The organism is Ruegeria sp. C2 (genome assembly GCF_056537765.1).
Genome location: NZ_JBQFRZ010000001.1, coordinates 681,117 through 735,800, shown reverse-complemented (window position 1 = coordinate 735,800; position 54,684 = coordinate 681,117). Strand labels below are relative to the sequence as shown.

The window sequence follows — 54,684 nt, the reverse complement described above, 5'->3', positions numbered from 1 at the left end:
CCAGAGTATCCGTCACCGAAGGCGGTACCACCGCAACTTCGATCCGCTCTGGCTGAGGCTGAGGCATATTGCGCAGGCGGTTGAGCTCTGCCTCAACCTCGGCCAGTTTTGCTTCGGCCAGTTTCACGCGATCGTCCTGAGCTGCGGCCTTGTCAGCCAACATCAGGCCAGCCATCAGCAACATACGCGATTCAGGCATGCGCCCGATCTGATCCGACAGCACCTGCGCCTCATCGTCCAACAACTTAGCTGCGGCCTGCAGAAATGCTTCTTCCCCGTCTTGGCAAGAAACGTCAAAGCCGCGGCCACCGATATGAATGGTTACTTCGGGCATTATTCCACCTCTCCTTCAGCCAGTTTGGCGTGGGACAACAACGGCTCAAGCCGGGCGAGCACCGCATGCGCCTCAGCAGCGTCAGATGCCCGGGCAGCGCGGGTTGCTTCAAGCTCTGCCGCCGTCGCGCGGTTCAGCATTTCCGCATCGGCCACACCTTCTTCGGCGGCGGCCCGGAGTTCATCGACAACTGTACGCAATTGCTCGTTCGCGCCGCGCAGTCGTTGAAGGTCATCATCCAACCGGGACATTGCCGCACCATGACTGGCGCGTTCCGCGCGTAGCATCTCAAGCTCAGCATTGAGTTCGGTCAGGCGTTCGCTGTCAACAAGCTCAGCACGCAACTGGCTGAGTTCCGCTTCCATCTCTTCAGCACGATCCGCAAGCGGCGTCAGTTGCTCCACTTCTGCGCGCAGAGACTCGGCTTCTTCAGCCGCCCCTTGATAGCCACTCAGCGTTTCAATTTCCGCCTTCAGAGCTGCAACCTCGTCGCTGTTCTCAAGCGCAGCCTTTGCATCTGCCAACTCGGCCCGTGCGGCCTCAACCGTGGCCAGCTTGGCTGTGGCTTCGGCCAATTGTACGCGCAGCGTTTCCGTTTCGTCGCTCTGAGCTGGTTGAGCGCGCATGGCGTCGATTTCCTGCGCATGGCGTTCCTTGAGCGTTTTGATCCGCTCCTCCAATTGCACATTCGCCAAACGCTCTTCTTCCAGTGCGGCGTGTATTGCGGCATCATCGCCCCCCGCCGGAGTAATATTTTGCAACGACTCGACTCCGCTGCCGATCCGCTCCATCGCAGTTATGATACGGCGTTGTAGTTCTTCGATCTGGCTCATGCCCCTGTCACCTCTTTACCAAGGTTCTCTCTGTCGCGCGCCTGCCCGAATCAAGGGCGGCGGCTCTAACCCCTAGTCTAACGGAATGTGACAGAAAATACCCACTGTTTGGTTTCAAGCACTTGCGCAGCACACTTGAAGCGCCACACAAAGGTAATATCGGGTTCTGCTTGCACTTTGACTGGCGGATGATATTCAGCGCCCCATCTGCCCGTAACCCAAAGGAATAACGCCCGTGGACCTGACTGCGCTGCGCACTGCAAACCCCGAACACTGGGACAAAGCTGCGGCCATCCGCACCCTGACCCTTGACGCCGTCGCCGCCGCCAATTCCGGCCATTCCGGCATGCCGATGGGCATGGCCGACGTCGCAACGGTGCTGTTTGAAAAGCACCTGAAATTCGACGCATCCGCCCCGAACTGGCCTGACCGCGACCGCTTTATCCTGTCGGCAGGTCACGGCTCGATGCTGGTTTATTCGCTGCTCTATCTCACCGGCCATGCCGATGTGACGCTGGACGAGATCAAGAACTTCCGCCAGCTGGGTGCAAAAACCGCCGGCCACCCCGAAAACTTCCTGATCGACGGGATCGAGACCACAACAGGACCGCTGGGTCAGGGTATTTCGAATGCTGTTGGCTTCGCGATGGCAGAAGAGATTCAGCGCGCGCATTATGGCAAGAAGGTCGTCGATCACTATACCTATGTCATCGCTGGCGATGGCTGCCTGATGGAGGGCGTCAGCCAAGAGGCCATCACTCTGGCCGGTCGTCACGAACTCAGCAAACTGATCGTCTTCTGGGACAACAACAACATCACCATCGACGGCACTGTCGACATCGCCGACCGTACCGATCAGGTGCGCCGCTTCGCGGCTTCGGGCTGGCACGTGATCGAGATCGACGGCCATGATCCGAAAGCGATTGATGCCGCCATCGTACAGGCGAAAAAGTCGAACAAGCCGACCATGATCGCCTGCGAAAGCCATATCGCTCTGGGTCACGCAGCGCAGGACACCTCGAAAGGCCACGGTGCGCTGACGGATCAGGATCAGTTGCAAGCCGCGAAAGACGGATACGGCTGGCCGCACGACGCGTTTGAGGTTCCCGCAAATGTCAAATCTGCATGGGAAGCTATCGGCGCACGCGGTGCTGCTGAGCGAGCAGCCTGGGAAGAGCGTTTTGCTCAGATCTCCGAGCGCAAGCAAGCCGAGTTCAACCGCGCCTACGCTTTCGAAGCCCCCAAGAAGCTGGCGGGCGCAATTCGCGCGTTCAAGAAACAGATGTCGGAAGACCAGCCTAAACTGGCGACCCGTGCCTCGTCGGAAAAGGTTCTGAACGTCGTTAACCCGATCATGACCGAAACCATTGGCGGCTCGGCTGACCTGACCGGCTCGAACAACACCAAGTCTGCGGATATGGGTGTGTTCCTGCCGGAAAACCGCAAGGGTCGCTACATCCACTATGGTATCCGTGAACACGGCATGGCCGCGGCGATGAACGGCATGGCACTACATGGCGGCATTCGTCCCTATGGCGGTACCTTCATGGCCTTCACCGACTATGCCCGCCCATCCATGCGTCTGGCCGCACTGATGAAGGTGCCCAGCGTATTCGTGATGACCCATGACTCGATCGGTCTGGGCGAAGATGGCCCGACCCACCAGCCGGTCGAGCATCTAGCCATTTCACGCGCAACGCCGAACACCTATGTGTTCCGCCCCGCCGACACGATTGAAACCGCAGAGGCCTGGGAACTGGCGCTGACCTTCAAGGACAGTCCCTCGGTTCTGTCGCTGACCCGCCAGGGCGTGCCGACAGTGCGCAAGGATCACAAGGGGAAAAACCTGACTTCGCAGGGCGCCTATGTCCTCGCAGATGCCGAGGCCAAACGTCAGGCCATCCTGATCGCCACCGGTTCGGAAGTGTCTCTAGCGATGGAAGCCAAAGCAATGCTCGAAGCCGAAGGCATCGGCACCCGCGTCGTATCCATGCCCTGCATGGAGCTGTTTGCCGAGCAGGACGAAGCCTATCGCAAGCGCGTTCTGCCCGCAGGTGCTGTCCGCGTCGGCATCGAGGCCGCCGTGCGCGCCGGTGGCTGGGATCGTTGGCTGCTGGGCGAACGCGGCCGCGAAGCCAAGGCCGGTTTCATCGGCATGTCCAGCTTTGGCGCATCGGCCCCTGCCGGTGAGCTGTACAAGCATTTCGGCATCACTGCCGAGGCCACAATTGCAAAGGTTAAAGAACTGCTGGGCTAGTTCCGCAGAACGTAAGCACAAGGCCCCGGTCAACACCGGGGCCTTTTTTTGTTAGACGAAGATGATCACCGACTGCATGCCATCAACGACCAGATCGCCCTCGGTGTTCCACATCCGCATGACCTGAGAGCTGTAGCCGTCATGTCCGGCTGTCAGCTTATGTTCCATCAGCCACCAGCCATCACGGGTTTGAATGTCTTCGGACAACACATTGAATATCCAGTTCATTGACGAGTTGTTACCCGGTTTTTTCAACGTCGGAAATATTGCGGGTGGCAGCAGATCAGCGATGGCGATCAAGCCCTCGATCCGGCCCCGCATCTCGGCATCATTATGGCGCGCCCAGACTTTTACATAGCCATGTTCAGCCCCAGCAAATGGCCGCGCACCTTCGATCAATCGAACATCAAAATTTTCCAGAAACGCGATGGGAAGCCTTGGCAGATTCGGTGGAAAATAGTGATCGGTCGCCTCTGGTAGCGTCTCTGCTTTCGCCGGAAGCGCAAACGCCACATGGCTGTCCTGCGCCTGCCCGAAAGTGAATGTCCCCAACGCGGCTGTTTTACCCTCAATCCTCGCCCGTGCACTGATCGTCGTGACATTCCGCCCTTTGCGAAGCACCTCGGTTTCGATCAGCGGAGGTGATCCTATGGGCGCGGTGAAATTGATCAGGGCCGAGCGCAAAGGTGGCAGATCGTCGACCGCATGTCTCGCTGCAGCCAGCAACAAGGCAGAAGAGAACCCGCCATATGTCGTGCGACCCTGCATCCAATTTGGCGGAACAGGAAACTGCAAATCCCCGTCAATGCGTTCTGAACTGCCAAGAACCTGGGAGAGGCTGAGTTTTGTCATGGATTTCACATTTGATGAGTTACGGCTGGACCATACTCTGCCCTTGCGGGCACGCCAGACGAAACCTCACGTCACATGATCTTGGTTTCAATGTCTTTTCGCCGAGCCCGAAAACGCGCTGATCGCCGGGGACAGAAACTTGGTTGCCAGGGGTATCAGAGCCAGCCCATAGGCCAGACCGAACACACCATCCATTGTCGCCTTGGCGATCCACTTTACCGCGCCGGCCCATTGCTCAGACACAGTGTGACTCGCAGCATAGGCCCAGTCGTATATGAGATGGCCCAGCCAGCCAAAGCCCAGAACCTCCATGCCGTGGATCATGATTGACCCACCGACCCACAGCATTGCAGCGGTCCCAACGATAGACAGCACCTTCATGACAACGGGCATCGCCTTGACCAGACCCCTGCCCGTTCCGCGCCCAATCGGCGTTGGTGCGTTTTGCGCCAGATACAAACCGACATCATCCATCTTCACGATCAATGCGACCGAGCCATAGACCGCGACGGTCACGCCGATACCCACAACGGCCAGCGTCGCGGCTTGCATCCAGACGTTCGGAGCCTCAATGGCCGCCAAAGCGATGGTCATGATTTCAGCAGACAGGATGAAGTCGGTCTTGATCGCACCCTTCACCTTTTGCTCTTCCAGATGGCCGGGATCGGGGTTTTTCATGTCCTCTTCGATCACCTTGCTCCCGTGCGGGAACAGGACATGAAAAATCTTCTCAGCCCCCTCAAAGCACAGATAAGACCCCCCTATCATAAGCAGCGGCGTTATCAGCCATGGGGCAAAGTTTGCCAGCAGCAACGCAACAGGCAGCAACAGAATGATCTTGTTGAAGATCGAGCCCCGCGCAATGCGCCAGATGATCGGCAGTTCCCGCGCCGGAGCAAAGCCCTGAACGTATTTGGGCGTCACTGCGGCGTCGTCGATGATTACACCAGCGGTCTTGGCCCCCGCCTTGCCGGCGGCAGCAACCACATCGTCAACCGAAGTTGCCGCGACCTTTGCAATGCCTGCCACGTCATCCAACAGGGCCAAAAGACCACTCATCGCGCTTCCTTTCCAATCGTCCGCTCGGATTGGACCCTACCTGATCCAACGGCTAGCGCAAGCGTTAGCGCAACCGGGTCAGGTTTGCGCTAACACCTTAAAAATATGCCAATTTTGCCCTTTTGAGATTCTACATTCGCGGCTATATGCGCAGCAACACAAGCGCATTTTGGAGACGTCGAATGACCATCAAGGTCGGTATCAATGGTTTTGGCCGCATTGGCCGCTGTACCCTGTCGCACATCGCCGCATCGGCGCGCAACGACATCGAAGTAATCAAAGTCAACGCCACCGGCCCGCTGGAAACCTCGGCGCATCTGCTGAAATACGACAGCGTCCACGGACGTTTTCCGCGTGAGGTCTCGATCGAAGGCAACACCATGGATCTGGGCCGCGGCCCGATGGAGATGTTTTCCACCTACGACATGAATGAGCTGGATTGGGAAGGCTGTGATGTCGTCTTGGAATGCACCGGCAAATTCAACGACGGCGTAAAGGCCAAGACCCACCTCGATCGTGGCGCGGGCAAAGTTCTGCTGTCGGCCCCTGGCAAGAATGTCGACAAAACCATCGTGTTCGGTGTGAACCACAACACGCTGACCGCGAATGACAACATGGTCTCGAACGGCTCCTGCACCACGAACTGCCTTGCTCCGCTTGCCAAGGTTCTGGACGAAGGCGTTGGCATCGAGCATGGCATCATGACCACCATCCACGCCTATACCGGCGACCAGCCGACACTCGACCGTCGCCACAGTGACCTCTACCGCGCCCGTGCTGCGGCGATGTCGATGATCCCGACCTCGACCGGTGCTGCGGCAGCACTGGGTGAGGTTCTGCCCAATCTGAAAGGTCGTCTGGATGGCTCCGCCATCCGCGTGCCCACCCCGAATGTTTCGGCCGTTGACCTGTCGTTCCGCGCGTCGCGCGATGTCACCGTTGAAGAGGTGAACGCGATCGTCGAAGAAGCCGCCAAAGGCCCGATGCAGCGCGTTCTGGGCTATGAGCCCGCGCCGCTGGTCTCGACCGATTTCAACCATACCGAAGAAAGCTCGATCTTCGCGCCGGATCAGACCCGCGTGGTCGACAACCGCATGGTGCGTGTGTTGGCATGGTATGACAACGAATGGGGCTTCTCGGTTCGTATGGCAGACGTTGCCGTTGCGATGGGCCGTCTTAACTGACCCTTCGCACATCGCTTGTACCCTTATGCCCGCTCAGGTTATCTGGGCGGGCATTTTCGTTCGGGGCACACCCATGACCAATCAAATCGCCATCTGGCTCGGAGTTCTCATTCTTGGCGGCCTGATGTTGGATGTGGCTTTGTTCGGAACCGAGCACATGCTCTTTCTCGGCAAGAAGCTTTATGATTTCCTCGACTGGCTCGCCTTTTGGCGCTGACAGAGGTTTTGCTTGACTTTCGGCGCAATCTGTCATTGTTAGCGCTAACCATTCTTGGACGACATTCGGACGGAGCGCATCATGACACTCAAGCTGGCAATCAACGGATTTGGACGTATCGGACGCGGAGTTCTGCGCGCGGTGATGGAATCGGACCGTACCGATGTCGAAATCGTCGCAATCAACGATCTGGCTAAACCGGAAATGAACGCGCATCTGTTTGAATTCGACAGCGTTCATGGCCGCTATCCCAACCCGGTCACGCTCAGCGACGCTGGTCTGGACGTGGGCGCCGGCCCCATCCGGCTGACCAGCGAGCGCGACCCCGAAGCACTGGACTGGTCGGATGTGGATGTCGTTTTGGAATGCACAGGCGTCTTCCGCACCCGCGAGGCGGCTGAGCGGCACCTTAAAAACGGATCGAAGAAAGTTCTGATCTCGGCCCCTGCCCGTGGCGATGGCGGGGTGAAGACCGTAGTGTTCGGCGTCAACGATCACGAGCTGACTGCCGACGACATTGTTGTCTCCAACGCTTCTTGCACCACCAACTGCCTGTCACCTGTCGCAGCGGCTTTGGATGCGGGACTGGGCATCAAGCATGGCAACATGACCACCGTCCATGCCTATACGGCCAGCCAGCCGGTGCATGATACTGCAGGCAAGGATCCCTACCTGTCTCGCGCAGCAGCTCTGTCGATGATCCCAACCACGACCGGTGCAGCATCGGCCGTCGGGTTGGTCCTGCCTCAATTGGCCGGAAAGCTGACCGGGCAAGCAATCCGTGTGCCGACGCCAAATGTTTCGGTCGTCGATCTCGTGGCCGAAGTTTCTCGCCCAACCACCGAAGATGAGGTCAATGCCCTGTTCGTCGAAGCCGCGGCGAAGATTCCTAGTGTATTGGCCGCCGAGACACGCCCACTGATCTCAATCGACTTCAATCACGACTCTCACAGCTCAACTGTATCCCTGGCGGAAACAAAAGTAACCGACGGAACCTTGGTTCGCGTACTTGCCTGGTATGACAATGAATGGGGTTTCTCGAACCGGATGCTGGACACCGCCACAGCGATGGGCGCTTTATCCTAAGCGCTCTCGCAGAGCAGCATTTACACGGGGCGTGACGAATTTCGACACGTCTCCGTCCAGCCGGGCGATTTCCTTCACCAGTTTCGAGGCAATCGCCTGATGCCGCGCTTCGGCCATCAAAAAGACCGTCTCAATCGAGTTGTCCAGCGCACGGTTCATTCCAACCATCTGGAATTCATACTCAAAATCCGCAACCGCCCGCAGACCACGCACAATGATCTGTGCCCCTACATCGCGGGCACAGTCAATCAGCAGGTTTTCGAAAGGATGCGCCACGATCTCGGTGCCGGTCTGTTTGGTGAGATGCGCGCATTCAGCCTCAATCATCGCCACGCGTTCTTCCAGTGAAAACAACGGCCCTTTGTCGCGATTGATTGCAACCCCGATTACAAGCTTGTCCACCAGAGCTGCGGCCCGACGGATGATATCGATATGACCCAAGGTGATCGGATCAAAGGTTCCAGGATATAATCCAACCCGCATCAGGCCCTCCTGCGCAATAATATTTCTGCGCTAGCAAACACATCTTTGCCGCAGGTGCAAGGGTCAGCTGTGCACCACGCGACCTCAGTGCCCCATAATCATGCCTTCAAGCGCGTCTTTTTCCATCGCAAGCTCAGCCAGTTGTGCCTTCACCGCATCGCCCAGCGTGACGATCCCGATCAGTTTGCCCTCTTCCACGACGGGCATGTGGCGAAACCGGCCTTCGGTCATGCGAGACAGAATGGCCTCAACCGTGTCCTGTCGCGTGGCCGTCACAAGGTCCTTGGTCATATAGGCGCTTACAGGCTTGCCGAGGCATCCGCTGCCGCTGGCTGCAAGTTCGCGCACAATATCACGTTCAGATAAAATGCCCGCCGCCGTCTGACCGCCGTCTTCGGAAATGACCACAGTACCAATCCGCTTGCTTGCCAGAATTTCGGCCGCCTGAGAGACCGTTGCTGATGGTTCGACCGTCACCACCTCGTCAGTGGCCTTGGATTTAAGAATGGCCTGAACAAGCATTAGCAAAACCTCCGGTATAACGTACTGTTTTCCAAAGCGTTGCCGGAATGTCTGAATGTGTCAAGGCGAAGCTTCCCGCTCAAGCCGCGCCACTTCGTCTCGCAGGCCACGAGTCAGGGCCTCGGCGAAGCGGTTCAACCGCTCATTGCGTTGGTCGCCCTGATGACGAACCAGATAGAACCCTCGGGTCAAACTTACCTGATCCGTCAGGATTTTCTGCAATCCCTTGTGAAACGGTAATGTGAAGTCATGTGCGACGCCGACACCCGAACCCAACGAGACCTGCCGCAGCTGCACCGACACTGAATTTGATGCAAGTGCGACACGCTCAATCCCAATATCGTTGAGATAGTCCAACTCACGATCAAAGATCATATCCGGGATATAGCCGATCATGCGATGATCACAGAGATCATTCACCGATCGGATTGGCGGATTGCGGTCGAGATAGGATTGAGCGGCAACGAGATGTAACTTGTAGTCCGTGATCTTCTGGACAAGCAATTTCCCGGCGGTCGGCGCACTAACTGTGATCGCCATATCGGCCTCGCGCCGGGACAGATTGATGATACGTGGAAGGGCCAGTATCTGGATATCCAGATCTGGATTGGCATCGCCGATCTTTGCGCAGACCTGCGGCAAAAGATAGTTGGCGCTGCCATCTGGCGCTCCGATGCGGATCTGACCACTTAACGATTTGGCCGAGCCGGACATGGCCCCCGCCGCTGCGCGCATCGCCTCTTCAGCCTGCTGCCCGTGATCCATCAACCGTTGGCCGGCAGTCGTCAGCACATATCCCTGCTGGGATTTCGTAAACAAAACCGCGTCCAATGCGGCTTCAAGCCGCGCAACCCTACGCCCCACCGTGGCCGGATCAATTTTGAGCATCCTGCCCGCCGCTGACAGGCTTTCCTCGCGTGCCACGGCTAGAAATACGCGCAGATCATCCCAGTTCGGTGTCATCTCGTGCCCTTTGCATTTTTGCAAAACTGATTTGAAACATTGCCTCTGTTCAATGGATTTTCGCAAGCCTATTCTGCGCGCAACTTTGTTTGGAGGAGTTTGCGATGAACGACCTGACCCATTTCATCAATGGTGAAAATGTCGCCGGCACATCGGGCCGTTTCGACGATGTGTTTAACCCCGCCACGGGCGAGGTGCAGTATAAATGTCCGATGGCCAGTGCGGCTGAAACCACTGCAGCCATAGAACACGCCGCTGCAGCCCAGGTTGCTTGGGGGGCCACCAACCCGCAAAAGCGCGCCCGCGTGATGATGGCGATGGTTGGCCTGATGAACCGCGATATGGACAAGCTGGCCGAAGCGCTCAGTCGCGAACACGGCAAGACCCTGCCCGACGCCAAGGGCGATCTGCAGCGCGGTCTTGAGGTGATCGAATACTGCATCGGTGCGCCTCAGATGTTGAAAGGTGAATTCACCGACAGCGCAGGCCCGGGCATCGATATGTACTCGATGCGCCAGCCGCTTGGTGTTGTTGCATCGATCATGCCGTTCAACTTCCCTGCAATGATGCCGTTGTGGCATGTTGGTCCGGCGCTGGCCTGTGGCAATGCAGTTGTGCTGAAGCCGTCCGAGCGTGACCCCTCAGTCCCCTTGATGCTGGCAGAACTGTTCATCGAGGCCGGTCTGCCCAAAGGCGTGTTCCAGGTCGTGAATGGCGACAAAGAGGCCGTCGACACCCTGCTCGACAGCGAGATCATTCAGGGTGTTTCGTTCGTGGGCTCGACCCCGATCGCGCAGTATATCTATTCCCGTGCCACCGCCAACGGCAAGCGTGCGCAGTGCTTTGGTGGTGCCAAGAACCACATGATCGTCATGCCGGACGCCGATCTGGATCAAGCAGCTGACGCTCTGGTCGGAGCTGGATTTGGCGCTGCGGGCGAACGCTGCATGGCAATCTCGGTTGCCGTTCCGGTGGGTGAAGAAACCGCCGACGCGCTGATCGAGAAGTTGATCCCCCGCGTCGAAAAGCTGAAGGTTGGTCCCTATACGGCTGGCGATGATGTGGACATGGGTCCGGTTGTGACCGGAGCCGCGAAAGAACGCATTCTTGGCCTGATCAACTCCGGCGTCGAACAGGGCGCGAAGCTGGTTGTCGATAACCGCGACTTCAGCCTGCAGGGCTATGAAGACGGCTTCTTTGTCGGCCCGCACCTGTTCGACCACGTGACGCCTGACATGGATATCTACAAGCAGGAAATCTTTGGTCCGGTTCTGTCGACTGTCCGCGCCGGTTCTTATGAAGAGGCGCTGAAGCTGGCGATGGACCATGAATACGGCAACGGCACCGCGATCTTCACCCGTGACGGTGATACGGCGCGCGACTTTGCCAGCCGAGTGAACATTGGCATGGTCGGCATCAACGTTCCGATCCCGGTGCCGCTGGCCTATCACACCTTTGGCGGCTGGAAGAAATCCATGTTCGGCGACCTGAACCAGCATGGCCCGGACAGCTTCAAGTTCTATACCCGCACGAAAACCGTCACCTCGCGCTGGCCCTCGGGCATCAAGGAAGGCGGCGAGTTCAATTTCAAAGCGATGGACTGATCGCTTTTGTCGCTGCAACGCAAACCCGGCCATATTTGGCCGGGTTTTTCATTTCTTGGTCCAATTTCGCACCAAACCGCACCTCACAAGAAATTCAGCAGTGCCCCTCTGGAAAAATGAGGCAATCACCAATATTTTACCGCCAATTCGAATGCTCGAGCAGTTGATATTTCCGGAGGCAACCTTGTCCCAAAATCGCATGAACCGCCGCTCAGCCCTGTTGGGGGTTGCATCACTGATTGCAACGCCCGCTTTGGTGCGCGCGCAAAGTCTGGACGCTTTCCCGCAGGATGAGGATGCGATCAGCACGCAGTTGCCGGTGCGCCGCAACGTCTCGTCGTTTTCGCAGCAGGACTGGCAGGATCACTTCGATGAGCTGGGCGTAGGCTGTTTGCTGGCCGACATCACCAGCCGCGCGGTGCACTATTGGGGACCGGACGGAACATACAGGCTCTACCCAAGCTCGGTGCCGATGAGCGAGGAACTGACCAAGCGCGGCTATACCGAGGTGGTGCGCAAGCGCGAAAACCCAAGCTGGACCCCGACCGCATCGATGCGTGAACGTGACCCATCGCTTCCCGTCCGTATGGAAGGTGGCGATCCGGGTAACCCGCTGGGTACCCGCGCGATGTACCTGTCTTGGCCCGCCTATCTGGTGCATGGCACCCATGATACGCGTAAAATCGGCCGGCAGAGCTCATCGGGTTGCATCGGCCTTTATAACCAGCATGTAGAAGAACTGTATCCGCTGGTGCAGGTCGGCACTCAGGTGCGGCTGCTGTAATCAGCTCACGCTTTACAATAAGAAGCCCCGGCCATTTGGACCGGGGCTTTGTGTTTAAAGGGGGTCTTGAAGGTTCACTCAGGCAAGATCACTTCGTCCACGACGTGTATAACGCCATTGCTCGCCTCGATATCAGCCTGAATAACTTCAGCCCCGTTCACCTTGACACCGTTCTTTGCGTTCACACTCAGACGATCACCCTGGACCGTGAGCACCTTCGCGCGCTTGCCTGCGATGTCGCCAGACATCACTTTCGCGGGCACCACGTGATAGGTCAGGATCGACACCAGTTGATCTTTGTTTTCGGGCAGAAGCAGCGTTTCCACCGTGCCTTCAGGCAATGCGGCAAAAGCCTCATCCGTGGGTGCAAAAACCGTAAACGGGCCATCGCCTTTCAGCGTGTCGACCAGACCTGCGGCCTGAACAGCAGCGACCAGAGTGTTGAATGACCCGGCAGAAACGGCGGTATCGACGATATCAGCGGCCTGCGCTTTGACCGGAAGTGCCAATGCGAGTGCGGCGGCGGCGCCCATGAATGTGCGGCGGAACATGGCTGTTAACTCCTCTCCAGCTTGTTATGGAGAGGGTTACGCGACACTGCGGCGTCCGGATCACATCCGAGTCAATTTTCTTTGATCTGAACCCATATGCTTTGCGCCCGGCCATCCTTCAGGAACGGCAACGCCTCAACGGCTTCGGGGTGGTCCTGTTGCAGGTAGTACCCCGGCCAAAGCATTGAATATGCACCAGATTGCAGCAAGGCGTGCAGCATGTACTGCTCTCCCCACCCCGGGCAATCATAGAAAAACCGCTTGGGATATTCGTAGGGCAGAAAAACATCGTGGACATGGATCACAACACCCGGTTTCAGCGTGGGAATGATCCGGCAGAATAAGTGAGCCACGTCATTGCTCATCCGAACAACGTGGCTAGAGTCGATGAACAAAACGTCCCCGGCTTCGAGCTGTTCGAACATCGCCGGGTCGACCTCTTCCAACCGTTTCTGCTCAAAATGATCAACCACATGGGCAATATCGGCGCGGGGATAGGGATCGATCGCGGTGATATCGGTCTGCAATCCACCGTCGACAATCGCCTGTCGCGTGACGCGGGTCGAGTTGCCGCAACCTACCTCTATCACGCGCTTCGGCTGGAACCTGCGGATCATCAGATACAGCGCATCCGCATCCGGGCTATCGTAATAGCCGTTCCCCAACCGATATCCGGTTTGATTACGTTCGGGGTCCTTCAACGCCTCAAGCGCCGCCTTGTGCTGCGCGTACTCCGCAACCAGCTGCGAGATGTCGAACTCCGCCATCCCCGGTGACAACGCATAGGCCGGGCGGGTCAGTCCCCCTGCCCGCTCAAACGCCTCAAGTCGCGCGCGTTCATCATTCTCGACAGATTTGTCGACCAGCTTTACCCCCAACTCATCAAGGGCTGCGTTGATCTGGGGAAATTTCCTGGGTTTCACGCGAAGCTCCACATTCGGTTCTGCCTGTTCCTTACCCGCGCCACCGGGGCATCCGCAAGAACCCTGCACGTCAAACCCTTGGCAAAACGGAAATTTCCGTATTCACTGATCTGAATTGACGAACGAGGGCCGCCATGCAGCAGGAATTTACGATCGGTATCGAAGAGGAATATCTGCTGGTCGACTGCGACAGTCTGCAGCTGGCCGAAGCCCCCGAAGCGTTGATGGAGGCTTGTCAGGCAGATTTCGAGGGTCAGGTCAGCCCCGAATTCCTGCAATGCCAGATCGAGGTCGGAACCCGCCCGCACGCGACAGTCAAAACAGCCCGAGAAGACCTGAAGCGCCTGCGATCCTGCGTTTCAAAACGTGCGGCAGAGTACAACCTGGCCCCCATCGCCGTTTCGTGCCACCCGTTCGCGAATTGGAAAGATCAGCATCACACGCGCAAAGAACGCTATGATGCCTTGCAGCACGCGCTTGGCGGCGTGGCGCGTCGTATGCTGATCTGTGGAATGCATGTGCATGTGGGGGTGCAGGATCAGGCGCTACGTGCTGATCTGATGCCGCAACTGTCTTACTTTCTACCCCACCTGTTGGCGTTGTCGACCTCATCACCCTATTGGAATGGCGAGGATACGGGCCTGTCCTCGTACCGGCTGACCGTATTCGACAATCTGCCCCGCACAGGTCTGCCTCCTATTTTTGGCAGTTGGGGTGAATATGAACGGACAACAGGTGTTCTCGTCGAGCTGGGCGTGATCGAGGACACAACGAAAATCTGGTGGGATTTGCGCCCGTCACATCGTTTTCCGACGTTGGAAACCCGTATCATGGACGTGCAGCCCCGGTTGGAGCATACGCTATCTCTGGCCGCACTAGTACAGGCGCTGACCCGGATGTTATGCCGCCTGAAAGCCCGCAACCTACGGTGGCGACAGTACGATAAGTTCCTAATCGGCGAAAACCGCTGGCGCGCGCAACGCTATGGCGTGGGCGAAGGGTTGATCGATTTCGGCGACCGCGCGATCACGCCCATGGCTGATCTGATGGGTGAGTTGATGGGCATGCTGGCCGAAGATGCCGAGGCTTTGGGAACCATGACAGAACTCGCCCGCCTGCGTCAGATCGCCGAAAACGGCACTTCGGCCACGCGCCAGCGTCGTGCCTATGCCGAAGCCGTTGCGCGCGGAGAAGATCCGGGTATGGCCGTCGTGAAACACCTGATCGAGGAATTTCACGCGGACCTTTAGGCCTTAGGTCAGAGCCAATATTTCTTTGATCCGATCCGCCACCGGCGCATAGAGATCGCGATCGGTCCAGTAGCCGTTGTGGGAAAACGGGTTCCACGAGGTAAAGATCTTGCCCGCGTTGATCGGCTTGTCCTTAAGGGCTCCACTATCAGACAATTGCTTGTAACGCGGCGCGCTTTTGCCCAGCGGAAAGCCCAGAACGTCATGTTTGTCGTAGTAGTTGTACCACCACGTCGGGAATTGCAGCGCCGCAGGCAGCGCGCTGTTGGGGGCCATGATGGGGAAAATATCGCTCTCGGGATAGGCAAACAGGAAAATCGGAATGTTGCATCCGAAGGTCACGAACCCGGCCACGGTTTTCATGTTCTCGACATCGGTCTGATGCACCGGCAAGCCACCACCCCGCCTCATATGGCCTTGCATGTCGTAGATATAGTTCGACATGATGTGCCCTCCCAATGAATGGGCGAGGATCAGAACCGGACCATCGGGCCCAACCTGATGTTTGACGACCCCCATCACATTCTCGATCTTTTCGTGGATGGCTTCATAGATTTTGTCCCCATCGTCCGGCGTCGGACGATAAGACGCTGCATCCGAGAGGTTGCACACCACAAACTCACGTAGCTTGTCATAACCCAGACTGCGATTGATCTTTTTCAGATAGTCTTTCTGCCGCCCCTGTAGGATCTGCGCCCAGACCACCTCATGCCAGATAACGTGGCTCATATCCGCGCCTACCCGGTTCGAGACGCGGCGTTTAAGCCCTTTAGAAAAGGTCGGGGTCGTGGATGCGGGCTGCCCCTGCGGTTTGTGCTGGCTGCCCATTCCGTGAATCACAATCACGGCCAGTTTGTGTGAGGCCATCAGAATACTCCAAGAAATTGATCCGTAGAATAACCGCAGTATAGCGCAGCCCCCCATTTCCCCCAAACGTGGCCACAGCGTTTGCCGACGTTGAAAAATTTCTGTAAGGATTGAAGAATAAAACGCTCGTTCAATTCTGCAGAATACAGGGACCACAGCTATGGATTTCGCACTGACCGAAGAACAGACAGCCATCTTCGACATGGCTTATGCCTTTGGCCAAGACCATATCGCCCCATACGCGCGCCAGTGGGAAGCTGACGGCACCATCCCGAAAGAGCTTTGGCCCAAAATCGGAGAGCTTGGGTTCGGTGCCCTATATGTTTCTGAAGAAAGTGGCGGATCAGGGCTGAGCCGTCTTGATGCGACCTTGGTGTTCGAGGCGTTGTCCATGGCCTGCCCCTCGGTCGCGGCATTCCTGTCGATCCACAATATGTGTGCCAAGATGCTGGACAGCTTTGCCAGCGATGAACTGAAATCCAGGATCATGCCGGGCATTCTCAGCCTTGAAACGGTTCTCAGCTATTGCCTGACCGAACCCGGTTCGGGGTCGGACGCAGCCGCCCTGAAAACCCGCGCCGAGCGAACGAATGAGGGCTATACCCTGAACGGCTCCAAAGCCTTCATCTCGGGTGGCGGTTATTCGGACGCCTATGTCTGTATGGTCCGCACTGGCGAAGATGGCCCCAAGGGGATTTCGACGGTCTATGTCGAAGACGGCACCGCCGGCCTCAGCTTTGGGGCGCTTGAACAGAAGATGGGCTGGAAGAGCCAACCCACGGCGCAGGTTCAGTTTGATGACTGCAAAATCCCCTCCGGCAATTTGGTTGGCGCAGAAGGCGACGGTTTCAAATACGCCATGATGGGACTTGACGGCGGGCGATTGAACATCGCGTCGTGTTCGTTGGGGGCCGCTCAGAACGGGCTGGATATGACCCTGCAATACATGTCCGAACGCAAGGCCTTCGGTCAGTCCATTGATCAGTTCCAGGCCCTGCAATTCCGCCTTGCGGATATGGAGATCGAATTGCAGGCCGCCCGCACCTTTCTGCGGCAGGCTGCGTGGAAACTGGATCAGGGCGCGCCCGACGCCACCAAGTTCTGCGCCATGGCGAAGAAATTCGTGACCGAGACGGGATCGAAGGTAGTGGACCAGTGCCTGCAGCTGCATGGCGGCTACGGCTATCTTGCGGATTATGGCATCGAAAAGCTTGTGCGTGATCTGCGCGTGCATCAGATACTTGAGGGTACGAACGAGATCATGCGCGTCATCGTCGCGCGCCAGATGCTTGCCAACCGCTGAGGACCTTATGGCTGACATTGACATCCGCACCGTGGGGCGCGCCGGGCGCATTACTCTGACACGTCCAAAAGCCTTGAATGCGATGAGCTATGAGATGTGCATGGCCATCGACACCGCCCTGCGTAACTGGCGTGAGGATGATGCAGTCGACCTGATCATCTTTGATGCCGAAGGCGATAAAGCATTCTGCGCCGGCGGCGACATTGCCGACCTTTATGCCACCGGAACCAAGGAAGATTACGACTACGGCCGCACATTCTGGCGCGACGAATACCGACTGAACGCGATGATTTTTGAGTATCCCAAACCGGTGATCAGCTTCCTGCAGGGTTTCACCATGGGGGGCGGTGTGGGCATCGGTTGCCATGGTAGTCATCGCATCGTTGGCGAAAGCTCAAAGATATCAATGCCGGAATGCTCGATCGGCCTTATCCCGGATGTGGGCGGCTCGCTGATGCTGGCTCTGGCCCCTGGGCGTCTGGGTGAATATCTGGGCACAACCGGCCATCGCATGGGCCCCGCAGATGCCATATATGCGGGCTTTGCCGATCACTTCATTCCGCAAGACCGTTGGCCGGACCTTATCGAACTCCTGGAGGCTTCAGGCCGCGCGAACGTCATCGAAGAGCACGTTGATACACCACCCGAGGGAACACTGGCCGATATACAACCGCAGATCGATGCCTTCTTCGACGGTGAAAGCCTGACCGATATTCTGAATGGTCTACGCAGCGACGGCAAAGAATTTTCGACGAAAATTCTCGACGGCCTCAAACGGAATTCTCCGATTTCGATGGCCTGTACTGTCGAAATGCTGCATCGGCTGCGCGGAGCAAACCTGACGATGCGTAGGGCTTTGGATATGGAGTATCGCTTTACTTATCGCGCGATGGAGCACGGTGATTTTCTGGAAGGCATCCGCGCGCAGATCATTGACAAGGATCGCAACCCGCGCTGGCAATTTGCCGATATGAACGTACCTGCAGTAGCGGTCGCAAACATGCTGCAGCCTTTGGGCGAAAGCGCGCTGAGTTTTTCGGAGGAATAAGAGATGAAAATTGCATTCATTGGACTGGGCAACATGGGCGCTCCGATGGCGGCGAATCTGGCGGCTGCCGGGCATGATGTGGTCGGCTTCGATCAGGCCGATGTGACCGTTGAGGGCGTGACCATGGCCTCATCTGGGGCCGAAGCCGCTGCAACCGCAGAAGCTGTCATCACAATGCTGCCCAACGGGCAGATCCTGCGGGCGGTTGCGGATGAGGTCATCCCGGCGATGACCCAAGGTGCGGTACTCATCGATTGCTCAACCGTAGATGTCGACAGCGCGCGCGCCGTGGCACAGCAGGCTTCCGATGCAGGTCTTCGGGCCGTTGATGCGCCTGTATCCGGCGGGATCGGTGGGGCGGCTGCAGGAACCTTGACCTTCATGGCCGGCGGTTCTGACGACGCCTTTGCCAAGGCTGCCCCCCTGTTCGACATCATGGGTCAGAAAGCGGTCCACTGTGGTGAGGCCGGTGCCGGTCAAGCCGCCAAGATCTGCAACAACATGATCCTTGGCGTTACCATGATAGCCACCTGCGAGGCCTTCGCGCTGGCCGATAAGCTCGGGCTGGACCGGCAAAAGATGTTTGACGTGGTCAGCACCTCATCTGGCTATAGCTGGACGATGAATGCCTATTGCCCCGCACCCGGTGTCGGGCCGCAAAGCCCGGCAGACAACGACTATCAACCCGGCTTCGCGGCTGAGCTGATGCTCAAGGACTTGCGGCTAAGCCAGCAGGCGGCGGACAGCGCCGATGCTGACACGCCAATGGGACAGGTCGCCACCGCTCTGTATGAGCAGTTTGTCGAACAGGAAAACGGTCTGGGCCGCGACTTCAGCGCGATGCTACCTCGGTTCGAAACGCGCGGCCGAAAGTAAGATCTCGGCGGCGTTTTGCCCAACGGATTGAAAGCCATTGGGCATGCCACCATCTGGATGATACAGGCACAGCCAAAAGGCCAAAGGACCGTATCATGACGAAATTTCTGGTAACGACTGCGACACTTGCTGCGCTGGCCTTGGCCCCTGGCGTGGCTATCGCCAAAAACAAAGGCGGGCATTGCCCGCCGGGCCTGGCCAAGAAATCCGTGCCCTGCGTTCCTCCGGGGCAGGCCAAAAAGATCTATCGCAATGGAGAGTTCATCGCGCGGGATTACCGTTGGATTGACAATCCCTATCGGTATGGTCTGAACCGCAATGATTACTACCTGCGCGCAGGGGATTATGTATATCGTGTTGATCCCGAAACACGCAAAGTCCTGAACCTGATTGGCGCTGTCGTCGACATCCTGAACTGAACCCCGGCACCAAGGGGGGGTCGTGTAACTCTGTTTTGAAGTTTTTCGAAACAGCCATAAATTACACAACTATAGGGATAATTCCCAAATTTTGACGCAATCTTACGTCAGCAAGTTCCTCATTGTTGTGAGGATTATGCATGAGTAACGACGGCGCGATTTTTCAGTTTCGAGGCCCGTGGAATGTCCCGATAGAATTTCATCAAAGCCTGATCTTTTTGGTCTTGATCATCGTTGGATTCAGCTTTGATCCCGAGACTTTGCCTTACGCATTGGGGTTTGTGGCCATTCTTCTGGGCTCCATCCTGCTGCATGAGCTAGGGCACGCCTGGGGGTGTCTGGTGCAGGATGTGCCGGTCAAACGCATCGTGTTGTATGGAGGTGGCGGGTATTGTGAGCACCGCCGCTCAACCACTTCTTACGAAGACGAATTGATCGTAGCCATGGGCCCGATCGTGAATCTTACGCTATGGGCTTCGTGCTCGTTGCTGGAACCATTCGTCACTTCACCAAATCTTTCGTGGATCCTGACGGTAACGGCAGACCTAAATCTGTGGCTGGCACTCTTCAACCTGCTGCCCCTTATGCCATTGGATGGCGGGCGTTTGTTTCATGCCGTGCTGCACCGGTTCTTACCGCCCCGTGCAGCAACGCGCATTGCCGGGTTTGTCGGGTTGATCGGAGTGTTTTTGTGGGTACCGCTGATGGTCTTTGCATATGTCAGCTTCGGTTTCGTCTTTTTGTTCTTCCCGCCGATTCTTCGCCATTGGTATATGGCGCGATACGCACAATATTAATCCCCGATTGGCCACAGACTATTCGGCGGCCACACGCTCGGCATTCAGCATCGGTTTGAGGTATCGGCCAGTATGGCTACGTTCGCATTCTGCGACGTCTTCCGGCGTACCTTCTGCCACGATCTGCCCTCCTCCGTCGCCGCCTTCGGGACCGATATCGATGATCCAGTCTGCGGTTTTTACAACGTCCAGATTGTGTTCAATCACAACAACCGTGTTGCCCTGATCTACCAGCTCATGGAGCACTTCCAATAACTTACGTACGTCTTCAAAATGCAGACCGGTCGTGGGCTCATCAAGAATATAGAGCGTTCGTCCCGTCGAACGCTTTGACAGTTCTTTCGACAGCTTCACCCGTTGAGCTTCACCACCCGACAAGGTCGTAGCCTGTTGTCCAACCTTGATATAGCCCAGCCCGACTCGCGCCAACGCATCCATCTTGTCCCGGATCGACGGCACGGCCTTGAAGAATTCCTGAGCATCTTCCACAGTCATATCAAGCACATCCGCGATGGACTTGCCCTTGAACTTGATTTCGAGGGTCTCGCGATTGTAGCGCGCGCCTTTGCAAGTTTCGCAGGTGACATAGACGTCGGGCAGAAAGTGCATCTCGATCTTGATAACGCCGTCGCCCTGGCAGGCCTCACAACGCCCACCTTTGACGTTGAAGCTGAAGCGACCCGGTTTATACCCGCGAGCCTTCGCTTCGGGTAAACCGGCGAACCAGTCACGGATCGGGGTGAAGGCCCCGGTGTAAGTTGCTGGATTCGAACGCGGAGTCCGCCCAATCGGGCGCTGATCAATATCGATCACTTTGTCCAGATGTTCCAGCCCCTTGATCGTTTCGCAGGGTGCAGGTGTTTGCCGCGCTCCGTTCAATCGCATCGATGCGGTCTTGAACAGGGTCTCGATGGTCAGCGTCGACTTGCCGCCACCGGACACACCGGTCACACAAACAAACTTGCCCAATGGAAACTCGGCGGTCACGTTCTTGAGGTTGTTTCCGGTCGCTTTGACCACCGTCACCTTTTGTTTCTTGCCCTTCCGCCGCTCGGATGGCACCGCAATCTCGCGCGTGCCCGACAAATACTGGCCCGTAATCGAGGCTGCATCTCCGGCAATGTGATCCGGCGTACCGTGACTGACCACCTGCCCGCCATGCACCCCGGCCCCGGGGCCAATATCGAAGACGTAGTCAGCCTCGCGAATGGCCTCCTCGTCATGCTCCACGACGATGACGGTGTTGCCCTGGTCGCGTAGATTCTTGAGCGTACCCAGCAGCCGGTCATTGTCACGTTGGTGCAGGCCGATTGATGGCTCGTCCAGCACATACAAAACTCCGGTCAGGCCCGAGCCGATCTGACTGGCCAAGCGGATACGCTGGCTCTCACCACCAGACAAGGTGCCACTCGAACGTGATAGCGTAAGATATTCCAAACCCACGTTATTCAAGAACCCAAGGCGCTCGCGGATTTCTTTCAAGATAGCACGAGCAATCTCGTTTTTCTGCGTGCTCAGATGGTTGGGCGCATTCTCAATCCACGCAAGCGCTTCACGGATCGACATCTCAACCACCTGCCCCACATGCAGGCCGGCAATCTTCACGGCCAGAGCCTCAGCCCGCAGACGATACCCCTCACACGTGCCGCAAGGACGGTTATTCTGGTACCGCTCGAACTCCTCCCGAATCCACGCGCTATCTGTTTCCCGGTAACGACGCTCCATATTGGGAATGACGCCCTCAAAGGTGCGGGTGACCTGATAAACGCGGCCACCTTCATCATAACGGAACTGGATTTCTTCATCGCCCGACCCGCGCAAGAATACCTGCTGCACATTCTTTGGCAGGTCTTTCCACGGCGTGTTCTTATCGAACTCGTAGTGCCGCGCGATGGCTTCGATGGTTTGCAGGAAATATGGTGACTTTCCCTTGCGCCAAGGTGCCAAGGCACCGTCATACAGCTTTAGCGTCTGATCCGGCACCACGAGGCGTTCGTCAAAGAACAGCTCAACGCCAAGCCCATCACAATCCGGGCACGCGCCAAACGGAGCATTGAATGAAAACAAGCGTGGCTCGATCTCGGGGATTGTGAAACCACTGACAGGACAGGCAAAATTCTCGCTGAACGTGATACGCTCCGGGTCACCCTCTTTCGGGGCCGTTTCGAGAATCGCAATCCCGTCGGCCAGATCCAAGGCAGTGCGCAAGCTATCGGCCAAGCGCGTTTCCATGCCTTCGCGCACCACCAGACGATCGACCACGACGTCGATGTCATGGCGAAACTTCTTGTCTAACGTTGGAGGTTCATCCAGTTCATAGAACTCACCATCCACTTTGACGCGCTGGAATCCCTGCTTGCGCAGCTCAAGGAACTCCTTTTTGTACTCACCCTTCCGGTCCCGCACGATGGGCGCCAGCAGATAACCGCGCGTGCCCTCCTCCATCGTCATGATCCGGTCGACCATGTCCTGCACCTGCTGCGCCTCAATCGGTAGCCCTGTGGCCGGGCTGTAGGGCGTTCCGGCGCGGGCGAAGAGCAGTCGCAGATAATCGTAGATCTCGGTTACGGTACCCACTGTCGAACGGGGGTTTTTCGAGGTTGTCTTTTGCTCAATCGAAATCGCGGGGCTCAGACCGCTGATGTGATCCACATCGGGCTTTTCCATCATGTCGAGGAACTGGCGCGCGTAGGCCGACAGGCTTTCGACATAGCGGCGCTGGCCCTCGGCATAAATCGTGTCAAACGCCAGCGAAGACTTGCCAGAGCCCGAAAGGCCGGTGATCACCACCAGCTGATCCCGCGGAATGTCGACATCGATGCTTTTGAGGTTATGTTCGCGCGCGCCGCGCACCTCGATATTCTTCAGCTCAGCCATTTCGGCCCCCAACAACCAGTGCCTCTCAGAAATAGGCGAGCGACGGTGAGTCTCCAACCAAAAAGTTAGAACAAAATATGAACAAGTGGATTTTCAGTCAATCCTGTTTTAACCTTCGGATTTGCGCGCCAAGGCCCAGGCACAAATCGGAAAGGCCGGGTCATTATCCAGGCTATCTGTCTCGGGCTCATAGACCGGAGGCCAGTCGGGTTCTAGGTTTCGAAGTGCCGCCTGACGGTTTCCCCATTGTTCGGCCCGGATATCTGCGGGATCAAATCCACACTCGGTCAGCAGATTGCGCAGCCCGCGTTCGGACCAGCGCGAACAATCGTGTGGGGCTGCGTGGAACGGGACGAAGAACGGAACCGCCAGCCAGAAATAACCACCAGGCCGCAACATCTCTTGAACGTTCAGTGTAGCCTCAAAGGGGCGGTCCAGATGCTCCCAGACCTGATTGGCAAGAACCAGATCAAACGTCCGGACCTCTCCTTTCTCGTCCAGCAAGGGCTCTCGGCAGATATCATGGTCATTGCGCCAGACTTGTTCATAACTGCGAAACCCGAACTGATTACCCCACGACCCGGATATCTCAACCGCATCCAGCTTTGACGGCGTCAACTTACGTATCCACTCACGGCTGCGCCGCGCCATGATCACTCTGTTCAGACTAGTCACTGCAGCCCTCGGTTGATTTCGCGGCAATACAGCACGACGCTGCGTGATTGTCAGCGTTCATTTTCAAATTTCAGAGAAAAGTGGCGCGGTTGACGGGGCTCGAACCCGCGACCCCCGGCGTGACAGGCCGGTACTCTAACCAACTGAGCTACAACCGCGCATCTATTTTCGTGGCCTTTGACCTGGACCAAGGAGTGCAGCGATGGCGCGGTTGACGGGGCTCGAACCCGCGACCCCCGGCGTGACAGGCCGGTACTCTAACCAACTGAGCTACAACCGCCCGCTGCACGTTCATTGCTGAACGTTGGGGTGTATTATGGCCCCGGTCGGGCAGCGTCAAGCGGCGTTTTGAAGTTTTTTGCCCGATACTGATTTTTTCCAGAACGACCATCTCGAACGGGGCGAATAACCTTGCGCAAGACCTGATCTGACTATAAGAGCCTGCGTCACGGGTGATTAGCTCAGTGGTAGAGCGCTTCGTTCACATCGAAGATGTCAGGAGTTCAAATCTCTTATCACCCACCATCTTTCCCAATCCCGTTCTGAAAAGCTGGCGTCGCTCCCTTCTAACCGCCGACATATACACCCTTTCGCGGACGATAGAATATCTTCTGATCATGCAACCGCCCCAGTAGGTCGTGCATACGCCGCACAAAATCCTCACGCGCTGCACGGTCTTCGCTTGTCTCGTCCGCAGGTTCCAGCGACTTTGAGGTGATCGTCTGGCGCATGGCCTCTTCAATGAGATCAATATCGCTGACAGATAGCTCAAACAGGTCGTTATATTGGGGCATGAGGCATCCTCCTGACGTGGGCAGATCATCAGCGTGCAACAGGCGAACAGTGTTTTCCACCCTTTTCGACAAAGCCCAATGTCGGCACGGCAGAGATTTCCCCCTGTTTCCCGAAGCTTGTCAGAAATCCCGCGATCTGCCTAAGGTTGCCAGATACGCAGTCGGGAAAATGGCATGGCGAAACTCAAGCGTGAAATCGGTCTTGTCGGCCTGACCTTCATATCGGTCGGTGGCATCATCGGCTCTGGCTGGCTGTTCGGGCCCCTTCTCGCGGTTCAACACGCAGGGCCCGCTGCGATCCTTTCCTGGATCATTGGCGCTGTCGCAATGTTCATATTGGCAATCACCTTTGCCGAGATCTCGGCCATGCTGCCCATACCAGGCGGGATCGCGCGGGTTCCCCAGTTTTCGCATGGCAATATCGTATCCATGGCGATGGGGTGGACTGCCTGGATCGGCTATAACACCACCGCCCCGATCGAGGTCGAGGCAATGCTGAAATACCTCGCGCCATATGCCCCCTGGCTGCATTCGGCCGATACCGGAGACCTGACCGGAGCGGGTATTCTCGTGGCGCTGCTTTTCATGTTGCTGTTTGTGGCGGTGAACGCATTGGGTGTTCGATTTTTTGCCCAAGTGAACGCCGTGCTGACCTGGGCCAAGATCGCGATACCGATCTTTCTTTCTATCCTTCTGGTCCTCACCCGGTTTGATGCGCAGAACCTGACCACGCCGGACGGGTTTGCCCCCTACGGCCTCAAGGGGATCATGGCGGCCGTATCGACCGGAGGTGTGATCTTCTCCTTCATCGGTTTCCGGCACGTGGTCGACATGGCTGGCGAAGTACGCAATCCGAAATTCGCGATACCGGCTGCTCTGGTGCTTTCAATCATACTCTGCGCGCTGATCTATATCGGCTTGCAGATCGCATTTATCGGCGCTTTGGATCCGTCGATGATCAGCAATGGTTGGGCAAGCCTCGACTTTGGGGGGCAAGGTCCGCTTGACGCCATCATCATGTCCGTGGGCATCGTGTGGTTTCTGAGCTTATTGAATGTCGGCTCAGTAGTTGGTCCTTTTGGCAACGGACTTGTCGCGACTGGTTCGAACGCCCGGATCGCGCTTGCGTTGTCAAAGAACGGCTTCTTGCCAAAACGCCTTCAGATCCTGTCCAAATTCGGGGTGCCCCTATGGGCACTGGCGCTGAACTTCCTGATCGGCATGGTGTTTCTGCTCACTGTCCCATTCACGACCGTTATCGCCCTGAACGGAGCCGCAATCGTTCTTTCCTTTGCGGTCGGTCCGATCGCCGTTGTCTGCCTCAGAGAACTGTTGCCCGATCGCCCTCGCTCCATCCGGGTGCCTGCGGTCAAGCTTGTTGGTGCCACGGCCTTCGCGATCTCGACTCTCGTTGTCTACTGGAGCGGCTGGGACACTGTCTGGAGGCTGGGCATAGCTCTGGTCATCGGGATGGTGCTGTTGCTCGCCCGCTTTCACAACAAGCTGGATGAAATGGATGCCACCGAGGCACTCTGGCTGGTGCCTTATTTTGGCGGACTGGGATTGATTTCATACCTTGGGCAATTCGGCGATGGCGCTCTGAAGCAAATCCCGTTTGGCTGGGATATCCTGCTATGTGCGGTGTTTTCCGTGGTGGTCTTTGCCCTCGCAGTTCGATCTTCGCTGTCTGATGAGAAATTCCAGGCCTACATCGCGGAAGAAGAACTGCTGGGTCCGGCTGAACCGGTGATCGGGCTGTAAAAAAGGCGGGTTAAGACCCGCCTTTTAAGTTTGTTCAATGGGCTGTTGCAGAGGGGCCGGCACCCTCGGCCACCTTGGCCGCAGCTGCAGCGGCCTCCTCGGCAGCTTCGTCCCATTCAATCGGCTCGGGTTCGCGAACCAATGAATGCTCCAGAACTTCCGAGACGTGCTCGACCGGAATGATCTCCAGCCCCTCTTTCACGTTGTCGGGGATATCCGCCAAGTCCTTCTCATTCTCTTCGGGAATGAGCACGGTCTTGATCCCGCCACGCAGGGCCGCGAGCAGTTTCTCTTTCAACCCACCAATCGGCATCGCATTGCCGCGCAGCGAAACCTCGCCTGTCATGGCGATGTCCTTGCGCACCGGAATACCGGTCAGCACCGAAACGATCGACGTGACCATCGCCAGACCAGCGCTTGGACCATCCTTGGGCGTCGCCCCGTCAGGAACGTGGACGTGGATGTCCAGCTTGTCGAACTGAGGCGGCTTCACCCCGATCTTGGGAGAAATCGACCGAACATAGGACGAGGCCGCATCGATGGATTCCTTCATCACATCGCCCAGCTTACCCGTGGTTTTCATCCGCCCCTTACCGGGCAGTTTCAGCGCCTCGATATGCAGCAGATCACCACCGACCGATGTCCAGGCCAGACCGGTGACGACACCAACCTGATCGTCCTGTTCAGCAAGGCCATAACGGAACTTTGGCACACCAAGGAAATCATCCAGATTATCAGGCGTCACCTTCACGGTTTCCGCCTCTTTCTTGATGATCTTGGTCAACGATTTCCGTGCAACTTTGGCGATCTCACGTTCAAGGTTCCGCACGCCCGCCTCACGGGTGTAGGTACGGATCATCTTTTGCAACGCCTCATCAGTCAGCTCAAATTCCTTGGCCTTGAGGCCATGGTTCTTGACCTGCTTGCCGATCAGGTGCTGCTTGGCGATCTCGCTCTTTTCCTCTTCGGTGTAACCGGCCAGCGGGATGATCTCCATCCGGTCCAGCAGAGGCCCGGGCATGTTATAGCTGTTCGACGTGGTCAGGAACATCACGTTGGACAGGTCATATTCGACCTCAAGATAGTGGTCCATGAACGTGCTGTTCTGTTCCGGATCCAACACCTCAAGCATTGCCGAAGCCGGATCGCCACGGAAGTCCTGCCCCATCTTGTCGATCTCGTCGAGCAGGATGAGAGGGTTCGTAGTCTTCGCCTTTTTCAGCGCCTGAATGATCTTACCAGGCATCGAACCGATATAGGTCCGGCGGTGACCGCGGATCTCGGATTCATCGCGCACACCACCCAGCGAGATGCGAATGAACTCGCGCCCCGTCGCTTTCGCAACGGACTTACCCAGCGAGGTTTTACCCACGCCCGGAGGTCCAACAAGGCACAGGATCGGGCCTTTCAGCTTTTTCGAGCGTTGCTGAACCGCCAGATACTCGACGATCCGCTCTTTGACCTTCTCAAGCCCATAATGATCGGCGTCCAGAATGTCCTGCGCGCGGCCCAGATCCTTTTTGACGCGGGACTTGGTGCCCCATGGCAGCGACAGAATCCAGTCCAGATAGTTGCGCACAACGGTGGCCTCGGCCGACATGGGCGACATGTTCTTGAGCTTCTTCAGCTCACCATCCGCCTTCTCGCGCGCCTCTTTCGACAGCTTGGTCTCGGCGATTTTGGCTTCCAGCTCGGCAACCTCGTTGCTGCCGTCCTCACCATCACCCAGTTCCTTCTGAATGGCCTTCATCTGCTCATTCAGATAATACTCGCGCTGCGTCTTCTCCATCTGGGTTTTGACGCGGGTCTTGATCTTTTTCTCGACCTGCAGAACGGACATTTCGCCCTGCATCAGGCCATAGACCTTCTCAAGCCGCTCGCTGACCGAGAGCGTCTCCAGCAGTTCCTGCTTTTGCTCAACTTCAATGCCGAGGTGACCCGATACGAGGTCGGCCAGTTTCGCAGGCTCGGTGGTTTCACCCACTGCGGCCAGTGCTTCTTCGGGAATATTCTTGCGCACTTTTGCATAGCGCTCGAACTCATCGGCGACGGTACGCAGCAGCGCCTCGGTCGTTGTGACATCACCGGGAATCTCGGTCAGATACTCGGCACGGGCTTCGAAGAAGTCTTCGTTTTCAAGGAATTCGGTGATCTGCACCCGCGCCTGCCCCTCGACCAGCACCTTAACGGTGCCATCAGGCAGCTTCAGCAGTTGCAGCACATTGGCCAGCACACCCGAACGGTAGATTCCGTCCATATCCGGATCATCATCGCTGGGGTCCATTTGGCTGGACAACAGAATTTGCTTGTCATCCTGCATCACCTCTTCCAGCGCGCGCACCGATTTGTCTCGGCCCACGAACAGCGGCACGATCATATGTGGGAACACCACTATGTCGCGCAGCGGCAGAACGGGGTATGAGGAATTCAGAGGCTCTTGCATGCTCTATCCTTATCGTTGGCAAGACGGCACCAGTCCCTAATTCAGGCAACCTTTGGCCGTCTCCTGTCTTGGACGATTAAGGTGGGGCACCTGTTCCCCCATTTCAACCTCATCGCCACCTGTCGTGAAGCAGCATGACCTGATGATTTGGCGACTGCAAGGCGTCGTGCGCACATATCCACCGTTTTTGCCATCCCAGCCCATCATCGTGGACGTATTGAGCCCAATTCAGCGTCAAAATATCCTTTGTTTGGCACGTGACAGGAAGAAACCGTGACCGACCTCGTTCCTGCACTCCAGACCCTTCATGGACGAGTGACAGACAAATCCGCCAAACTGACCGGTAGCCCCGTAATCTGCGCGGTCGAACCCATCTCGAAACTGGCTGACTGGTTGGCACAGCATTCTCACCGCACCTTGGTTGGTCATAAAGAAATCATGTCCCCAATCCGAGTTACAGTCGGCAGGCTTAGGCAGCGCCGGTGCGCCTGACCGTTCGATGATCGTGCAGGACAGGTCCGACGTTCCGGGCTCCTGCCCCACTACACATTGGATGTTCTCAGATGGTGTTTCAAACGTCCAAACATCGGCGTGTGCGGCAGAGAGCAGGAAAAACGATGCAAAAATAGCAATAATACGAGGCATTGAGTCCTCCTGAACATAACAAGAAAATTTTCTGAAATAGAATGTAATCAGAATAGCAGAAAATGCTCTGTTTGTCACTGTGCTCAAAGCGGCTCGATATCACCTTGCTCACGTTGCGCGTGGAACTGAGCCTGCCAGTCGGCAAATGTGCCGGATGCAATCGCACCGCGCATGCCCTGCATGATTTCCTGAAAATAATGCAGGTTATGCCATGTCAGCAGCATTCCCGAGATCATCTCATTCGAGCGAAACACGTGGTGCAGGTATGCGCGAGAGTAGTTAGAGCACGCTGGACAGCTGCACTGCTCATCCAGCGGACGCGGGTCGTCGGCATGACGGGCATTCTTTATGTTGACCACACCATAGCGCGTGAACACCTGCCCCGTACGGCCAGAGCGGGACGGCAGGACGCAATCCATCATATCCACGCCACGGGCGACAGCACCGACGATATCATCCGGTTTACCCACTCCCATCAGATAGCGCGGCCTGTCTTGCGGCAGAAACTCGGGTGCGTAATCGAGGCAGTCAAACATCGCTTCCTGCCCCTCACCCACGGCAAGACCGCCGATGGCGTAACCTTCGAACCCGATCGTCTTGAGCGCCTCGGCGCTTTCTTCACGCAGATCCTGCTCCAGCCCGCCCTGCATAATCCCGAACAGAGCGTGACCGGGGCGGTCCCCGAACGCCTCGCGCGACCGCTCGGCCCACCGCATCGACAGGCGCATGGATTCGGCGATCCGGTCGCGATCTGCCGGCAGCGCCGGGCATTCATCGAAACACATGACAATGTCCGAACCCAGCAGGCGTTGGATTTCCATCGAGCGTTCAGGGGTCAATTCATGCTTGGAGCCATCGACGTGAGACTTAAAGGTGACACCCTTTTCAGTCAGCTTGCGCAGACCCGCCAGCGACATCACCTGAAACCCGCCCGAGTCCGTGAGGATGGGACGGTCCCAGTTCATGAACTTGTGCAAACCGCCCAATCGATCGATCCGCTCAGCCGTGGGGCGCAACATCAGATGGTAGGTGTTGCCCAGCAGAATATCAGCACCCGTCGCGCGCACGCTTTCGGGCATCATCGCTTTGACCGTCGCAGCCGTACCTACAGGCATAAACGCTGGCGTTCGCACCTCTCCACGTGGCGTGTTGATCACGCCTGTCCGGGCCTTACCGTCGGTGGCTTTCAGATCGAAAGAAAATCGCTGAGTCATGTCATCGCCTTGGGTCGCTGAACCGGGCAGGCTTTGCCCGATCTACAGGTGCAATGCAACCCGTCAGGGCAGCGAGGCCACACGCTCGGTAAACAGGCGCACGACCCTTGCCCCATCCACATCGCGGCAAACCCTTACAGGTGGCCGTGAGGAGTTCGGTCGCGTCGCGCCAATTTCAGGCCCATCAAGCGCCACATGCAAACCCGTTTCAACAACCTCGAACATCGGTTCATGCGTGCAGGCGATGACAGCCGTCGAGTCATGCAGACCGCAGCCTTCAAGGCCCCCGACCTCTTTGTAAAACCTCAGATAGAACCGCGAGATATCACGCAGAAAACCGCCCATATCCGGGGAACGTTCGGCCAGAGCTTCAAAATCGGCGGTTTCGTAGAGTGTTTTCAGAGTCACGTCCAAGCCCACAAGCACCGTAGGCGGTGGTGCCGCAAACACTTCATCGGCGGCTTTGGCGTCATGATATATGTTCGCCTCGGCATGTTCGGTGATATTTCCCGGACAGAAAACAGCACCACCCATGATGACCAATTTGCCAAGGTTGCCCGCGAATTCAGGATCCAGGCGCATCGCATCCGCAATATTGGTCAACGGACCAACCGCGCAAACCACCAACTCTTCACGATGCGAGCGTGCCATTTCGACAAGAAATTCAGCCGCAGGCAACGGATGGTTCTGACCGGTATCTTCAATTTCCGTCAGATCACCAAAGCCTTCGGGACCGTGCACATGCTCTGATGGCGAATGTGCAGTTTCACCAATCGCATAAGGCGCCCCTTCTGCCACGGGAATGCTCAGCCTCAGTTTGTCCACAAGAAACCGCGCATTGCGACTGGACTGATGTACATGCGTATTGCCGAACACGGTTGTCAGGCCGATCAGGTCAATTTCGGAAGCGGCGGCGGCATAAGCGATCGCCATTGCGTCGTCGATACCAGGGTCTGTGTCGATAATCAGTTTCATCCCTGCCGGATATCGCAAACACACGCGGGATGCAAAGCGGCCACAGCACGGAAATTCCGCCCGGTATTAACGCTTTCAAAGACTTGCATTCCTGCCCTCACAATCCATACCAGAGTTGAAATCGGGCGACTCAATCCCCAAATGTATACTATAGTACACAAATAATGAGGACAGTATGACAGAAGACCAGATTATCGGACTGCTTACATCGAACATTATCTACCTGCTGGCAGCGGCGCTAATTGCCATTGTTATCTTCAAAGGCATCAAGATCGTGCCACAATCAGAGAAATACGTGGTCGAACGGTTCGGCCGCCTACATTCTGTGCTTGGGCCTGGGATCAATTTTATCGTTCCATTTCTTGATGTTGCCCGCCACAAGATATCCATCCTTGAGCGCCAGTTGCCGAATGCAACGCAGGACGCGATCACCAAGGACAACGTTCTGGTGCAGATCGATACCTCGGTGTTTTACCGTATTCTGGAACCTGAAAAGACGGTCTATCGCATCCGCGATGTAGACGGCGCAATTGCCACAACTGTGGCCGGTATCGTGCGTGCGGAAATCGGTAAGATGGATCTGGATGAGGTGCAGTCGAACCGCGCACAACTGATTGAACGCATTCAGGAAAGCGTCGAAACCGCTGTCGATGACTGGGGCATCGAAGTGACCCGCGCCGAGATTCTGGATGTGAACCTCGATCAGGCCACCCGCGACGCGATGCTGCAACAGCTGAATGCCGAACGTGCCCGCCGTGCGCAGGTGACCGAGGCCGAAGGTCAAAAACGCGCCGTTGAGCTGCAGGCTGATGCCGAGCTTTATGCAGCGGAACAGACGGCAAAAGCTCGCCGTATCTCGGCTGAGGCCGAAGCTTATGCGACACAGGTCGTGGCCAAAGCCATTCAGGACAACGGGTTGGAAGCAGCGCAGTATCAGGTCGCCCTTAAGCAGGTGGAAGCGCTCAATGCCCTGGGCAATGGCACCGGTTCTCAGACCATCGTTGTGCCCGCAAACGCCCTTGAAGCCTTCGGCAATGCGTTTAACATGCTGAAAGGAGGCAAATGATGGCCGATCCCTTTTGGCTGACATGGTGGATCTGGCTGGCCGGAGCGCTTGCTCTGGCCATCCTCGAAGTCGCCCTGCCTGGCTTCATCTTCCTGGGCTTTGCCATCGGCGCAGCCATTACCGGAGTGATTTTGGTGATCCCGGGCCTTGCGCCCTCCCTGCCGGTTCTTCTGCTGATCTTCGCGGCTCTGTCGCTGATCGCATGGTTGGTGCTGCGCCGCATGTTTGCCCTGCCTCACGGTCAGGTCAAAACCTTCAAGCACGATATCAATGACTGAACCGTCGTGGCGCCTGAACAGGCGCTGCGGCACCTCTGGACGCTGCCCGACACTTTCCCTATATAATTTCTCAGGTAACAAACCCGAGGCTTAAATGACCCATCCCAGCGAACAGTTCGAAGGCACCCCGCTGATTGCGCCTTCGACCATCGACCACCCTCTTTATGAACCCGTGGTCGAAGCATGCCGGACAGTGTTTGACCCCGAGATTCCGGTCAATATCTATGACCTCGGATTGATTTACACGATCGACATCACCACCGAGAACGCCGTTAAGGTCATCATGACCCTGACCGCCCCCGGATGCCCGGTCGCAGGCGAAATGCCCGGCTGGATCGTGGAAGCCATCGAACCCGTTGCAGGCGTCAAGGAAGTGGACGTTGAACTGACATGGGAGCCGCCCTGGGGCATGGAGATGATGTCGGACGAAGCCCGACTTGAGCTTGGGTTCATGTAACCCGCGCATCTATCCACAGATTTTTTCCGTTTGTCATAAAACGGTTATGAGCCTGTTACCAATCCGTGTAGTTTTCGACATGAAAGCCCGGCACTTTTGCCGCGTTGGCACAGACGATCCCTGCTGTGTCAGTGCTCCGGGTAAAAGACTGATTGCCGCCCCCATATGACCTGTTCCGGATCACGGACCGCCCTTGCCCGAGGGCGGTCTTTTTTTGCAGGCTATTTAATACCGCAGGTCGATCTAATCTCTGCCGCCCGTTCGTCCAGCTGCTTTATGTAATCCCCCGACAACATCTTGAGATGCTTGTTCTCGGTCCCTGTGACCAGCCCCAACAAAGCGCCGGCGGGCAAGATCGAAACGACGCTTTCGACTTGTTGATCCTCGGCGTGCTTTTTCTCGGCCGCAATTGCGCGCAAATCACCCGGAGCGGTGGCGCAATTCACCGGGTGCCGTTTGCTGTCATCTGCAGCCATCGCCGGACAAGCCAAAGCCAGCCCAATCACGGTCGCAAATGCCCTTGTACCAACCAAGCGTTGAACTGCCATCGGTCCTTACCTTTCTGAAAACTTGCCCGCATAGAGCAGGCTAAAGCCTTGCGACCCCTCATGACAACCCGCTGCGGTCAGAGGAATTGAACACGCGGTCTCTTGAGCCCAGCGCGCGTCGGCCTTAGATTAGGTGTAACGCGCGAAAACGGAGCCCACCATGTTTGGCATTCCCGGCAAACAAGCCGTGACCATGACAGAAAAAGCAGCTGCCCAAATTGTTCAGCTGATGCAATCCGGCGGTCATGCCGGTCTGCGCATCGGTGTGAAGAAAGGCGGCTGTGCCGGTATGGAATATACCATGGATTATGTCGATGAAGCCGACCCCAATGACGAGGTGGTCGAGCAAGACGGCGCACGCGTGATGATTGCCCCCATGGCCCAGATGTTCCTGTTCGGAACCGAGATCGATTATGAGGTCTCGCTGCTTGAATCCGGCTTCAAATTTCGCAACCCGAATGTGGTCGATGCCTGTGGCTGTGGAGAATCGATCAAATTCGACGAAACACTGGCAGCGCAGCGTTAAGACGCAGCTTGAAGGTGCACGTAGGTCTCATTGAAACGGCGTGTCAGATGCTCACCCGCCCGGATTAGCTGCCCTGAGCCCGGCGGGGCGACGTTGGTATCGTAAGACGGATTAAAGAACAGCGGGACCGAGATCCGCTCGTCCGCACCGCCTATCACCCTATGAAGGGTCGCTTTAACCTCGCCACCGGTCCAGAATTCCAGCATCTCGCCAAAATTGATGATGAATGCGCCCGGAGCGGCCTCGACGGCCTGCCACGTACCATCCGGCATGCGCACCTCAAGACCCGGCGCACCGTCGGTAGCCAGTAGTGTCAGGCAGCCATAGTCGGTGTGTGCGGCAATCCCGAAATCCTTTTTCCCAGCCCAATCAGGCCGTTGCGGATAGAAGTTACCGCGCAGCAAAGCCATGGGTGTATCGAATGAGGCATCGAAACTCTGCGCGTCACGGCCAAGTGCCACAGCAATCGCACGCAAAACACGCATCGCAACAGCACTGGCTTCGGTGTAGTAAGCTTGGATTACCGTTCGAAACTCAGCCACATCGGGCCAGAGATTGGGTGCGTAAACGCTCAACCCGCGATCGGCATAGGGATCGCCGGACGACAATTCATATCCGCAGTCGAACACTTCCTTGTAGTCCGGGTTTGCGTCCGGATCGACCTGCTCGGACTGAGAGGCACCCCAGCCACGATTAGAGCCGGTCACGGCCATATCGACGGCCTGTTTAATCTCATTGGGTTGATGGAAGAACGAGCGATAGGCCGCAATAACCTGACGGACGCGATCAGCCTCAAGCCCCGTGTTGGACACGGTCAAAAAGCCGACGCACCCAACGGCGTCTTTCAGCTTTGCCAGCTCTGTTGGATCGCGCAGATCCAGCTTGGCAAGGTCAAGGTTTTCGATCATGTCACCCTCAGCATTTTCACGCGCAATCTGTCGTTACTGCGCCCGGACTGCAACCGGAATTGTAAGCACTGCGCGAGGGTGATATCCGAAACACATAACGGATAATGCGGAGGGATCGCGATGCGGCGCAAACTGGCGGCAGGCAACTGGAAAATGAACGGCACAAGCACCGCGTTGGGCGAGCTTGAGAAGCTGGCGATTGCGCACCCCTCTTCGCCGATCGACATCCTGATCTGCCCGCCCGCGACGTTGCTGCACCGCGCTTCGGGTATGGTCAGCGGGACTGAGATCGCCGTTGGCGGTCAGGATTGCCATGCCGCAGCCTCGGGTGCGCATACAGGTGATCTAAGCGCCGACATGTTGCTTGATGCAGGCGCCTCGGCAGTGATCCTTGGGCATTCAGAGCGGCGTGAGGACCACGGGGAACAGAACGAAGATGTTCGCGCCAAGGCGCGCGCGGCGATGGATGCCGGTTTGAAGGCGATCATATGCGTTGGTGAAAGCCTCGAACAACGCGACGCTGCGAACACGTTGGACATTATTGGCGGGCAGATGTCAGGCTCAATCCCGGATCAGTCGACGGGTGAGAATCTGATCGTGGCTTATGAGCCGATCTGGGCCATCGGTACCGGCAAAGTTCCCACACTGGAAGAGATCGGTGAGGTTCATGACTTCATCCGCGCCCGCCTGGAACGCCGCTTTGGCGAGGGCGTGGGCCGCTCAGTGCGCCTGCTTTACGGTGGGTCGGTCAAACCTAGCAACGCTGCCGAGATATTTGGTGTGTCCAATGTCGACGGAGCATTGGTTGGCGGTGCCAGCCTGAAGGCCGACGATTTCTCGGGTATTATTCGCGCGCTCGAAGCCGCGTGAGCATGATCAGTCTATTCGGCTATATCTTCGGCCCATAGCTCGGGCTTTTCTTCGATAAAGCGTTTCATGAGCGCGATACAGTCGGGGTCATCCGCGATGATGACCTCGACCCCGCGTGAGCGCAGGAAATCTTCGTTGCCGCCGAAATTCTGATTCTCACCAACAACGACGCGTGGGATTCCGAACTGAATGATCGTGCCCGAACACATCATGCACGGCGACAAAGAGGTGTAGAGCACGGTATCACGGTAGGTCCTCTGCCGCCCCGCCTTACGCAGCGCATCCATTTCGCCATGGGCGATCGGGTCGCCACCTTGGACGCGCTGATTGCGTCCCTGCGAGACGACCTCGCCGCCCCGTGCCAGCACCGAACCGATAGGACAACCACCCTCGTCAAACCCCGCTTTCGCTTCGTCATAGGCAAGGCGAAGCAGGCGTGCATCGGTATCGGTCAACATGGGCAGTATCCTATTGAATCGCCACACCAAGCTGCCCGACCCCGTTTCAGGCGTCAACGCTTAGGCCAGCTTCATCACCACTAGGCCGGTGACAATCAGGACGGCCGCAAGGATACGCATCGGGGTCAGAGCTTCACCGAGAAACAGAATGCCAACGGTGAACGCGCCGACAGCGCCAATCCCGGTCCAGATGGTATAGGCGGTGCCCAAGGGCAGGTCCCGCATCGCCAGCGCAAGCAGGCCAAAGGACCCGACCATCGAGACACTCATGATCGCCGTCGGCCACAGCCGTGTAAAACCGGCGGCTTGCTTCATTGCGACGGCCCAGACAATCTCAAGCAGGCCAGCGAACAACAGTAGTATCCAGGGCATAAGAACACCTCACTTCGAATTCGGGTCGTCCCGAATGGTCATCCATGGTGGTGAGGTCGTCCTCGAACGCCTAGATATGCGCTCGGGCACTGGTTTCAAGGCATAAAAAAACCGGGCAGCTGAGCCACCCGGCTTAGACTGGTTGCCCAATCCTAGTTGGTTATGATCTCCGGCCCCATGAAGGTGTTGGGCAGGAAGGTTGATATCCACGGGATATAGGTGACCATGATCAGGAAGACGAAGAGCACGGCCAGGAACGGCAGCGCCGCTTTCACCACGCTCATCATCGGCATTCCCGCCACGCCCGAGGTCACGAACAGGTTCAGACCGACCGGAGGCGTGATCATCCCAATCTCCATGTTCACCACCATGATGATACCCAGATGGATCGGGTCGATACCTAGCTCGATTGCAATCGGAAACACCAGCGGTGCAACGATGACTAACAGGCCCGAGGGCTCCATGAACTGACCACCGATCAGCAGGATCACGTTGACCACGATCAGGAAGGTTACCGGCCCCAGACCCGCCGACAACATGGCGCTGGCAATGTGCTGCGGCACCTGCTCGTCCGTCAGCACGTGCTTGAGGATCAGCGCGTTGGCGATCACGAACAGCAGCGTAACAGTCAGTTTACCCGCCTCGAACAGCGTATGTTTGGTATCGGGATGGAAGAAGGCTGTCACCAGTGCGTAAGGTTTTTTGAGCAGCGGTACATTGGGTTGGCCCTCTTCGGTGCTGAGCGGCCCCATGTCCTTGTAGACAAAGCTTGCGATCAGGAAGGCATAGACAGCAGCAACCGCGGCAGCCTCCGTCGGCGTAAAGATACCGCCGTAGATACCGCCCAGAATGATCACGATCAGGAATAGCCCCCAACCGGCTTCGCGCGCCGAGACAAAAATCTCACCCCAGCCCTTCCAGTCTCCCTTGGGAAGGTTCTTGACCTTCGCCATCACATAAATCGTGATCATCAGCATCAGACCGGCCATCAGGCCCGGTATCACGCCCGCCAAGAACATCCGACCGACCGAGACCTCAACGGCGGCCGCATAAACAACCATCACGATAGAGGGCGGGATCAGGATGCCCAGCGTACCCGCGTTACAGATCACACCGGCTGCGAATTCCTTGGAATAGCCCACCTGCCGCATACCGGCGATGACGATCGAACCGATGGCCACAACCGTCGCTGGGGACGATCCTGACAGTGCGGCGAACAGCATACAGGCGAAGACGCCTGCAATCGCCAGACCGCCCGGCAGATGCCCGACACAAGCAATCGAAAACCGGATGATCCGGCGCGCCACGCCACCGGTCGTCATGAAGGACGACGCGAGGATGAAGAACGGAATCGCCAGAAGGGTAAAGTGCCCCTCAAACGCTTCGAACAGAGTGCCCGCGACCGAGGCCAGAGAGCTGTCGGAATAGATCAACAGGAACAGGGTCGAACTGAGGCCCAGAGCCACTGCAATCGGAACACCGATCAGCAGAAGGCCAACGACCATCGAGAAAAGAAGAACGACGTCCATCAGTTATGCTCCCCTTGCTGAGCGCGGACTTCTTCGATCTCGTCCTCTACTTCGTGGCTGGCAACAAGGCGGTCGGTCTCGCCGCGCCAGATTTGAACTGCAACCTGAGAAAAGCGGATGACCAGCAGCAGCATGGAAACCGGCAACACCAGATAAGGGATCACCTTAGGGATCTTCTCGTACCCCTCGCCATAGTTGATCAGATCTTCCAGAAACCGCAGCGGGGCAACCATGGGAATGTCATCCACTTCGTAAAAACTCTGGCTGCGCGCTCCGGTGTCGAACCCGGTCGGGAACCAACGGCCCGAGGTCGGCGGAAGGTCTGCAAAGACCGCCCAATAGTCGTACGAACCCTTCAGCAGCAGCAACGAGAACACCAGACAACAGGCCACCGCGATCAACGCAAGTATGCGACGCGGCGCCGGCGCCAGCATGTTCAGGATCGCGTCCACACCCAGATGCGCGTGTTTCTTCACGGCATAAGATGCGCCTAAAAGCACCAGCCAGCCGAAGGTGAATACCGTCAGCTCAAGCGCCCATAGAATGTTGGAATTGAACACAAACCGCGCAATTACGTTGGCGAAGGTGACGACCGTCATCACGCCCAACAAAAGCGCGATCATCGTCTCTTCGATATGGTCGACCAGCCCGCCTTGGCCGGGTTTCGCACCAGACATCTCTCTGTCCCCGCATTTTTTGTGATGAGAGTAAAAGGTTGGCGGGCCTCACAGCGGCCCGCCCGGCCTGCGCGTCGATAACTCCCCAGTCCCCCGACGCGCGGCCTCAACCGGGATCAGAACCCGGCGTTGATCGCTTGGGCTGCGTCGATCTTGTCCTGACCGACGTCATCCGCGAATTTGTCCCAGACGGGCTTCATCGCATCGACCCATGCCTGACGCTGATCGGGATTCAGGTCGCGGATGATACCGCCCGCATCGGTGATCGAGGCTTTGGCCGCTTCGTTCACGGCGAAGGCTTCCTTGTTCCGGGTCTCGGTCACCTCAGACAGAATGGTCAGGAACTGATCGCGAACCTCCGGCTCCAGGCTGTCGAGCCAGTCAACCGAGGTCACCACTAGGTAATCGATAATGCCATGGTTGGTTTCGGTGATGCCGTCCTGCACCTCGAAGAACTTCTTGCCGTAGATGTTCGACCAGGTGTTCTCCTGCCCGTCCACAACGCCCTGCTGCAGCGCGCCATAGACTTCCGAGAATGCCATCTTCTGCGGGCTGCCGCCGATGGCCTCCATCTGCGCGACCAGCACATCCGAGCTTTGAACGCGGAACTTCAGGCCATCCGCGTCCGAAGGATCGACCAGAGGTTTGTTAGCAGACATCTGCTTCATACCATTATGCCAAAACGCCAAACCCTGCAGGCCACGGCGCTGCATGCTGTCCTTCATCGCCTGCCCCGCATCCGAGGCCTGGAACGCGTCGACAGCGTCGATGTTCTTGAACATGAACGGCAGGTCGAACAGGCGGAACTGTTTGGTGAATTTTTCGAACTTCGACAGTGAGGGCGCAGCCAGTTGCACATCACCCTGCAGCATCGCCTCCAGCACTTTGTCATCGTTGTAGAGGGTCGAGTTGGGGAACACCTCCATACACATTACCCCATTCATCTCATCATTCACGCGCTGTTCCAGCAGTGATGCGGCGATGCCCTTGGGGTGTTTGTCAGAGTTGGTCACATGCGCAAACTTGACCACGATCTCACCATCGTCGCAGGCGGCCATGCCTGCAGTGGCAGTCACAGTAAGCGCAAGTGCAGTAGCGGCTGTTGCCAGGAATTTCATCAGTTTTGTCCTCCCAGACTTCCTTGAGATTTCCGTCAGGCGCCTGACCAGCGCCATATGCGACGCAGTGAAGCGAATCGCCGCAACGCTCTCAAGAATTTGTTTTTGCGAATATGGATTCGGTGTTTCTATATTTATATCATATGTTTAACTAGATCCTTTGCTGATATCTCAACAAAGCGACCCCAACACTGTGCGGAATCTCGCACAGCGAAATTCAGCGCTGTGCGGATTTCCGCACAATCGCGAATCATTCCTGCCGAATCGAGTTGTCTCGCCTGACGCGCAACCGCAGACCGCACCAGCGGACTGCCCGGCCCAACGGCTTTGACGGCATGATAATGCTGTCAAAACGGGCGGGAGCTCTTGTTACCTGCGATAATCCTCGGGGCGAATCTGGTAACGCGCAAGTTTGTCGTAGAAGGTTTTGCGCGGCAGCTTCAACGCCTTCGCCGCATCAGCAGCCTTGCCATTGTGGCGACCCAGCGCTGCGATCAGCAGCGACCGCTCAACCCGGGCAAGCTGCTCGCTCAAGCCCAGATCACCGGCCTCGGCAACTTCTTCGGGCATCCCCAGCACAAACCGCATTGCAGCCGACATCAACGACCGGGCATTCCCCGGCCAATCCTGCCCCATGAGCGAGGCAAGATGTTCGGGCATCACCTCAGGCTCTGCAATGCCGGCTTGCTCGGCTGCCTGTGCAACGTAATGGCGGAAAATGACCGGGATATCCTCGGGGCGCTCAGACAAAGAAGGTATGCGCACACGCATTACGTCGAGACGATAGAACAGATCTGCATTGAACCGTCCCAAAGTAACGAGTTCAGACAAGTCCATAGTCGTTCCCGCGATGATACGTGCCTCTGATCCCTGCTCGATCAACTCCAGAGTCGCGTATTGCGTGGCATCGGACATGGCCGAAACCTCATCCAGAAACAGCGACCCTCCCGAGGCGTCGTCGCATCCCTTCCTCAGTTCCTCGACGGTCAGCCCCGACGCAGACCGTTTGACAAACGGACCCTGCCCGCCCGGAGACATCAGATGCACAACCTCTGCCACCTTGGAAATACCGCTGCCCACCGGACCAGTGACAAGCACCTCGGCCCGCGTCGGCGCCACTGCGCGCACACGTTCACGTAAGGCTTCGGCTTGCTCGGACAGTCCAAACAGTATCCGCGCAGCGGGATCACCGCGTTCCAGCTCGCTCTTTTGTTCGCGCAACTGAAGGACCTCGGCCCGCGCACTGAAAGCGCGTTCCAGAACAGACAGCAGATCGGCAGCAGCACAGGGTTTTTCCAGAAAATCAAACGCACCCTGCCCCATCGCTTGTACAGCCATGGGAATATCCCCTTCGCCTGTCAACAGAACAACCGGCAATTCCGGGTCAACCTCACGCGCATAACTCAACAGGTGAAACCCATCCCGCCCCGGCATTCGGATGTCCGAGACGATCACTCCTTCAAAGTCGCGCCGGATATGATCCTTGGCGGCCACGAAAGAACCGGCAGCAACAGGTTCGTACTCGGCCAGTTCCAGCGTCTGGGCCAACGCCTCACGCACAGCCGAGTCATCATCCACCAAAAGAACCTTACGGATCATGCGATCTTGTCCTCATCATAGGGTTCTAGTTCGACAGTGAACTCGGCCCCGTCTTCGGTGTTCGCGCCTCGGATGTCCCCTCCGAAACTCTGCACCAAGCCGTATGAGATGGACAGCCCCAGCCCCATCCCTTCCGAGCTGCCTACCGTCTTCGTGGTATAGAACGGCTCAAACACCCGGTCCGGATCCTTGATGCCGGGACCGGTATCACGCACCGATACGCGAATACGCTCCTCTTCGGTCAGGCGGATCGAAATCCGACGCGAGGCCTGATCTGCCATGGCATCCACCGCGTTGTTGATCAGGTTAACGAAAACCTGACCCAACCGTACTTCTCCACCCCAAGCATAAACCTCGACCTCGGGCGGCGACCAATCCAGCGTCACATCTTCATCGCGCAACCGGGCCTCAGTCAGTTCGACGGCGGTGTTTAGAACCTGAACCAGATCGACTTTCCCCATCGGCTCGCTTTCGTTGCGGGCAAATGCGCGCAAGTTCTTGATGATCCGCGCCATGCGCGCCGCCATGTCGGAAATACGACCCAGATTTTCGCCCGCTCTTTCACCCTTGCCTCGTTCCAGAAAGGCCGAACCGTTATCCGCGAACTGACGGATCGCCATCAGCGGCTGGTTCAGCTCATGACTGATCCCGGCTGACATCTTGCCAAGCGCGCTCAGTTTACCGGCCTGCACCAGATCTGCCTGCGCCTGTTTCAGCGCCGCCTCAGCCTCTTGCCGCTCCGCTACCTCGCGCCGCAACGCCGAGTTCGCCGCCGTCAGGGCGCGAGTACGCTGCGCAACACGGCTCTCCAATACCGTGTTGGCCAAAGCCAGCGTACGACGACGTTCCGAGGCCAGAAACAACAGCGCGCCAAAGGCAAAACAGATCGCGGCAACGGCTGCGGCCTGCAATCCTGCCAGACGCCGCGCCGGGGCGACATCGACTAAAACCTCGGCTGTCATATCGATCACGGGTAACGCAAGTGTCAGATGCAGAGCGCGGCGCGGGAAGTAGCGTCCCCATCCCAACCGCCAGAGTTCATGCCCGCCCACCAGTGTTGAGGCGAAATCAACCGATTGACCATCCGGTGGCGTCAGGCCCGGCTGCCCATCCGCACGCTGCCAGAACAGCAGATCCGACCTGTTGGAGATGAATACAACCCCATTGGCGTCGACGAAAAACACAGCCTCGGTGCTGCCACGCCACGTCTGCTCAACATCCTGCACATCGGCCACGACCATCAACGCACCCACAACCCGGCCCGCAGGACCAAAGGCCGGAGCAACGTAAGAATAGATCCGATCCCCACTGCCCGGCATGACCCCATGCGCGCTGCCGAGCGCACCCTGCATGGCGCGTTCAAACGCCGGATGTTCAGCCATATCTGTTTGCGCAACAGGCTGTGCCGAAGCCAGAACCCGGCCATCCGGTGCCAGATAGATCACGTTAACCGCCGCTGTCTTATCCGCCACATCCAACAGGACCGATTGCGCGGTTCGAACCTGCGTCGGAGTCCCAAGCGCCCGCAATGCCGGATGATCCGCCATCAACGCAGCAACCTCCTGATACACCTGCATCTGAGTGCTCAATCGGTCTGCTGCCAGCTCAAGATCAGCCTCGGCCTGCTGACTCAGTTGAGTCAGCGCCTGACGGTAACCATAAGTCCAGACTGTTGCCGACAACAAAGCAACCGCACACAGAAACCCGGCAATGATCCAAACCCGTTGCATGTCATAGGGTCTTGCATTCGCAGCGACCGGTGGCAAGTGTGCAGCGCATGAAGACACTGTCCCAATCCCCCACCGACCCTGGTTTTGTACAAAACCCTTACCCATTCTATGACACCGCACGCGCGTTCGGCGATCTGTTCTATTGGGAAGAATATGGGATGGTTGCTGCTGTTTCTCATAAATCCGTACAGACTCTGCTGAAAGATCGTCGCTTCGGACGCGAAATCCCGTCAGAACTAGCCGAGCCAGGCCCGGATCACCTCGCGCCCTGGCTCGCAATCGAAGCGCATTCGATGCTGGAGCTCGAACCACCCCGTCACACACGGCTGCGCGCGCTCGTGTTAAGGGCTTTCACGACGCGTGCCATCGCAGATCTTGCACCCGCGCTCGAAACGCTCTGCCATGCGCTAGTTGATCAGTTTCCGGACGAGCCTTTCGATCTTCTGCAAGCCTATTGCACACAGGTGCCGGTGATCACCATCTGTCGTCTATTGGGGGTGCCCGAGAACATGGCACCGCAGCTTCTGGACTGGTCACACGCGATGGTCGCGATGTATCAGGCCAGCCGCACACGCCAGACCGAAGACGCCGCCGCACGCGCCTCGACCGAGTTTACACGTTTCCTCGAAGGCTACATCGAAACACGCCGCAAGGATCCGCGCGATGACCTGATCACGCGCCTGATCGCTGCCGAAGAAGATGGTGCCAAGCTTTCGCGTGAGGAGCTGATCACAACCTGTATCCTGTTGCTCAATGCCGGTCACGAGGCGACTGTTCACGCCCTTGGAAATGGCGTAAAAACAATCCTCGAAACCGGCACTCAGGAGCAGATTGCTTCCCCAGACATCATAGACAACATGGTCGAAGAGATACTGCGCTTCGATCCGCCCCTGCATCAGTTCACCCGCTATGCTTACGAAGATGTCGAAGTCTTCGGGCACAAATTTGCACGCGGAGAGCAGGTCGCCCTGCTTCTGGGTGCCGCCAACCGAGATCCATTAGTCTGGAACGCCCCCAACAGCTTCGATCCAACCCGCCGGATCAGCGCCAATACCAGCTTCGGCGGAGGCTTGCATTTCTGCGTCGGAGCCCCGCTCGCCCGCCTTGAAATGAGGATCGCTTTACCGATTTTGTTCAGCAGATGCCCCAATTTGACACTACTGAACAAACCGGAATACTCGAACAGCTACCATTTCCATGGCCTGACCGAGCTGAAAGTTAGCATCTGAAGCCATCGGGTCGCGCGTGCCGCGCGATACCTCCGGCGGAGGTGTTTTGCGCCAGATGAAGAACGGATCCCTGCTTCATCTGGCTATAAATATCTCGGGGGAGTCGCCACACGGCGACGGGGGCAGCGCCCCCCCCCTTTTGTCGATCAGTATCAAGCAGAGCTCGTCACATTCAGCGGCAACATCGTGGTGGACTTGATTTCTTCCATCGACAACAGAGCGGTCACGTTGTGCACCCGCACCTCTGATATCAGGGCTTGGTAGAAGGCATCATAAGCACGCGCGTTTTTGACACGCACTTTCAGGATGTAATCGATATCCCCCGCCAATCGGTGGGCCTCTTGCACCTCCGGGCGGTCACGCAGAGCCTGCAGAAACTTCTTTTGCCAATCGGCTTCATGCTCGGACGTGCGGATCAACACAAAGAAAGTTGCCTCAAAACCAAGTGCTTCGGCGTCGAGCAGCACAGTCTGCTGACCGATCACTCCGGCCCCTTTCAGCTTGCGAATGCGATTCCAGACCGGGGTCTTGGAACTGCCGACCCGTGCCGCGATTTCGTCAAGTGATTGGCTGGCGTCTCGTTGTAGTTCAGCCAGAATTTTCCGATCCGTGTCGTCTATGCGCACCGACATTCCATTATTTCCCTAGATTCAGAACAGAAGCCCCACGATCCCCATCAAAAAGAACGAACGTTCTTATTTACCAAGAGATATGGCGCTTAAGTGGGAATATTTCCTATATTGTCACTCAAGTCAAACAACCTGAACAGCAATGCGCTGACGCCTGTAAACAACGAGGACCTTGCCTGATGCCCCGCGCTTTTACTCCCAAAGTGGTTACAGCCAACGATCTGTTGGAAGGCGATGTGATTTATCTGACCGAAGATGATCGCTGGTCCCGCGAACTCTCCGAGGCCGAATTGATCACGGATGAAGCTCACGCCCAGCTGCGTTTGCTGGATGCAGAGCGTCAGGTCAACAAGATTGTTGGTGCCTATCTGGCGGATGCCGTGGCCGGAGACAACGGCCCCGAACCCACACATTTCCGGGAAGATTTCCGTCGGACTGGTCCGTCCAACTATGCCCACGGCAAACAGGAAACTTCCCCGCAGCCCCGAGCCTGATCACAGGCTCTCTCTCCCCTCTTCAAGGCCCCGGGTTCGGGGCTGCAACTAAGGACAGCTAATCATGTATCGCTACTCCGAGTTCGACACAGCATTTTTGGCAGAACGTAATGCGCAATTCCGCGCACAGGTCGAGCGCCGCATTGACGGCTCATTGACCGAAGACGAATTCAAGCCACTGCGCTTGATGAATGGCCTGTATCTGCAACTGCACGCTTACATGCTGCGCGTTGCAATTCCTTATGGCACACTGAGCAGCGCACAGATGCGCCAACTAGCCCTGCTGGCTGAGAAGTGGGACAAGGGCTACGGCCATTTCACCACCCGCCAAAACATCCAATACAACTGGCCGAAATTGAACGACGTGCCAGACATGCTGGACGCGCTGGCCGAGGTTGGTATGCACGCCATTCAAACCTCGGGCAACACCATCCGCAACGTGACCGCCGACCATTTCGCCGGTGCCGCCGCGGATGAGGTCGCCGACCCGCGCCCTTATGCCGAACTGCTGCGCCAGTGGTCCACCGACCACCCGGAATTCCAGTTCATGCCACGCAAGTTCAAGATCGCCATCACCGGTTCGGAAAATGACCGCGCAGTGATCAAGGCACATGACATCGGCCTGCAACTGGTTGAGCGTGACGGCGTTCTGGGCGCTCGTGTCATCGTGGGTGGTGGCCTGGGTCGCACGCCGATGATCGGCAAAGAACTGTCCGAGTTCGTCGCCTTTGACGACCTGCTGGCCTATCTCGAAGCCACCGTGTCGGTCTGGAACCAGATCGGCCGCCGCGACAACAAGTACAAGGCACGCATCAAGATCACCGTGCATGAACATGGCATTGACGCCATCCGCGCCAAGGTCAACGAGCGCTTCCTGCAGGTGCGCCCGCAGTTCAAAGGCGCCGATATGAACCTGCTGGAAGAGATCAAGGGCCACTTCGCGCCCCCGACCTTCCGCGAAGGTTCGGTTACGTCGTTTGAATCCGCCTATACCAACGATCCGGTCTTCCGCTCGTGGGTCGACACCAATATCGCGCCGCACAAGAACGCAGACCACGCGATTGTCACGATCTCGATCAAGAAACACGGCCAGACGCCGGGTGATGCAACCGCCGAGCAGATGCGTGTGATGGCCGATCTGGCTGAAGAGTTCGCCTATGATGAACTGCGCATCAGCCACGAGCAGAACGTGATCCTGCCGCATGTCCACAAGTCGGACTTGCCCGCAATCCATGCGAAGCTGAAAGAATATGAACTGGCCACAGCCAATATTGGCCTGATCAGCGACATCATCGCCTGCCCCGGTATGGATTATTGTGCACTGGCGACAGCACGCTCGATCCCGGTTGCACAGGAAATCGCAACTCGGTTCGATGACCTGAAGCTTGAGCATGATATCGGTCACCTGAAGATCAAGATTTCGGGCTGCATCAACGCCTGTGGCCACCACCACGTGGGCCATATCGGTATCCTTGGCCTGGATCGCGCAGGCGTTGAGAACTACCAGATCACGCTGGGTGGCGACGGTACCGAAACGGCTGCCATCGGCGACCGCACCGGTCCGGGCTTTGCCTATGATGAGATCGTTCCGGCAGTCGAGCGGATCGTGAACACCTATCTGGAACAGCGCGACAGCGCCGAAGAGGAATTCCTGCAAACCTACCGTCGCGTCGGCATGGCTCCGTTCAAGGCTGCCCTTTACCCCGAGGCTCAGGCGAATGCCGCTTGACCTGATCCAGACGGAACTGGGCAAAGACCGCAGCGTACTGACAGAAAAAGTCGAAGCGCTGAACGCCCGGTTCCGGCACCACTCTGCTCACGACGTGATGCACGGTGCCATCGAAGAGATCGACGAGCTCGCCCTCGTGTCCAGTTTCGGGGCGGAGTCGGTGGTGTTGCTGCACATGGCGGCGGTGGTCGACAAGATGACCCCGGTGCTGTTCATCGACACTCAGATGCTGTTCACCGAAACGCTGGAATACCAGCAAGAGGTTAGCGAGCGCCTGGGGTTGCGCAATGTCAGGATCATCCACGCGGATGAGGAAGACGTTCAACGTGACGATCCTTACGGTGCTCTGCACCTGCGTGACACCGATGCGTGCTGCAATCTGCGCAAGACCTTCCCGCTGCAACAGGCGCTGACGGGGTATTGCGGCTGGATCAGCGGGCGCAAGCGGTTTCAGGCAGGCACCCGAGCTGCGCTTGAGTTCTTTGAGGTCGAGGACGGAACGGGTCGGATCAAGGTCAATCCGCTGGCCCATTGGACTCCCGAAGACGTGCGCACCTATATGGACGAAAACAACCTGCCCCGGCATCCGCTGGTGGCCAAAGGTTACCCCTCGATCGGCTGTGCGCCCTGCACCTCGCCGGTCAAAGAAGGCGAAGACCCGCGCGCCGGACGTTGGCGCAACCAGAACAAAGAAGAATGCGGCATCCATTTTGTCGATGGCAAGATAGTCCGCACCGGAGAGAAAACATGAATGTAATCGTAACGGATGAGGGCTTCGCCCCCGATGACTGGACTGACGGCTATGTCACGCTGGACGATGCAGCAAATGACGTGGTCGCGCTGGATGTTGCCTCGGACACTGACCCGGATGAACTGGTCGAACGTCTGGGCAGCGCAAAAATGGTGCGCGTAGATTTTCCGTCTTCGGCGGATGGACGAGGTTTCACAATCGCTCGCGTTCTGCGCCTGAAAGGCTATACCGGCCGCCTGCGCGCCAAGGGGCACGTACTGGCCGATCAATACGCCATGGCACGGCGCAGCGGCTTTGATGAGGTCGAGATCGATCACAATCTGGCCAACCGCCAGCCCGAGGATCAATGGCTTGCGCGCGCCAATTGGCAGGACAACAACTATCAGGCTCGACTGCGCGGCTGAATCAACCATCGCCTGCTTTTGAGGGACGGGGGCAATCTGCCCCCTTTTCCTGACTTGGATCAAAGATTAAACGGAGATGTCGGTTTACCCAGCCGACAGTGACAACGATGACAGAGATGAAGCCCGTGACCGAAGCAACCGCCGTCAAGGCCCCCGTTCTGCCCGACGCTCAGACCGTGACCGAGGTCAAGCATTGGACTGACCGCCTGTTTTCCTTCAAGGTGTCGCGCCCCGCGTCCTTGAGGTTCCGTTCGGGCGAGTTCGTGATGATCGGCCTGCTGGGCGACAACGGCAAACCGCTGCTGCGCGCCTATTCCATCGCTTCGCCTTCGTGGGACGAAGAGCTTGAGTTCTATTCCATCAAGGTGCAGGACGGTCCGCTGACCTCGAAACTGCAGCACATCCAGCCGGGTGATCAGATCATTCTGCGTCCCAAACCTGTTGGAACCCTGGTTCATGATGCCCTGCTGCCGGGCAAGCGCATCTGGTTCTTCGCCACCGGCACCGGTTTTGCCCCCTTCGCCTCGCTGCTGCGTGAACCGCAGACCTATGAGGATTACGATGAGGTCATCATTACCCATACCTGCCGCGACGTGGCCGAGCTGGATTATGGGCGCGAGTTGATCGAGAGCATCAAACAGGACGAACTGTTGGCAGAATTGATCGGTGAAGGTTTCGCCGACAAGATCCGTTACTACCCGACCACCACGCGGGAAGAGAGCCCCAAGATGGGCCGCATCACCACCCTGCTACAAGACGGAACTGTCTTTGCGGATCTGGGCATCGAAGACGGCATCAAGCCGGAAACAGACCGCGCCATGGTCTGCGGTAGCCTCGCGTTCAACCACGACATCAAGGCCATTCTGGAGGAGTTCGGCCTGCGTGAAGGCGCAAATTCCGAACCCAAAGAGTTCGTGATCGAAAAAGCATTTGTAGGGTGATCGGCTTTGCCGGTCGGGTCGCAAAGCGCTCTGACCGGCAAAAACTCCCGGAATTCATGGAAATTTCATGCGGCCTGCGATTTATGCCGCTTGAAACACCTCTCAGCCCGGTCTAAATTCCGGGCTCGAAATTCTGCAATTATCAAAGGAATGAACCCATAGCCCGCAGACCTCACAACGCGCCGCCACAGCGAGATACCGGCCCGCGCGTCAATGACAAGATCCGTGCTCCCGAAATTCGCCTGATTGGCGCCGAAGGTGAAAATGTCGGGGTGGTTCATCCCGCGAAAGCCATGCAGATGGCCGCCGATGTTGGCCTCGATCTGGTTGAGATTTCTCCCAACGCCAACCCGCCGGTCTGCAAAATCATGGATTTTGGCAAGTTCAAGTATGAACAGCAGAAGCGTGAAAGCGAAGCCCGCAAGAAGCAAAAGATCATCGAGGTGAAAGAGGTCAAGTTCCGGCCCAACACCGATACGCATGACTATGACGTCAAGATGCGCAACGTGTTCAAGTTTCTTGAGAACGGCGACAAGGTCAAAGTCACCCTGCGTTTCCGTGGCCGCGAAATGGCGCACCAGAACTTGGGACGTGAGCTGCTTGAGCGTGTGGCAGAAGACGTCAAGGACCTGGGCAAGATCGAGAACATGCCCAAGATGGAAGGCCGTCAGATGATCATGATGATCGGCCCGCTTCCGCAGAAGTAAAAGCTCTCGACAGCGTTTACCGAGGCTCCGCCAGACTGGTCGGGGCCTTTTTTATGCCCGGCCACCCACAAGGCGCATTTCGCAGAACGCCGAACGCTTCGGAGCAGATTTGATCATCCGCTCCTTCCGCGCTTTTGTGTTCCTGAGGCAAAGCCTGTTACAGCTTTGTCAGATCACGCTCGAAATCGCACAGCCCAGCTTGGCGATTAATTCGTCGATCTGCGCATCCTCGATGATGAACGGAGGCGCGAGAAGGATGTGATCGCCGTGCCGTCCGTCTCGAGTCCCGGACATCGGATAACAGATCAAACCTTCGGCAAAGGCCGCCTTTTTGATTTTACCCGCCACACCCAGCGACGGATCAAACGGCGTTTTGCTGTCGCGATCTGCGACCAGTTCCAGCCCCCGGAACAAGCCCCGTCCCCGGATATCGCCGATATGAGGGTGCTGACCAAAGGCAGCGATCAGGGCAGACTGCAGTTTTTCGCCCATCAGTGCCGCGCGAAGTGGCAGCTCTTTTTGGGTCAACTCTGTCACCACAGCCAATGCGGCCGCAGTCGCAACCGGATGGCCGATATAGGTATGGCCGTGCTGGAAGAAGCCCGACCCATCCCGAATCGCATCATAGATCCGAGCCGTGCACAACATCGCACCGATCGGCTGATACCCGGCCCCCAAACCTTTGGCGATGCATAGAATATCCGGAGCAACGGCGTCGTGATCGCAGGCAAACAAATGACCGGTACGCCCCATGCCACACATCACCTCATCAAGGATCAACAGCACACCATACTGGTCGCAAATCTCACGGATCCGCTTGAAGTATCCTTCAACTGCCGGAACGGCCCCCAGCGTCGCACCAACCACCGGCTCGGCCATAAAGGCCATGACCGTCTCAGGCCCAAGGCGCAGGATCTCGGTCTCCAACTCATTGGCAACGCGCTGGCCGTAGTCAAAGCTGCTCTCTCCCTCGGGCTTCTCGGCATATTCATAACATGGTGCTATGTGCGTCATCTCAATCAACATGGGTGCGAATTGAGCGCGTCGCCACGCGTTACCGCCCGCGGACAGGGCACCCAGAGTGTTGCCGTGATAGCTCTGCCGTCGCGCAATCACGCGGCGGCGCTCGGGTTCACCCGTCTCCAGATAATACTGCCGCGCCAGCTTGATGGCAGCCTCAGTCGCCTCAGACCCGCCCGAGACAAAATAGACACGATCCAAATCCCCCGGGGCATGCTCGACCAGCAAATCCGCCAGCGCCTCGGCCGGCTCTGAGGTCATGAAACCTGTATGCGCAAAGGCAATCTGACCGACTTGATCCTGAACCGCCTTGACCACTGAAGCATTCGAGTGCCCCAGACAGGACACCGCCGCGTCCCCGCAATCCAGATAGCGCTTGCCGTCAGAATCGATCAGATAGCACCCGTCGCCCCCTACAGCGAGCGGCAGGTCAGACTTCGTATGACGTGGAAAAACGTGACTCATTTTGCAGTCCCTTTAAGAAGTGCGATTAGCGCTGTAACCGAGGCGGCATTGTCTTCCCAAGCCGTACCATCGGAACGGGTCAGGCTGTTCTCAAACCCCACTCGAACGTCACCTCCACGCTGCGCTGCACGCTGAAGGCACAGATGTTCTTGCGCCCCAAAAGCGCAGACCATCCACCGGTCCGGGCACTCAGGGAAAGCATCTAGGTCGTCTGGTGTTGATTCCTGAGTGGTCGAATAACGGCCAAGTACCAACAAACGATCCACCTGATCGCCACCGACGACGCCACTGGCTTGCCAGTGCGTCAACAGCTCGGCATCTTTGGCGTCATAAAGGATGTGCTGCACCCGCGTTCCCTGTTCCTCGCAAAGTGCATAGACCTTCGGCGCCAACTCGGGCGTTCGCGCAATCTCACGCACAGAAATCGAAGCCCATTCCGGATGAACCCGGTGCAGACAATCTAACTGCGCCTGTACGTCAAAAACCCCGGCAGATTCGGTTGTGATCTGAACATCCATCTGCGGCGCGGCCCTGCGCAACTCGGCAATTGCCTCGCGATAGAGACCGGCATCCAGCGAATGATCCCCCACCTTGTCACGGACATGAAGGTGAATTCCATCCGCTCCAGCGGTATGGCAAGCCCTGGCGGTTTCTACGATTTCATCAATGCTAACAGGGATTTCGCGATGGTCTTTGTGTCCACGTCGCGTTCCGTTCGGTGCAACCAATACATAAGGAAGCTCCGTGCGGTCGGAAAAACTATCTGGCATCTTCAAATCCCATCAATTTCGCACCCGATCTATCGCCTGATCAAACGTTTTCAATTTCATTTCTGCATAACATATGTTTTTCTCGAGCCATGCAATCGAGCCCTACCCATCTGACTCAACGCCTGCGCCGTGACATCGATGCCCTGCCTCAACAAATGCAGGCTGCCGCGAAATACATAATTGATCATCCCGGAGATTTCGGGCTCGACCCGATCCGCGTCACAGCAAACAAAATCGGTGTCAGCTCAAATGTTCTGGTCCGACTGGCCCAGCGTCTGGGGTTCGACAGTTACGATGCTTTTCGCAAACCCTTCCGCCAAACACTGGTCACCGATCGAGAGGACCGGCTGGGTCAAGATTGGCTACAACGTATGCAGGCCGCGGATGCATTCAGTGCTGCGCAGGCCGGATACGCGCAGAATGAACTAAACGTGGTTTCGCGCTCACTGCGCTTGATGGAGCCTGCGAAGGTCGAGCGCGCGATTGATCTTATGCTTGGCGCCAATCGCTGCTTTATCACTGCAACCCGGGCCAGCTATGCATTGGCCTATTATTTTCATTATGCCGGACGAATGGCGCACCCGGGCTTCCAGTTGATCCCCCGCCATATCGGCACGGCTATCGACGATTTGCTGGATGCTGACCAGACAGATTGCCTGTTCGCGCTGACGGTCTACCCCTACTCATCCGACACGATTCAATCCATTCGCTTTGCTCGTGACCGAGGCACTAGAATCATCCTGCTTTCAGACAGCGAGGTCATTGCGCCTGGCGTCACCCCCCATGTCGTCCTGCCCATCAGCATCCGTACGCAGCATCACCTTTCAAGCTTCTCCGGCGCAATGGCGGTGCTTGAATGCCTGCTGGGTCATCTCTTCGCTGCTGGCGGTCATGCTGCGCGCGACAGGGTAGATCGCTATCAGAAGGCCCGCGAAGATACCGGCGCTTATTGGCAACCTTCCAAACCACCCAGGATTAAGAGCAAATAAAAAGCCCCGGACGTACCGGGGCCTTGTAGCGTTTCAATGAAAGCGCGCTTTACATACAGGCTTCAACCGCCCGTCTAGTCATGACGCCGACAAGATGCGCGCGGTATTCCTTGCTGCCATGCAGGTCGCCAATCATGTTCATCGGATTGATGCGCAGGTCCATCAGAGCGTCCGGGCGGAACTCCTTGCTCAGCGCCGCCTCAGCTTCGGACCAGCGGAACACGCCATCCTCGCTGGCTCCGGTCACGGCCACCCGCGCACCATCGACAAAGCGCGCCACATAAACACCGACCAGTGCAAAGCGCGACGCGGGCTGCAGGAACTTTTGATAGCTCGCCGCTTGCGGCACCGGGAAACGGATCGAAGTGATGATCTCACCTTCGTCCAGCGCGGTGGAGAACATGCCCTCAAAGAAATCATCCGCTGCGATCTGCCGTGCGTTGGTCACAATCGTGGCCCCCGATCCCAGCACACCCGCCGGATAGCAGGCCGCCGGATCATTGTTGGCCACTGACCCGCCAATGGTTCCGCGATTGCGCACCGCCGGATCGCCAATCTGCCCGGCCAGTGCCGCCAACGCCGGATAGCTGCTGGCCGCCTCTCGCGCCACCGTGGCATGGGTCGTCGCCCCGCCAATAGCGACCGAGCCATCCTCCTCGACACAGACACCCTGCATCTCGGCAACCCCGCTCACGCTGACCAACACTGAAGGTGACGCCAACCGCTGCTTCAGCGTCGGGATCAGCGTCTGACCACCTCCCAACGCCTGCGCATCCTCGGCCCCCAACGCAGCAACGGCGTCGGCAATGGTCGAGGGTTTCTCA

The 54,684-nt window shown here is 57.4% G+C and carries 56 protein-coding genes and 3 tRNA genes (2 of these 59 running past the window's edge); 27 read left to right on the top strand and 32 right to left on the bottom strand.

Translation table 11 applies throughout. The annotated features are described in order from the left end of the window. Nucleotides 1-334: the 5' portion of a cell division protein ZapA gene (locus ACR0IV_RS03675; protein WP_480469912.1), read on the bottom strand. The gene continues 59 nt to the left of window position 1, outside the view; the window shows 334 of its 393 coding nt (coding positions 1-334); it begins with the start codon at nucleotides 332-334; the stop codon falls past the left edge of the window. After that, a complete protein-coding gene (locus tag ACR0IV_RS03670) occupies nucleotides 334-1,167 on the bottom strand; it encodes a hypothetical protein (protein WP_480657800.1) in 834 nt (277 codons plus the stop codon). The genes ACR0IV_RS03675 and ACR0IV_RS03670 overlap by 1 nt, the downstream gene beginning before the upstream one ends. Before the next feature lie 235 nt (nucleotides 1,168-1,402). Between ACR0IV_RS03670 and tkt the strand changes: the two genes are divergently transcribed. After that, entirely contained in the window at nucleotides 1,403-3,424 is a 2,022-nt protein-coding gene (gene tkt / locus ACR0IV_RS03665; protein ID WP_480657802.1) for a transketolase, read from the top strand. A gap of 51 nt (nucleotides 3,425-3,475) precedes the next feature. Here tkt and ACR0IV_RS03660 read toward each other — a convergent pair whose 3' ends face one another. Together ACR0IV_RS03660 and ACR0IV_RS03655 are read right to left on the bottom strand one after the other, a co-directional pair. After that, a complete protein-coding gene (locus tag ACR0IV_RS03660; RefSeq protein WP_480657804.1) occupies nucleotides 3,476-4,276 on the bottom strand; it encodes a thioesterase family protein in 801 nt (266 codons plus the stop codon). Between the two features lie 87 nt (nucleotides 4,277-4,363). After that, nucleotides 4,364-5,335: a DUF808 domain-containing protein gene (locus tag ACR0IV_RS03655; protein WP_480657805.1), complete on the bottom strand. Its 972-nt coding sequence runs from the start codon at nucleotides 5,333-5,335 to the stop codon at nucleotides 4,364-4,366. A gap of 182 nt (nucleotides 5,336-5,517) precedes the next feature. Here ACR0IV_RS03655 and gap (ACR0IV_RS03650) point away from each other — a divergent pair, with 182 nt between their 5' ends. The 3 genes from gap (ACR0IV_RS03650) (at nucleotide 5,518) to gap (ACR0IV_RS03640) (ending at nucleotide 7,822) form a co-directional block, all read left to right on the top strand. Next, on the top strand, nucleotides 5,518-6,519 hold the full coding sequence (gene gap, locus ACR0IV_RS03650; RefSeq protein ID WP_480469917.1) for a type I glyceraldehyde-3-phosphate dehydrogenase: 1,002 nt from the start codon (nucleotides 5,518-5,520) through the stop codon (nucleotides 6,517-6,519). 73 nt (nucleotides 6,520-6,592) lie between these two features. Then, entirely contained in the window at nucleotides 6,593-6,736 is a 144-nt protein-coding gene (locus ACR0IV_RS03645; RefSeq protein WP_480469918.1) for a hypothetical protein, read from the top strand. An 81-nt stretch (nucleotides 6,737-6,817) separates the two neighbouring features. Then, nucleotides 6,818-7,822, top strand: coding sequence for a type I glyceraldehyde-3-phosphate dehydrogenase (gene gap / locus ACR0IV_RS03640; protein ID WP_480657806.1), 1,005 nt, complete (start codon nucleotides 6,818-6,820; stop codon nucleotides 7,820-7,822). On the opposite strand, the gene coaD is transcribed toward gap (ACR0IV_RS03640), so the two are convergent. From coaD to ACR0IV_RS03625, 3 genes are all read right to left on the bottom strand, one after another. Further along, the gene (gene coaD / locus ACR0IV_RS03635) at nucleotides 7,814-8,305 is read right to left on the bottom strand and encodes a pantetheine-phosphate adenylyltransferase (protein WP_480657807.1); all 492 of its coding nucleotides are present in this window, start codon (nucleotides 8,303-8,305) and stop codon (nucleotides 7,814-7,816) included. The two genes, gap (ACR0IV_RS03640) and coaD, sit on opposite strands and share 9 nt — an antisense overlap. Nucleotides 8,306-8,389: 84 nt before the next feature. Then, entirely contained in the window at nucleotides 8,390-8,827 is a 438-nt protein-coding gene (locus ACR0IV_RS03630; RefSeq protein ID WP_480469921.1) for a CBS domain-containing protein, read from the bottom strand. 60 nt (nucleotides 8,828-8,887) lie between these two features. Continuing rightward, nucleotides 8,888-9,790 carry a LysR family transcriptional regulator gene (locus ACR0IV_RS03625; RefSeq protein ID WP_480469922.1) on the bottom strand — a complete coding sequence of 301 codons (903 nt, stop codon included), beginning with the start codon at nucleotides 9,788-9,790 and terminating at the stop codon, nucleotides 8,888-8,890. Between the two features lie 104 nt (nucleotides 9,791-9,894). On the opposite strand from ACR0IV_RS03625, the gene ACR0IV_RS03620 reads away from it, so the two are divergent. Beyond that, entirely contained in the window at nucleotides 9,895-11,394 is a 1,500-nt protein-coding gene (locus ACR0IV_RS03620; RefSeq protein WP_480657808.1) for a CoA-acylating methylmalonate-semialdehyde dehydrogenase, read from the top strand. A gap of 199 nt (nucleotides 11,395-11,593) precedes the next feature. Then, nucleotides 11,594-12,178, top strand: coding sequence for a L,D-transpeptidase (locus tag ACR0IV_RS03615; protein ID WP_480469924.1), 585 nt, complete (start codon nucleotides 11,594-11,596; stop codon nucleotides 12,176-12,178). Between the two features lie 74 nt (nucleotides 12,179-12,252). Here ACR0IV_RS03615 and ACR0IV_RS03610 read toward each other — a convergent pair whose 3' ends face one another. Further along, nucleotides 12,253-12,729, bottom strand: a complete 477-nt coding sequence (locus ACR0IV_RS03610) for a fasciclin domain-containing protein (RefSeq protein WP_480657809.1) — start codon at nucleotides 12,727-12,729, stop codon at nucleotides 12,253-12,255. Nucleotides 12,730-12,800: 71 nt separating this feature from the next. Then, a complete protein-coding gene (locus tag ACR0IV_RS03605; RefSeq protein ID WP_480657810.1) occupies nucleotides 12,801-13,652 on the bottom strand; it encodes a class I SAM-dependent methyltransferase in 852 nt (283 codons plus the stop codon). A 134-nt stretch (nucleotides 13,653-13,786) separates the two neighbouring features. Here ACR0IV_RS03605 and ACR0IV_RS03600 point away from each other — a divergent pair, with 134 nt between their 5' ends. Continuing rightward, on the top strand, nucleotides 13,787-14,902 hold the full coding sequence (locus tag ACR0IV_RS03600) for a carboxylate-amine ligase (RefSeq protein WP_480657811.1): 1,116 nt from the start codon (nucleotides 13,787-13,789) through the stop codon (nucleotides 14,900-14,902). A gap of 3 nt (nucleotides 14,903-14,905) precedes the next feature. Here the strand turns inward: ACR0IV_RS03600 and ACR0IV_RS03595 are convergent, their stop codons facing one another. Further along, nucleotides 14,906-15,769: a hypothetical protein gene (locus tag ACR0IV_RS03595; RefSeq protein WP_480657812.1), complete on the bottom strand. Its 864-nt coding sequence runs from the start codon at nucleotides 15,767-15,769 to the stop codon at nucleotides 14,906-14,908. Between the two features lie 160 nt (nucleotides 15,770-15,929). On the opposite strand from ACR0IV_RS03595, the gene ACR0IV_RS03590 reads away from it, so the two are divergent. The 5 genes from ACR0IV_RS03590 to ACR0IV_RS03570 all read left to right on the top strand — a co-directional run bounded on the left by ACR0IV_RS03590 (nucleotide 15,930) and on the right by ACR0IV_RS03570 (nucleotide 20,212). Then, on the top strand, nucleotides 15,930-17,072 hold the full coding sequence (locus ACR0IV_RS03590; protein ID WP_480657814.1) for an acyl-CoA dehydrogenase family protein: 1,143 nt from the start codon (nucleotides 15,930-15,932) through the stop codon (nucleotides 17,070-17,072). Between the two features lie 7 nt (nucleotides 17,073-17,079). Beyond that, nucleotides 17,080-18,120 (top strand): enoyl-CoA hydratase/isomerase family protein, encoded by a 1,041-nt coding sequence (locus ACR0IV_RS03585; RefSeq protein ID WP_480657816.1) that lies wholly within the window; start codon nucleotides 17,080-17,082, stop codon nucleotides 18,118-18,120. A 3-nt stretch (nucleotides 18,121-18,123) separates the two neighbouring features. Further along, nucleotides 18,124-18,996 (top strand): 3-hydroxyisobutyrate dehydrogenase, encoded by an 873-nt coding sequence (gene mmsB, locus ACR0IV_RS03580; protein WP_480469931.1) that lies wholly within the window; start codon nucleotides 18,124-18,126, stop codon nucleotides 18,994-18,996. Nucleotides 18,997-19,091: 95 nt separating this feature from the next. Then, nucleotides 19,092-19,415 carry a hypothetical protein gene (locus ACR0IV_RS03575; protein ID WP_480469932.1) on the top strand — a complete coding sequence of 108 codons (324 nt, stop codon included), beginning with the start codon at nucleotides 19,092-19,094 and terminating at the stop codon, nucleotides 19,413-19,415. A gap of 140 nt (nucleotides 19,416-19,555) precedes the next feature. Then, nucleotides 19,556-20,212, top strand: a complete 657-nt coding sequence (locus ACR0IV_RS03570) for a site-2 protease family protein (RefSeq protein ID WP_480469933.1) — start codon at nucleotides 19,556-19,558, stop codon at nucleotides 20,210-20,212. Nucleotides 20,213-20,230: 18 nt separating this feature from the next. Here the strand turns inward: ACR0IV_RS03570 and uvrA are convergent, their stop codons facing one another. The 4 genes from uvrA to ACR0IV_RS03550 form a co-directional block, all read right to left on the bottom strand. Next, on the bottom strand, nucleotides 20,231-23,089 hold the full coding sequence (gene uvrA, locus ACR0IV_RS03565) for an excinuclease ABC subunit UvrA (RefSeq protein WP_480657819.1): 2,859 nt from the start codon (nucleotides 23,087-23,089) through the stop codon (nucleotides 20,231-20,233). Nucleotides 23,090-23,197: 108 nt separating this feature from the next. Further along, nucleotides 23,198-23,740 (bottom strand): methyltransferase domain-containing protein, encoded by a 543-nt coding sequence (locus ACR0IV_RS03560; protein ID WP_480657820.1) that lies wholly within the window; start codon nucleotides 23,738-23,740, stop codon nucleotides 23,198-23,200. 105 nt (nucleotides 23,741-23,845) lie between these two features. Beyond that, nucleotides 23,846-23,922 (bottom strand) — tRNA-Asp (locus tag ACR0IV_RS03555). Between the two features lie 45 nt (nucleotides 23,923-23,967). Continuing rightward, a tRNA-Asp gene (locus ACR0IV_RS03550) sits at nucleotides 23,968-24,044 on the bottom strand. A gap of 170 nt (nucleotides 24,045-24,214) precedes the next feature. On the opposite strand from ACR0IV_RS03550, the gene ACR0IV_RS03545 reads away from it, so the two are divergent. Next, a tRNA-Val gene (locus ACR0IV_RS03545) sits at nucleotides 24,215-24,289 on the top strand. A 41-nt stretch (nucleotides 24,290-24,330) separates the two neighbouring features. Here the strand turns inward: ACR0IV_RS03545 and ACR0IV_RS03540 are convergent. Next, nucleotides 24,331-24,558: a hypothetical protein gene (locus tag ACR0IV_RS03540; protein WP_480469936.1), complete on the bottom strand. Its 228-nt coding sequence runs from the start codon at nucleotides 24,556-24,558 to the stop codon at nucleotides 24,331-24,333. 174 nt (nucleotides 24,559-24,732) lie between these two features. On the opposite strand from ACR0IV_RS03540, the gene ACR0IV_RS03535 reads away from it, so the two are divergent. Further along, nucleotides 24,733-26,319 (top strand): APC family permease, encoded by a 1,587-nt coding sequence (locus ACR0IV_RS03535; RefSeq protein WP_480657821.1) that lies wholly within the window; start codon nucleotides 24,733-24,735, stop codon nucleotides 26,317-26,319. Nucleotides 26,320-26,353: 34 nt separating this feature from the next. On the opposite strand, the gene lon is transcribed toward ACR0IV_RS03535, so the two are convergent. The 4 genes from lon to ACR0IV_RS03515 all read right to left on the bottom strand — a co-directional run bounded on the left by lon (nucleotide 26,354) and on the right by ACR0IV_RS03515 (nucleotide 31,596). Next, entirely contained in the window at nucleotides 26,354-28,762 is a 2,409-nt protein-coding gene (gene lon / locus ACR0IV_RS03530) for an endopeptidase La (RefSeq protein WP_480657822.1), read from the bottom strand. A 234-nt stretch (nucleotides 28,763-28,996) separates the two neighbouring features. Next, nucleotides 28,997-29,407: a DUF6636 domain-containing protein gene (locus tag ACR0IV_RS03525; protein WP_480657823.1), complete on the bottom strand. Its 411-nt coding sequence runs from the start codon at nucleotides 29,405-29,407 to the stop codon at nucleotides 28,997-28,999. 83 nt (nucleotides 29,408-29,490) lie between these two features. After that, nucleotides 29,491-30,621, bottom strand: a complete 1,131-nt coding sequence (tgt, locus tag ACR0IV_RS03520; RefSeq protein ID WP_480657824.1) for a tRNA guanosine(34) transglycosylase Tgt — start codon at nucleotides 30,619-30,621, stop codon at nucleotides 29,491-29,493. Nucleotides 30,622-30,684: 63 nt separating this feature from the next. Next, entirely contained in the window at nucleotides 30,685-31,596 is a 912-nt protein-coding gene (locus ACR0IV_RS03515) for a nucleoside hydrolase (RefSeq protein ID WP_480657826.1), read from the bottom strand. Between the two features lie 175 nt (nucleotides 31,597-31,771). Here ACR0IV_RS03515 and ACR0IV_RS03510 point away from each other — a divergent pair, with 175 nt between their 5' ends. The 3 genes from ACR0IV_RS03510 (at nucleotide 31,772) to ACR0IV_RS03500 (ending at nucleotide 33,397) form a co-directional block, all read left to right on the top strand. Next, the gene (locus ACR0IV_RS03510) at nucleotides 31,772-32,662 is read left to right on the top strand and encodes an SPFH domain-containing protein (RefSeq protein WP_480469942.1); all 891 of its coding nucleotides are present in this window, start codon (nucleotides 31,772-31,774) and stop codon (nucleotides 32,660-32,662) included. Beyond that, nucleotides 32,662-32,940: an NfeD family protein gene (locus tag ACR0IV_RS03505; protein ID WP_480657827.1), complete on the top strand. Its 279-nt coding sequence runs from the start codon at nucleotides 32,662-32,664 to the stop codon at nucleotides 32,938-32,940. Before ACR0IV_RS03510 ends, ACR0IV_RS03505 begins: the two co-directional genes overlap by 1 nt. Before the next feature lie 94 nt (nucleotides 32,941-33,034). Continuing rightward, nucleotides 33,035-33,397 (top strand): SUF system Fe-S cluster assembly protein, encoded by a 363-nt coding sequence (locus ACR0IV_RS03500; RefSeq protein ID WP_480657828.1) that lies wholly within the window; start codon nucleotides 33,035-33,037, stop codon nucleotides 33,395-33,397. Nucleotides 33,398-33,618: 221 nt separating this feature from the next. Here ACR0IV_RS03500 and ACR0IV_RS03495 read toward each other — a convergent pair whose 3' ends face one another. Continuing rightward, complete coding sequence (locus tag ACR0IV_RS03495) at nucleotides 33,619-33,945, bottom strand: hypothetical protein (RefSeq protein ID WP_480657830.1); 327 nt, start codon at nucleotides 33,943-33,945, stop codon at nucleotides 33,619-33,621. Nucleotides 33,946-34,105: 160 nt separating this feature from the next. Between ACR0IV_RS03495 and ACR0IV_RS03490 the strand changes: the two genes are divergently transcribed. Beyond that, on the top strand, nucleotides 34,106-34,471 hold the full coding sequence (locus ACR0IV_RS03490; protein ID WP_480657831.1) for a HesB/IscA family protein: 366 nt from the start codon (nucleotides 34,106-34,108) through the stop codon (nucleotides 34,469-34,471). Here ACR0IV_RS03490 and ACR0IV_RS03485 read toward each other — a convergent pair. Beyond that, nucleotides 34,468-35,379 carry an isopenicillin N synthase family dioxygenase gene (locus ACR0IV_RS03485; RefSeq protein WP_480657833.1) on the bottom strand — a complete coding sequence of 304 codons (912 nt, stop codon included), beginning with the start codon at nucleotides 35,377-35,379 and terminating at the stop codon, nucleotides 34,468-34,470. The genes ACR0IV_RS03490 and ACR0IV_RS03485 overlap by 4 nt on opposite strands. Before the next feature lie 120 nt (nucleotides 35,380-35,499). Between ACR0IV_RS03485 and tpiA the strand changes: the two genes are divergently transcribed. Continuing rightward, nucleotides 35,500-36,249, top strand: a complete 750-nt coding sequence (tpiA, locus tag ACR0IV_RS03480) for a triose-phosphate isomerase (protein WP_480657834.1) — start codon at nucleotides 35,500-35,502, stop codon at nucleotides 36,247-36,249. Nucleotides 36,250-36,260: 11 nt separating this feature from the next. Here the strand turns inward: tpiA and ACR0IV_RS03475 are convergent, their stop codons facing one another. From ACR0IV_RS03475 to ACR0IV_RS03445, 7 genes are all read right to left on the bottom strand, one after another. Next, the gene (locus ACR0IV_RS03475; RefSeq protein WP_480657836.1) at nucleotides 36,261-36,707 is read right to left on the bottom strand and encodes a nucleoside deaminase; all 447 of its coding nucleotides are present in this window, start codon (nucleotides 36,705-36,707) and stop codon (nucleotides 36,261-36,263) included. Nucleotides 36,708-36,767: 60 nt separating this feature from the next. Next, entirely contained in the window at nucleotides 36,768-37,079 is a 312-nt protein-coding gene (locus ACR0IV_RS03470) for a DMT family transporter (protein WP_480657838.1), read from the bottom strand. Between the two features lie 152 nt (nucleotides 37,080-37,231). After that, on the bottom strand, nucleotides 37,232-38,608 hold the full coding sequence (locus ACR0IV_RS03465; RefSeq protein WP_480469951.1) for a TRAP transporter large permease: 1,377 nt from the start codon (nucleotides 38,606-38,608) through the stop codon (nucleotides 37,232-37,234). Next, nucleotides 38,608-39,285: a TRAP transporter small permease gene (locus ACR0IV_RS03460; RefSeq protein ID WP_480469952.1), complete on the bottom strand. Its 678-nt coding sequence runs from the start codon at nucleotides 39,283-39,285 to the stop codon at nucleotides 38,608-38,610. The genes ACR0IV_RS03465 and ACR0IV_RS03460 overlap by 1 nt, the downstream gene beginning before the upstream one ends. 116 nt (nucleotides 39,286-39,401) lie before the next feature. Further along, nucleotides 39,402-40,403, bottom strand: a complete 1,002-nt coding sequence (locus ACR0IV_RS03455; protein ID WP_480469953.1) for a DctP family TRAP transporter solute-binding subunit — start codon at nucleotides 40,401-40,403, stop codon at nucleotides 39,402-39,404. Nucleotides 40,404-40,772: 369 nt separating this feature from the next. Continuing rightward, nucleotides 40,773-42,002: a sigma-54-dependent transcriptional regulator gene (locus tag ACR0IV_RS03450; RefSeq protein WP_480657840.1), complete on the bottom strand. Its 1,230-nt coding sequence runs from the start codon at nucleotides 42,000-42,002 to the stop codon at nucleotides 40,773-40,775. Next, complete coding sequence (locus tag ACR0IV_RS03445; RefSeq protein WP_480657842.1) at nucleotides 41,999-43,732, bottom strand: sensor histidine kinase; 1,734 nt, start codon at nucleotides 43,730-43,732, stop codon at nucleotides 41,999-42,001. Before ACR0IV_RS03445 ends, ACR0IV_RS03450 begins: the two co-directional genes overlap by 4 nt. Nucleotides 43,733-43,779: 47 nt before the next feature. On the opposite strand from ACR0IV_RS03445, the gene ACR0IV_RS03440 reads away from it, so the two are divergent. Further along, nucleotides 43,780-44,961, top strand: coding sequence for a cytochrome P450 (locus tag ACR0IV_RS03440; RefSeq protein WP_480657843.1), 1,182 nt, complete (start codon nucleotides 43,780-43,782; stop codon nucleotides 44,959-44,961). Between the two features lie 152 nt (nucleotides 44,962-45,113). Here ACR0IV_RS03440 and ACR0IV_RS03435 read toward each other — a convergent pair whose 3' ends face one another. Then, nucleotides 45,114-45,593: an Lrp/AsnC family transcriptional regulator gene (locus ACR0IV_RS03435; RefSeq protein WP_480657845.1), complete on the bottom strand. Its 480-nt coding sequence runs from the start codon at nucleotides 45,591-45,593 to the stop codon at nucleotides 45,114-45,116. A gap of 176 nt (nucleotides 45,594-45,769) precedes the next feature. Between ACR0IV_RS03435 and ACR0IV_RS03430 the strand changes: the two genes are divergently transcribed. The 6 genes from ACR0IV_RS03430 to infC all read left to right on the top strand — a co-directional run bounded on the left by ACR0IV_RS03430 (nucleotide 45,770) and on the right by infC (nucleotide 50,616). Then, the gene (locus ACR0IV_RS03430) at nucleotides 45,770-46,084 is read left to right on the top strand and encodes a DUF2849 domain-containing protein (protein WP_480469958.1); all 315 of its coding nucleotides are present in this window, start codon (nucleotides 45,770-45,772) and stop codon (nucleotides 46,082-46,084) included. A gap of 64 nt (nucleotides 46,085-46,148) precedes the next feature. Next, complete coding sequence (locus ACR0IV_RS03425) at nucleotides 46,149-47,813, top strand: nitrite/sulfite reductase (protein ID WP_480657846.1); 1,665 nt, start codon at nucleotides 46,149-46,151, stop codon at nucleotides 47,811-47,813. Next, on the top strand, nucleotides 47,803-48,564 hold the full coding sequence (locus ACR0IV_RS03420) for a phosphoadenylyl-sulfate reductase (protein WP_480657847.1): 762 nt from the start codon (nucleotides 47,803-47,805) through the stop codon (nucleotides 48,562-48,564). Before ACR0IV_RS03425 ends, ACR0IV_RS03420 begins: the two co-directional genes overlap by 11 nt. Next, entirely contained in the window at nucleotides 48,561-48,968 is a 408-nt protein-coding gene (locus ACR0IV_RS03415; protein ID WP_480469961.1) for a DUF934 domain-containing protein, read from the top strand. The genes ACR0IV_RS03420 and ACR0IV_RS03415 overlap by 4 nt, the downstream gene beginning before the upstream one ends. Nucleotides 48,969-49,075: 107 nt before the next feature. Beyond that, nucleotides 49,076-49,909, top strand: coding sequence for a ferredoxin--NADP reductase (locus ACR0IV_RS03410; RefSeq protein WP_480657849.1), 834 nt, complete (start codon nucleotides 49,076-49,078; stop codon nucleotides 49,907-49,909). Nucleotides 49,910-50,025: 116 nt separating this feature from the next. Beyond that, nucleotides 50,026-50,616, top strand: a complete 591-nt coding sequence (infC, locus tag ACR0IV_RS03405) for a translation initiation factor IF-3 (RefSeq protein WP_480484989.1) — start codon at nucleotides 50,026-50,028, stop codon at nucleotides 50,614-50,616. Nucleotides 50,617-50,784: 168 nt separating this feature from the next. Here infC and ACR0IV_RS03400 read toward each other — a convergent pair whose 3' ends face one another. Together ACR0IV_RS03400 and ACR0IV_RS03395 are read right to left on the bottom strand one after the other, a co-directional pair. Next, on the bottom strand, nucleotides 50,785-52,101 hold the full coding sequence (locus ACR0IV_RS03400; RefSeq protein ID WP_480657850.1) for an aspartate aminotransferase family protein: 1,317 nt from the start codon (nucleotides 52,099-52,101) through the stop codon (nucleotides 50,785-50,787). After that, nucleotides 52,098-52,871, bottom strand: coding sequence for a beta-keto acid cleavage family enzyme (locus ACR0IV_RS03395; RefSeq protein WP_480657851.1), 774 nt, complete (start codon nucleotides 52,869-52,871; stop codon nucleotides 52,098-52,100). Before ACR0IV_RS03395 ends, ACR0IV_RS03400 begins: the two co-directional genes overlap by 4 nt. A gap of 89 nt (nucleotides 52,872-52,960) precedes the next feature. Between ACR0IV_RS03395 and ACR0IV_RS03390 the strand changes: the two genes are divergently transcribed. After that, nucleotides 52,961-53,860: a MurR/RpiR family transcriptional regulator gene (locus ACR0IV_RS03390; RefSeq protein WP_480657852.1), complete on the top strand. Its 900-nt coding sequence runs from the start codon at nucleotides 52,961-52,963 to the stop codon at nucleotides 53,858-53,860. Nucleotides 53,861-53,909: 49 nt separating this feature from the next. Here the strand turns inward: ACR0IV_RS03390 and ACR0IV_RS03385 are convergent, their stop codons facing one another. Next, nucleotides 53,910-54,684 carry the 3' portion of an FAD binding domain-containing protein gene (locus tag ACR0IV_RS03385; RefSeq protein WP_480657853.1) on the bottom strand. It continues 17 nt past the right edge of the window, so 775 of the gene's 792 nt are visible here — the last part of the coding sequence; its start codon lies off the right edge, out of view — the gene reads right to left on this strand; the stop codon is at nucleotides 53,910-53,912.

What these genes read in the sequence shown, in the direction of transcription:
- ACR0IV_RS03510 (WP_480469942.1), top strand. Translation starts at nt 31,772, where the DNA reads ATGACAGAAGACCAGATTATCGGACTGCTTACATCGAACATTATCTAC.
- ACR0IV_RS03420 (WP_480657847.1), top strand. Translation starts at nt 47,803, where the DNA reads ATGCCGCTTGACCTGATCCAGACGGAACTGGGCAAAGACCGCAGCGTA.
- ACR0IV_RS03465 (WP_480469951.1), bottom strand. Translation starts at nt 38,608, where the DNA reads ATGGACGTCGTTCTTCTTTTCTCGATGGTCGTTGGCCTTCTGCTGATC.
- ACR0IV_RS03435 (WP_480657845.1), bottom strand. Translation starts at nt 45,593, where the DNA reads ATGTCGGTGCGCATAGACGACACGGATCGGAAAATTCTGGCTGAACTA.
- ACR0IV_RS03395 (WP_480657851.1), bottom strand. Translation starts at nt 52,871, where the DNA reads ATGCCAGATAGTTTTTCCGACCGCACGGAGCTTCCTTATGTATTGGTT.
- ACR0IV_RS03590 (WP_480657814.1), top strand. Translation starts at nt 15,930, where the DNA reads ATGGATTTCGCACTGACCGAAGAACAGACAGCCATCTTCGACATGGCT.
- ACR0IV_RS03455 (WP_480469953.1), bottom strand. Translation starts at nt 40,403, where the DNA reads ATGAAATTCCTGGCAACAGCCGCTACTGCACTTGCGCTTACTGTGACT.
- ACR0IV_RS03610 (WP_480657809.1), bottom strand. Translation starts at nt 12,729, where the DNA reads ATGTTCCGCCGCACATTCATGGGCGCCGCCGCCGCACTCGCATTGGCA.
- ACR0IV_RS03505 (WP_480657827.1), top strand. Translation starts at nt 32,662, where the DNA reads ATGGCCGATCCCTTTTGGCTGACATGGTGGATCTGGCTGGCCGGAGCG.
- ACR0IV_RS03535 (WP_480657821.1), top strand. Translation starts at nt 24,733, where the DNA reads ATGGCGAAACTCAAGCGTGAAATCGGTCTTGTCGGCCTGACCTTCATA.
- ACR0IV_RS03500 (WP_480657828.1), top strand. Translation starts at nt 33,035, where the DNA reads ATGACCCATCCCAGCGAACAGTTCGAAGGCACCCCGCTGATTGCGCCT.
- ACR0IV_RS03540 (WP_480469936.1), bottom strand. Translation starts at nt 24,558, where the DNA reads ATGCCCCAATATAACGACCTGTTTGAGCTATCTGTCAGCGATATTGAT.
- ACR0IV_RS03460 (WP_480469952.1), bottom strand. Translation starts at nt 39,285, where the DNA reads ATGTCTGGTGCGAAACCCGGCCAAGGCGGGCTGGTCGACCATATCGAA.
- ACR0IV_RS03390 (WP_480657852.1), top strand. Translation starts at nt 52,961, where the DNA reads ATGCAATCGAGCCCTACCCATCTGACTCAACGCCTGCGCCGTGACATC.
- ACR0IV_RS03440 (WP_480657843.1), top strand. Translation starts at nt 43,780, where the DNA reads ATGAAGACACTGTCCCAATCCCCCACCGACCCTGGTTTTGTACAAAAC.
- ACR0IV_RS03445 (WP_480657842.1), bottom strand. Translation starts at nt 43,732, where the DNA reads ATGCAACGGGTTTGGATCATTGCCGGGTTTCTGTGTGCGGTTGCTTTG.
- ACR0IV_RS03485 (WP_480657833.1), bottom strand. Translation starts at nt 35,379, where the DNA reads ATGATCGAAAACCTTGACCTTGCCAAGCTGGATCTGCGCGATCCAACA.
- ACR0IV_RS03620 (WP_480657808.1), top strand. Translation starts at nt 9,895, where the DNA reads ATGAACGACCTGACCCATTTCATCAATGGTGAAAATGTCGCCGGCACA.
- ACR0IV_RS03470 (WP_480657838.1), bottom strand. Translation starts at nt 37,079, where the DNA reads ATGCCCTGGATACTACTGTTGTTCGCTGGCCTGCTTGAGATTGTCTGG.
- lon (WP_480657822.1), bottom strand. Translation starts at nt 28,762, where the DNA reads ATGCAAGAGCCTCTGAATTCCTCATACCCCGTTCTGCCGCTGCGCGAC.
- coaD (WP_480657807.1), bottom strand. Translation starts at nt 8,305, where the DNA reads ATGCGGGTTGGATTATATCCTGGAACCTTTGATCCGATCACCTTGGGT.
- ACR0IV_RS03655 (WP_480657805.1), bottom strand. Translation starts at nt 5,335, where the DNA reads ATGAGTGGTCTTTTGGCCCTGTTGGATGACGTGGCAGGCATTGCAAAG.
- ACR0IV_RS03660 (WP_480657804.1), bottom strand. Translation starts at nt 4,276, where the DNA reads ATGACAAAACTCAGCCTCTCCCAGGTTCTTGGCAGTTCAGAACGCATT.
- gap (WP_480469917.1), top strand. Translation starts at nt 5,518, where the DNA reads ATGACCATCAAGGTCGGTATCAATGGTTTTGGCCGCATTGGCCGCTGT.
- ACR0IV_RS03525 (WP_480657823.1), bottom strand. Translation starts at nt 29,407, where the DNA reads ATGCCTCGTATTATTGCTATTTTTGCATCGTTTTTCCTGCTCTCTGCC.
- ACR0IV_RS03670 (WP_480657800.1), bottom strand. Translation starts at nt 1,167, where the DNA reads ATGAGCCAGATCGAAGAACTACAACGCCGTATCATAACTGCGATGGAG.
- ACR0IV_RS03575 (WP_480469932.1), top strand. Translation starts at nt 19,092, where the DNA reads ATGACGAAATTTCTGGTAACGACTGCGACACTTGCTGCGCTGGCCTTG.
- ACR0IV_RS03425 (WP_480657846.1), top strand. Translation starts at nt 46,149, where the DNA reads ATGTATCGCTACTCCGAGTTCGACACAGCATTTTTGGCAGAACGTAAT.
- ACR0IV_RS03645 (WP_480469918.1), top strand. Translation starts at nt 6,593, where the DNA reads ATGACCAATCAAATCGCCATCTGGCTCGGAGTTCTCATTCTTGGCGGC.
- ACR0IV_RS03595 (WP_480657812.1), bottom strand. Translation starts at nt 15,769, where the DNA reads ATGGCCTCACACAAACTGGCCGTGATTGTGATTCACGGAATGGGCAGC.
- gap (WP_480657806.1), top strand. Translation starts at nt 6,818, where the DNA reads ATGACACTCAAGCTGGCAATCAACGGATTTGGACGTATCGGACGCGGA.
- ACR0IV_RS03600 (WP_480657811.1), top strand. Translation starts at nt 13,787, where the DNA reads ATGCAGCAGGAATTTACGATCGGTATCGAAGAGGAATATCTGCTGGTC.
- ACR0IV_RS03515 (WP_480657826.1), bottom strand. Translation starts at nt 31,596, where the DNA reads ATGAAACTGATTATCGACACAGACCCTGGTATCGACGACGCAATGGCG.
- ACR0IV_RS03495 (WP_480657830.1), bottom strand. Translation starts at nt 33,945, where the DNA reads ATGGCAGTTCAACGCTTGGTTGGTACAAGGGCATTTGCGACCGTGATT.
- ACR0IV_RS03450 (WP_480657840.1), bottom strand. Translation starts at nt 42,002, where the DNA reads ATGATCCGTAAGGTTCTTTTGGTGGATGATGACTCGGCTGTGCGTGAG.
- ACR0IV_RS03615 (WP_480469924.1), top strand. Translation starts at nt 11,594, where the DNA reads ATGAACCGCCGCTCAGCCCTGTTGGGGGTTGCATCACTGATTGCAACG.
- tpiA (WP_480657834.1), top strand. Translation starts at nt 35,500, where the DNA reads ATGCGGCGCAAACTGGCGGCAGGCAACTGGAAAATGAACGGCACAAGC.
- ACR0IV_RS03415 (WP_480469961.1), top strand. Translation starts at nt 48,561, where the DNA reads ATGAATGTAATCGTAACGGATGAGGGCTTCGCCCCCGATGACTGGACT.
- ACR0IV_RS03585 (WP_480657816.1), top strand. Translation starts at nt 17,080, where the DNA reads ATGGCTGACATTGACATCCGCACCGTGGGGCGCGCCGGGCGCATTACT.
- ACR0IV_RS03570 (WP_480469933.1), top strand. Translation starts at nt 19,556, where the DNA reads ATGAGTAACGACGGCGCGATTTTTCAGTTTCGAGGCCCGTGGAATGTC.
- mmsB (WP_480469931.1), top strand. Translation starts at nt 18,124, where the DNA reads ATGAAAATTGCATTCATTGGACTGGGCAACATGGGCGCTCCGATGGCG.
- uvrA (WP_480657819.1), bottom strand. Translation starts at nt 23,089, where the DNA reads ATGGCTGAGCTGAAGAATATCGAGGTGCGCGGCGCGCGCGAACATAAC.
- ACR0IV_RS03625 (WP_480469922.1), bottom strand. Translation starts at nt 9,790, where the DNA reads ATGACACCGAACTGGGATGATCTGCGCGTATTTCTAGCCGTGGCACGC.
- ACR0IV_RS03475 (WP_480657836.1), bottom strand. Translation starts at nt 36,707, where the DNA reads ATGTTGACCGATACCGATGCACGCCTGCTTCGCCTTGCCTATGACGAA.
- ACR0IV_RS03490 (WP_480657831.1), top strand. Translation starts at nt 34,106, where the DNA reads ATGTTTGGCATTCCCGGCAAACAAGCCGTGACCATGACAGAAAAAGCA.
- ACR0IV_RS03430 (WP_480469958.1), top strand. Translation starts at nt 45,770, where the DNA reads ATGCCCCGCGCTTTTACTCCCAAAGTGGTTACAGCCAACGATCTGTTG.
- ACR0IV_RS03400 (WP_480657850.1), bottom strand. Translation starts at nt 52,101, where the DNA reads ATGAGTCACGTTTTTCCACGTCATACGAAGTCTGACCTGCCGCTCGCT.
- ACR0IV_RS03410 (WP_480657849.1), top strand. Translation starts at nt 49,076, where the DNA reads ATGACAGAGATGAAGCCCGTGACCGAAGCAACCGCCGTCAAGGCCCCC.
- ACR0IV_RS03630 (WP_480469921.1), bottom strand. Translation starts at nt 8,827, where the DNA reads ATGCTTGTTCAGGCCATTCTTAAATCCAAGGCCACTGACGAGGTGGTG.
- ACR0IV_RS03560 (WP_480657820.1), bottom strand. Translation starts at nt 23,740, where the DNA reads ATGGCGCGGCGCAGCCGTGAGTGGATACGTAAGTTGACGCCGTCAAAG.
- tgt (WP_480657824.1), bottom strand. Translation starts at nt 30,621, where the DNA reads ATGACTCAGCGATTTTCTTTCGATCTGAAAGCCACCGACGGTAAGGCC.